Raw genomic sequence first — 56,734 nt, 5'->3', positions numbered from 1 at the left:
GCTGCTCCTCGCGCACGGACTGCGCCGGCACAAGCGCCGGGCGTGGCGCGCCGCCGTCGTCCTCCTGCCGGCCGGCGCCGCCGCCCAGCTCGCCTACCGCCACTCGCTCATCGGCGTCGTCCTCTCGGTCGCGCTGCTCGTGCCGCTGCTGCGCCACCGAAGGGAGTTCGCCGCCCTCCCCGACCCGCGCAGCCGCTGGCGCGCCCTCGCCAACTTCGTGCTGATGGGCGCCGGTTCCCTGGTCCTCGGACTGGTCATCGTCGGCGTCCATTCCGACCGGATGACCGGCGACCCCAGCCTGGCGGACCGCATCCAGCACGTGCTGTACGGGCTGTGCGGCTTCTCCGGCCCGGTCGACTACACCGGACCCACCTCCTGGACGGTCGCCTTCTCCCTCGGCGCGCTCGGTCTGCTGACCGCCGTCACCACGATGTACCTCGCCTTCCGCCCCGAACACCCCGCGGCGCGGCTGACGGAGGACGACGAGAGCCGGCTGCGCGCCCTGCTGGAGCGGCACGGCGGCCGGGACTCGCTCGGCCACTTCGCGCTCCGCCGCGACAAGGCCGTCGTCTTCTCCCCGAGCGGCAAGGCGGCGGTCACCTACCGCGTCGTCTCGGGCGTGATGCTCGCGAGCGGCGACCCGATCGGCGACGTCGAGGCCTGGCCCGGCGCCATCGAGCGGTTCATGGACGAGGCGCGGGCGCACTCCTGGACGCCCGCCGTCATGGGCTGCTCGGAGACGGGCGGCCAGGTGTGGACGCGCGAGACCGGACTCGACGCCCTCGAACTGGGCGACGAGGCGGTGGTGGACGTCGCGGATTTCAGTCTGTCCGGGCGCGCGATGCGCAACGTGCGCCAGATGGTGAAGCGCATCGAGCGGGCCGGCTACCGGACCCGGGTCCGGCGCGTCCGTGACCTCGGCGAGGGCGAACTCGACCGGATACGGCGGGCGGCCGAGGACTGGCGCGGCACGGACGCCGAACGCGGTTTCTCCATGGCGCTCGGCCGCATCGGCGACCCCGCCGACGGGAACTGCCTGATCGCCACCGCCCACAAGGCGGACCCCGAGCCGGGCCCGTACGGCGACCTCAGGGCCGTCCTGCACTTCGTCCCGTGGGGTGCCGACGGCGTCTCCCTGGACCTCATGCGGCGCGACCGCTCGGCCGACCCCGGCATGAACGAACTGCTCATCGTGGCCGCCCTCCAGGAGGCACCCCGCCTGGGCATCGCACAGGTGTCCCTCAACTTCGCGATGTTCCGCTCGGCCCTGGCCCGCGGCGAGAAGATCGGGGCCGGCCCGGTGCTGCGCGCCTGGCGCGGCCTGCTGGTCTTCCTCTCCCGCTGGTTCCAGATCGAGTCCCTGTACCGGTTCAACGCGAAGTTCCGCCCCCGCTGGGAGCCCCGCTTCGTCGTCTACCGCTCCTCAGGGGAACTGCCGCGGATCGGCCTCGCGGCGATGCAGGCCGAGGGGTTCGTGCACCTGGCGCTGCCCCGGCTGCTGCGCCGCCGCACACCGGCTCCCCGCCCGTGTGCGCACGGCGTCACGGAACGGAAGGTCAGAGCGGTGTGAGCCGGCACCGGCCGCAGGGCCCGAGCGGTACGGCCCGGGCAGCCGGGCCCCGTGAGGCCTCACCGCCGGGCTCGCACCCCGTCTCCGGGGGCCCTGTGAGGCCGCACCGCCCGGTTCGCACCCCGTCTCCGCGGGCCGCGTCCCGGGCGCCCGGCCCCGCGCACCGCCCGGGATACGGGCCCCGGCGGGAACGGCCCGCCCGCCCGAGGGGAAACGGCTCTCCCCCGGAGGCCTAGGCTGGACGTATGAGCAAGAAGAGCGGGCGCGGCGAAGTCGCGGGACTGCCGGCATGGGACCGCTGCGCGGTCATGGGGGTCGTCAACGTGACGCCCGACTCCTTCTCCGACGGAGGCCGCTGGTTCGACACGACGGCTGCCGTCAAGCACGGCCTCGGCCTGGTGACCGAGGGCGCCGACCTGGTGGACGTCGGGGGTGAGTCGACCCGCCCCGGTGCCACCCGTGTCGACGAGGCCGAGGAACTGCGGCGGGTCATCCCCGTCGTGCGGGGACTGGCCTCCGAGGGCGTGACCGTCTCCGTCGACACCATGCGCGCCTCCGTCGCCGAGCAGTCCCTGGCCGCCGGAGCCGCGCTCGTCAACGACGTCAGCGGCGGTCTCGCCGACCCCGCGATGATCCCGGTCGTCGCGGCGGCGGGCGCCCCCTTCGTGGTCATGCACTGGCGGGGCTTCCTGTCCGGCGGCAACGTCAAGGGCTCGTACGAGGACGTCGTCTCCGAGGTCGTCGACGAACTCCACGCGCGCGTGGAGGCCGTCCTGGAGGGCGGCATCGCCCCCGACCGGATCGTCGTCGACCCCGGCCTCGGCTTCTCCAAGGGAGCCGAACACGACCTGTCGCTCCTGGCCCACCTCGACCGCCTGCTGACCCTCGGCCATCCGCTGCTCGTCGCCGCCTCCCGCAAGCGTTTCCTCGGCCGCGTCCTGGCCGGCCCCGAGGGCGCCCCGCCGCCCGCCCGCGAACGGGACGCCGCCACCGCCGCCGTCTCCGCGCTCGCCGCCCAGCAGGGGGCCTGGGCCGTCCGCGTCCACGAGGTGCGGGCCACCGCGGACGCGGTCCGGGTGGCCCGGGCCGTGGAAGGAGCCCGGTCCGCGGGCACGGCGGCGCCCGGCACCGCCGCGCACGAGCCGGACGGAGCAGGAAACCGGTGAGCGCCCCCCACACCGACGTCGAGCAGGTCGAGCTGGCCAACACCGCCTACTACGAGGCGATGGAGCGCGGCGACTTCGAGGAGCTGTCCACGCTCTGGCTCACACCGGCCGACCTCGGCCACGACGAGGACGTCCACGACCCGGCGGACGCCGGGGTGATCTCCTGCGTCCACCCCGGCTGGCCCGTGCTCTTCGGCCGCGGCGAGGTCCTCAGGTCCTACGCGCTGATCATGGCGAACACCGAGTACATCCAGTTCTTCCTCACCGACGTGCACGTCTCCGTCACGGGCGACACCGCCCTGGTGACCTGCACCGAGAACATCCTCAGCGGCGGCCCCCCGCCGGAGGACAGCGACGAACTGGGCCCGCTGGTGGGTCAGCTCGTCGTCGCCACCAACGTGTTCCACCGCACACCCGACGGCTGGAAGCTCTGGTCGCACCACGCCTCGCCCGTCCTCGCCGAAACCGGTGACGAGGACGGTGAGGACACACCCGGTTGAGTGGGTAGGCGCCGGGGAGTGGTTCGAATCACGGGGCCCTGGGTAGGGGCGGCTACCAACCCGTGAGCCGCCGTGTTCCCCATGGGAAACATCCGGTGAAGCCCCGTCGGCTTCGCGCAGGTGTCCGACCCGTGGCCGAGCACTGTCGGTGCCCGCAGGTAGATTCACCTGAGGCCGGTGTACCGACCGCACTCGGTATGCACCTGCCGCCACCGACGATTGCAGGAGTGATTCGCGTGGATCGTGTCGCGCTGCGCGGCCTGAAGGCCCGTGGAAACCACGGCGTCTTCCCCAGGGAGCGCGAAGAGGGCCAGACCTTCATCGTGGACCTGGCGCTGGGCCTGGACACCCGACCGGCCGCGGCCGACGACGACCTGACGAAGACCGTGCACTACGGCATCGTGGCCGAGGAGGTCGTCGCTGTCGTCGAGGGCGAGCCCGTCGACCTCATCGAGACGCTCGCCGAGCGCATCGCCCAGACCTGTCTGAAGCACGAAGGGGTCCAGGAGGTCGAGGTCTGCGTCCACAAACCGGACGCGCCGATCACCGTCCCCTTCGACGACGTGACCGTCACCATCACCCGGAGCCGAGTATGACCGCCTTCTTCACCGGGGGTCAGAGCGACCCGACCGTCCAGCCGGTGCCGCCCTCCGTGGTCGAGCGGGTCGACGCGGCCGACACGACCCTGAACAACCCCAAGCGCGCGGTGATCTCCCTCGGCGCGAACCTGGGCAACCGCCTGGAGACCATCCAGGGTGCCGTCGACGCTCTGGAGGACACCCCGGGCGTCCGCGTCAAGGCGGTCTCCCCCGTCTACGAGACGGAGCCCTGGGGCGTCGCCCCGGACAGCCAGCCCACCTACTTCAACGCGGTCGTGGTCCTGAAGACCACCCTCCCGCCCTCGTCCCTGCTGGAGCGCGCCCACGCGGTCGAGGAGGCCTTCAACCGCGTCCGCGACGAGCGCTGGGGCCCGCGCACCATCGACGTGGACATCATCGCGTACGACGGTGTCGTCTCCAACGATCCGGTGCTCACGCTCCCTCACCCGCGCGCCCACGAACGGGCCTTCGTCCTCGCGCCCTGGCACGACGTGGACCCCGAGGCCCAGTTGCCCGGGCACGGCCCCGTGGCCGAGCTCCTCGGCAAGCTCACCCGGGACGGTGTCGCGCCCCGCACCGACCTGGAACTCCGGCTGCCCGAGTAGTCGTTAAGGTCAGGACGACCGACCTTGGCCGGCTTACCGAAGGGGCATCGTGAAAGAGCTGCGCATCAGGACGCTGGCTGCCGTGTTCGTCGTGGCCGGCGTCCTGTCCTGGGCGGGCGCCCGCCTGTGGAACGCGGTGGGGACCCTCCCCCGGGTTCCCCTGGCCGCCCCCGTCGTCCTGGCACTGATCGCCGTCGTCCTGCTCGCCACGGCGCTCTCGCTGCGCGCCCGCCTCAAGGCCCAGCGCGAGCGCCGGCCCGGCGCCAAGGGCGTCGACCCGCTGATGGCGGCCAGGGCCGTCGTCTTCGGCCAGGCCAGCGCCCTCGTCGCCGCGCTCGTCTCGGGGATGTACGGCGGCACGGGCGCCTTCCTGCTGGAGTCGCTGGAGGTCCCCGCCCGCCGCGACCAGGCCATCTACGCCGGATTCTCCGTCGTCGCCGGAATCGGCGTCATAGCGGCCGCCTTCTTCCTGGAGCGCGTCTGCAAGCTCCCGGAGGACGACGACGAGAACAACGGCACGGCCGCCGCGGCCTGAGGCCAGAGAAGCCGGGGGCGCCGGCGGCGGCCGGGGGGTGACACCCGCCGGCCGAGGCGGGCGCGCGGGCCCGCCGGACAGGCCCCCGAACCCTCCGAGGCGCCCTAGCGGGCCATGATCAGGCTCATCGCCTCATTGCGGGTGGCCGGGTCGCGCAGCTGTCCGCGGACCGCCGACGTGATGGTCTTGGCGCCGGGCTTGCGCACCCCGCGCATGGACATGCACATGTGCTCGCACTCCACGACGACGATCACACCGCGCGGCTCCAGGATCTCCATCAGCGAGTCGGCCACCTGCGTGGTCAGCCGCTCCTGCACCTGCGGACGGCGGGCGTAGACGTCCACCAGCCGGGCCAGCTTCGACAGGCCCGTGATCTTCCCGTCGACCGACGGGATGTATCCGACGTGGGCCACCCCGACGAACGGCACCAGATGGTGTTCGCAGGAGCTGAGGACCTCGATGTCCTTCACCAGGACCATCTCGTCGTGGCCCAGGTCGAACGTCGTCGTGAGCACGTCCTCGGGCTTCTGCCACAACCCCGCGAATATCTCCCGGTACGCCCGGGCCACCCGTCCCGGCGTCTCGCGCAGGCCCTCGCGGTCCGGGTCCTCGCCGACCGCGATGAGCAGCTCGCGCACGGCGTTCTCGGCGCGCTTCTCGTCGAACACGCCGATCGCGCCCTCGCCGTCCAGCGTCACGGGGTCGGTCATCTGTTCCTCGTTCCTTGGCCTGTCACGCGTGCGGGTCAACGCGTCGGACATCCGGGCATACGGAAATGCCGCACCCCCCAGGCTAGAACCAGGGGGGCACGGCATCCATTCCGGGCCTGGTGAGGCCGCCGCGAGCCGGAGATCAGCTCTCGGGACGCTCCTCGGGGGCCGCCTCCGCAGAGGGGACGGACTCCGTCGCTCCGGCGATCGCGGCGGACGCGCCGTTCGCCCCGTTCGTCAGCGACAGCTCCTTGGGGGAGAGCACCGGCGGGCGGGTGGACGGCGTGCGCCGGGAGGAACCGGTCCACGCGGGGCGGGCCGGACGCTTGACGATGGGAGCGAAGATCTCGGCGATCTGCTCCTTGCCCAGCGTCTCCTTCTCCAGCAGCTGGAGGACCAGGTTGTCGAGGACGTCGCGGTTCTCGACCAGGATCTCCCAGGCCTCGTTGTGCGCGTTCTCGATGAGCTTCTTGACCTCTTCGTCGACGAGCGCGGCGACCTCTTCCGAGTAGTCGCGCTGGTGCGCCATCTCCCGGCCGAGGAACGGCTCGGTGTTGTCGCCGCCGAACTTGATCGCACCCAGCCGCTCGGTCATGCCGTACTGCGTGACCATCGCGCGGGCCGTTGCGGTGGCCTTCTCGATGTCGTTCGCAGCACCCGTGGTCGGGTCGTGGAAGACGAGCTCCTCGGCCGCGCGCCCGCCCAGCATGTACGCGAGCTGGTCGAGCATCTCGTTGCGCGTGGTCGAGTACTTGTCCTCGTCCGGCAGGACCATCGTGTATCCGAGGGCCCGGCCGCGCGACAGGATGGTGATCTTGTGCACCGGGTCGGAGTTCGGAGACGCCGCCGCGACCAGGGCGTGACCGCCCTCGTGGTACGCGGTGATCTTCTTCTCCTTGTCCGACATGATCCGGGTCCGCTTCTGCGGGCCCGCGACCACACGGTCGATCGCCTCGTCGAGCATGTTGTTGTCGATCAGCTTCTGGTTGCTGCGCGCGGTGAGGAGCGCAGCTTCGTTCAGCACGTTCGCCAGGTCCGCACCGGTGAAGCCCGGGGTGCGGCGCGCGACGGCGGACAGATCGACGTCCGGGGCGACCGGCTTGCCCTTCTGGTGGACCTTGAGGATCTCCAGACGGCCCTGCATGTCCGGGCGGTCGACCGCGATCTGGCGGTCGAAGCGGCCCGGGCGCAGCAGCGCCGGGTCGAGGATGTCGGGCCGGTTCGTGGCGGCGATGAGGATCACGCCGCCCTTCACGTCGAAGCCATCCATCTCGACGAGCAGCTGGTTCAGCGTCTGCTCGCGCTCGTCGTGACCGCCGCCGAGGCCGGCGCCGCGATGACGGCCGACCGCGTCGATCTCGTCGACGAAGACGATCGCCGGAGCGTTCGCCTTGGCCTGCTCGAACAGGTCGCGGACCCGGGAGGCACCGACACCGACGAACATCTCGACGAAGTCGGAACCGGAGATCGAGTAGAAGGGAACGCCCGCCTCACCCGCGACGGCGCGGGCCAGCAGCGTCTTACCGGTTCCAGGAGGCCCGTACAGGAGCACACCCTTGGGGATCTTCGCCCCGACGGCCTGGAACTTCGCCGGCTCCTGGAGGAACTCCTTGATCTCGTGGAGTTCCTCGACCGCCTCGTCCGAGCCCGCGACGTCCGAGAACGTCGTCTTCGGGGTGTCCTTGGTGATGAGCTTCGCCTTGGACTTCCCGAAGTTCATGACCCGGGAGCCGCCGCCCTGCATCTGGTTCATCAGGAACAGGAAGACGACGACGATGAGCACGAAGGGAAGCAGAGAGAGCAGGATGCCGACGAACGGGTTCTGCTTGGACGGCGAGACGGTGTAGCCGTCCGGAATCTGCTTGTTCTGGTATTTGTCCTGCAAGGTGCCGGCGAGGGTCACACCCTGGTCGCCGATGTAGCTCGCCTGGATCTTCGAGCTGCCGTCGACCTTTTCGCCGTCCTTGAGCGAGACCTTGATGACCTGCTCGTCGCCGGTGGTGATCTTGGCCGACTCGACCTTGTTCTCATTGATCGCCTGGACGACCTGGCCGGTGTCCACTGTCTTGTAGCCGCCGGACGAGCCGACGACCTGCATCAACACGACCACGGCAAGGACGGCCAGCACGATCCACATGACCGGCCCACGGAAGTATCGCTTCACGTCCATCCATACGGAGCGGAGCCGCCCCGTCCCTCCTGCCATAGTGAGTTTGATAAAGACTTTTAAAGACTGTTCTTCGGACGGTACCCCAGCATTGTCACCCGAAGCCGCAGGGGACGACTGGCAATCCCGCCCACGCATGCTCCAACGGCGCGAAACCCGCTGGGGTTCCCGGCCGTCCCGGGAAGACCGGGAACGGTTCGTTCAGCCGCCGTAGACGTGGGGCGCGAGCGTACCGACGAACGGGAGGTTCCGGTACTTCTCGGCATAGTCCAGGCCGTAGCCGATGACGAACTCGTTCGGGATGTCGAAGCCGACCCATTCGACGTCGATCGCGACCTTGGCGGCCTCCGGCTTGCGCAGCAGCGTGCACACCTTGAGGGACGCCGGCTCGCGGGAGCCGAGGTTGGAGATCAGCCAGGACAGGGTCAGGCCCGAGTCGATGATGTCCTCGACGATCAGGACGTGCTTGCCCTTGATGTCGGTGTCGAGGTCCTTGAGGATCCGCACCACGCCGGAGGACTGGGTGCCCGCGCCGTACGAGGACACGGCCATCCAGTCCATCGTGACGGGGGTGGACAGCGCACGTGCCAGGTCCGCCATGACCATCACCGCGCCCTTGAGGACTCCGACGATCAGCAGGTCCTTGCCCGCGTACTCCGCGTCGATCTTCGCGGCCAGCTCGGCCAGCTTCGCGTCGATCTCTTCCTTGGTGATGAGCACCGACTTGAGGTCGGTGCCCATGTCTTTCGCGTCCACCCGCATCACTTTCGGTCGTCCGTCCCAACGGCCGCTCGGACCGCCCACGCCCCGCGCAAGCGGTCCCCAGGAGCCGCTCGGGCGGCTCCGGCGGAGGGTCCGGTTTCAGCCTTGCCGGATCACCAGTCTGCCACCCTGCCGCTGAGCGACGACTCGGCCCGGGAGATTGATGGCTCCCTGACCGCGCCATCCGGTGATCAGGCGGTCGATCTCCTCGATGTGCCGGGCGAACAGCGAACCTGCGGGTGCGCCCGCCTCGATGGCGGCGCGGCGCAGGATGCGGCGGCGCACGGCGGGCGGCAGCGCGTAGAGCTTGGCGCACTCCAGGAGGCCGGCGGCGTCGCGTACGGACGCCTCCGCCTGGCGGGCCCAGGCGTCCAGGGCGTCCGCGTCGTCGCGGGAGAGCTGGGCCGTCCGGGCGAGCGCCTCGACGACTCCCTTGCCGAGCGCCTTCTCCAGCGCGGGCAGGCCCTCGTGGCGCAGCCGGGAGCGGGTGTAGGCCGGGTCGGCGTTGTGCGGGTCGTCCCAGACGAGCAGCGACTGGGCCATGCAGGCCTTGCGGGCGGTCTGCCGGTCGAGGTGCAGGAAGGGGCGCCGGTAGCGGCCGTCGGCCCCCGAGACCGCGGCCATCCCGGACAGGGAGCGGATGCCGGAGCCGCGGGCGAGGCCGAGCAGGACGGTTTCGGCCTGGTCGTCGCGGGTGTGGCCGAGCAGGATCGCGGCGGCGCCGTGCCGTTCGGCGGCGGCGTCCAGGGCGGCGTACCGGGCGTCGCGGGCGGCGGCTTCGGGCCCGCCGTCGCGGCCGACGGTGACGGCGACGGCCTCGGCCGGGCCGAGCCCGAGTTCGCCGAGGCGCAGGACGACCTCGTCGGCGCGCAGGTCGGAGCCGGGCTGCAGACCGTGGTCGACGGTGATGCCACCGGCGCGGATGCCGAGTTTGGGGGCCTCGAAGGCGAGGGCGGAGGCGAGCGCCATGGAGTCCGCGCCGCCGGAGCACGCGACGAGGACGAGCGGCGGCGGCTGCTCGTGCGGCGTGTCCGCGGGCGCTCCGGTAGTGCGCGCGCGCCGGGTGGCGGGCGCCGGTACGCGCTCGCTGCCGACGCCCGCGGGGCGTACGGCGGTGGAGGAGGGCGCGCACCCGGCGCAGGAGGCGGGCGTGCGCCCGGCGCCTGAGGAGGGTGTGTGCTCGGTGAGGATGTCGTGGAGTACGCGGCGAACCGCCAGGCGTATCGCCGCGACCGCAGGATGGGGACCCATGTCCGGTTCCCTTCATGAAGTTTTCGGGGGGTGAACCCGATGTCGGTCACTCAGAGTGTGTAGATGGTGACAGAACCGGGCCGTTCCCCGAGCATTGCACGCCTACTCCTGCCTCACGGTCCCTCGGACGGGTGATTGGAGGGGCGTTCGCCTGCCGTCGGCCGGATTCGTTTCACGACCCCGTGGACGGCTTCACGACTCGGCCTTCCGGTGCACCCGAGTGACCCAGTCCGCCGGTTTGGAGATCTCCGCCTTGGTCGGGAGCGTGTTCGGGGACGTCCACACCCGGTTGAAGCCGTCCATGCCGACCTGGTCGACGACCGCGCGCACGAAGCGCTCGCCGTCCCGGTACTGCCGGAGCTTGGCGTCCAGACCGAGCAGCTTGCGCAGGGCCAGGTCCAGGCGGGAGGCGCCCTTGGCCCGGCGCTGCTGGAACTTCTCGCGAATCTCGGCCACGGACGGGACGACGGCGGGGCCGACGCCGTCCATCACGAAGTCGGCGTGGCCCTCCAGCAGGGACATCACCGCGGTGAGGCGGCCGAGGATCTCGCGCTGGGCCGGCGTCTGCACCAGTTCCACGAGGGACCGGCCGTCCTCGCCCTCCTCGCCCTCGGGGCGACCACCGGCAAGGGACTGGGCGGCTTCCCTGATCCGCTCCAGGACGGTCATGGGGTCGACCTCGGTCTCTCCCAAGAAAGACTGGATTTCGCCCTCCAGGTGGTCGCGCAGCCAGGGCACGGCCGTGAACTGGGTGCGGTGCGTCTCCTCGTGGAGGCAGACCCACAGCCGGAAGTCGTGGGGCTGGACGTCGAGTTCGCGCTCCACGTGCACGATGTTCGGCGCGACCAGGAGGAGCCTGCCGCCGCCGTTCTCGCCGGCCGGGAGGTCGCGGGTGGAGGGGGCGAAGGTCTCGTACTGCCCGAGTACGCGGGAGGACAGGAAGGACAGGAGCATGCCCAGTTCGACGCCGGTGACCTTGCCGCCGACGGCTCCGAAGACGGCTCCGCCCGCGGTGTTGCCGCGCCGTTCCTGCATCTTGTCCAGCAGGGGCTTGAGGAGTTCCCGGAAGCCGGCGACGTTCGCCCGGACCCAGCCGGGGCGGTCGACGACGAGGACGGGGGTGTCGTGCACGCCCTGTTCACCCAGCCGGGTGAACCCCCGTACGTGCTCCTCCGAGGCCTTCGCGTGGCGGCGCAGCTCCGCGACGACGGCCCGGGCCTCGTCGCGGCTCACCTCGGGGCCCGGCCTCACGAGCCGGGTCGCGGTCGCCACCGCGAGATTCCAGTCGACCATCTCGGCACCACCGATGCTCGTCATGCGTCAACCGTACGTGAGGGTGTCCGGGTGCGGTGAGGGGTGCGGAGCCGGTCGTGCGTCCGCCGTGGCAGGCCCGGGGTCCGTGGTGCTCCCGGGACGCCCGGGGGCGAAAGCCCGTCCGTGGCGCCCCTCGTGGCACCCGGCCTAGCGGCAGCCGCAGGCCGCGAGGGCCGACGCCGAGCGGTCCAGGGCCGCTTGGGCGGTGGTGCGGTCCGTGGTCCCGGAGGCGAGGAACGCGAAGGCCAGCAGCCGGCCGTCGGTGTCGACCACCGTCCCGGCCAGCGCGTTGACGCCCGTCAGGGTGCCGGTCTTGGCGCGTACGACGCCGGTGGCCCCGCGGTCCGCGCCGTCGGCGTAGCGCTGGCTGAGCGTGCCGGTGAAGCCCGCCACCGGGAGCCCGGTGAGGACGGGGCGCAACTCGGGGCGGGCGGGGTCGCCGGCCGCGGCAAGAAGGTCGGTCAACTGTTCGGCGGAGAGCTTGTCCGAACGATTCAGGCCACTCCCGTCCGCGAAAGCGGAGCCCTTCAGCGGCACGTCCAGTTTCTTCAACTGGGCCCGGATCGCCTTGCCGCCGCCCTCGAAGCTCGCCGGTTCGCCGGCGGCGAGGGCCGTCTGCCGGGCGAGGGCCTCGGCGATGTCGTTGTCGCTGTTGGTGAGCATCCGCTCGACGAGGGCGGACATCGGCGGGGACTGGACCTCGGCGAGGGTCTCGGAGCGGCCGGTCGCCTTCGAGGGGCCGGGCGGGGTCGTCCCGATGCCCTCGTCCTCCAGGAGGTCCGCGAACTTGCGGGCCGCGTCGCCCGCCGGATCGGCGGTGCGGGCCGCCGCCCCGCTGGACGAGTCGTCGAGGCGGCCCTCGTCGACCATCAGCGGGCTGACCTGGGTGAGGTTGCCGTCCACGCCGGCGGGCGGCTGTCCCGAGCCGGCGTACAGCGAGGTGTCGTACGAGAGCGTCACCTCGTCCAGCTTGCGGTCCTTGAGCGTGCGGGCGGTGTCGGCGGCCAGGGTGCGCAGGCTCGCCCAGTCCCCGTCGGTCTTCTTCCGCGCGGTCAGGGTCGGGTCGCCGCCGCCGACGAGCACGACCTCCTTGGTGTCGGGCTCCAGGGCCGCCCGGGTGGTGATGCGGTGGTCGGCGCCCGCCGCGGTCAGCGCGGCGATCGCGGTGGCGATCTTCGTGGTGGAGGCGGGGGTCAGCGCCTCGCCGGGCCCCACGCCGTACAGCCGGCGCCCGGTCGCCACGTCGACGACGACGGCCGAGTGCCGCGTCCCCAGCGAGGGGTCCTTCAGGAGCGGGTCGAGGACGGCGGCCAGGGCCTTCCCGTCGGGCGGGGGCGCCGAACCGGCGGTGCCGCCCAGCCCGGCCAGGACGGACGCGGCGCTGGGCGCGGGGCGGGGTCCGCCGCCCGCCGTACCGCGGTCGGGGCCGTGATCTCCGCCACCCTGTCCGGCCCGCGATGCGGCCCAGTCGCGCTCCGCCGTACGCTGACCCGAGGAGTCCCAGGGACCGGCCGCGGTCGCCAACCCGGCCGCGAGCGCCAGGCCCACGGTGGCGGCGACGGCTGTGAGCTGCGGAGTCGTGACCCTCACGGGGCGCGGCCGGACGGCTCGGGTGACCCGCACGACGTGCGGTTTCACGGTCCGCGCGACCCGCACCACATGCGGTCTCGCGGTCCGCCAGGCCCTCAGCTCTGGCACGATCACCAGCCCCTTTCGCGATCACACACCTGCGTGAGGGACACTTAACCACCAGAACTATGTGCTGATCATGGAGGAGCCACCGGTGGAGTTCGACGTCACGATCGAGATTCCGAAGGGTTCGCGGAACAAGTACGAGGTGGACCACGAGACCGGTCGGATCCGCCTGGACCGTCGACTCTTCACTTCGACCAGCTACCCGGCCGACTACGGCTTCGTCGAGAACACCCTCGGCGAGGACGGCGACCCGCTGGACGCGCTGGTCATCCTGGACGAGCCGACCTTCCCCGGCTGCCTCATCCAGTGCCGCACGATCGGCATGTTCCGCATGACCGACGAGGCCGGCGGCGACGACAAGCTGCTGTGCGTCCCGGCGCACGACCCGCGCGTGGAGCACCTGCGGGACATCCACCACGTGTCGGAGTTCGACCGTCTGGAGATCCAGCACTTCTTCGAGGTCTACAAGGACCTGGAGCCCGGCAAGTCCGTCGAGGGCGCCAACTGGGTCGGCCGCACCGAGGCCGAGGCCGAGATCGAGCGTTCCTACAAGCGCTTCAAGGAGTCCGGCGGTCACTGACCTGCCCTGCTCCGTGTCCGGGCCGCGCGACTCCGCAGGGGGCCGCGCGGCCCGTTCGCGTTTCCGTACGCATACTGAGGCGTACGGAAGGTACGCGTAAGACGTACGGAAAGTACGTGTGAGACGTACGCGCACCGCACGAAAGGCAAGGCAGGCGCTGGTGGCGGACCCGGAGGCGGAAGACCGCAAACCGCAGTCGGACGAGGCGAGGAGTGCGTTCGCCCCACCGGCCGGTGTGGTGGCGCCGCAAGCCCCGGTGGTCGAGGAGGAGTCCTCCACGACGTCGGAGTTCGCCCTCCCCAAGGGCCTCGACGTCCCTCACGCGGCCCCCGTCGACTCCGAGGGCTCGGCCTTCAGCACCCCGCACACCTACAGCGCGAAGCACGCGCCTCCCGCCTTCACGCCGCCGACCGGCATGCCGGTGGTCCGGCTCACCAAGGACGCACCCTGGCAGGACCGGATGCGCACCATGCTGCGCATGCCGGTGACCGAGCGGCCGGCGCCCGAGCTGGTGCGCAAGGAGGACGAGTCGGGCCCGGCGGTGCCGCGCGTGCTCGACCTGACGCTGCGTATCGGCGAGCTGCTGCTGGCGGGCGGCGAGGGCGCCGAGGACGTGGAGGCGGCGATGTTCGCCGTCTGCCGCTCCTACGGCCTGGACCGCTGCGAACCGAACGTCACGTTCACCCTGCTGTCGATCTCGCACCAGCCGTCCCTGGTGGACGACCCCGTGACGGCCTCCCGGACCGTTCGTCGCCGCGGCACCGACTACACGCGCCTCGCGGCCGTCTACCGGCTCGTCGACGACCTCAGCGACGCGGAGACCGCGATCTCCCTGGAGGAGGCCTACCGGCGCCTCGTGGAGATCCGCCGGAACCGCCACCCGTACCCCGGCTGGGTGCTGACCGCGGCGGGCGGGCTGCTCGCGGGCGCGGCCTCGGTGCTCGTCGGCGGTGACGTCTTCGTGTTCGTCGCCGCGGCGCTCGGCGCGATGCTCGGCGACCGGCTGGCGTGGTTGTGCGCGGGGCGGGGGCTGCCGGAGTTCTACCAGTTCACGGTGGCCGCGATGCCGCCGGCCGCGATCGGGGTGGCGCTCCAGCTGGCGGGGGCCGGCGTCAAGGCGTCGGCGGTGATCACCGGTGGACTCTTCGCGCTGCTGCCGGGAAGAGCGCTGGTCGCGGGCGTCCAGGACGGTCTCACCGGCTTCTACATCACCGCGTCCGCGCGCCTGCTGGAGGTCATGTACTTCTTCGTGGGCATCGTCACGGGCGTGCTGCTGATCCTGTACTTCGGCGTGAAGCTGGGCGCCGAGCTCAACCCGGACCAGGCCCTCGGCGTCTCCGAACGGCCGGTGCTGCAGCTCGTGGCGTCGATGCTGCTGTCGCTCACCTTCGCGGTGCTGCTCCAACAGGAACGGTCCACCGTGCTGGCGGTGACCCTCAACGGGGGCGTGGCCTGGGCGGTGTACGGCGCCATGCACTACGTCGGCGACATCTCCCCGGTCGCGTCGACCGCGGTGGCGGCCGGCCTGGTGGGGCTCTTCGGGCAGTTGCTCTCCCGCTATCGGTTCGCGTCGGCGCTCCCGTACACCACGGCCGCGATCGGGCCGCTGCTGCCCGGTTCGGCCACGTACTTCGGGCTGCTGGCCATCGCGCAGAACGACGTCGACAAGGGGCTGGTGTCCCTGACCAAGGCCGCGGCGCTCGCGATGGCCATCGCCATCGGGGTCAACCTGGGGTCCGAGATCTCCCGGCTGTTCCTGCGGACGCCGGGCGGCGACGCCGCCGGCCGCCGCGCCGCCAAGCGGACGCGCGGCTTCTGAGGCGCCCTGCGTCCGCGGCGCGGCGGGCGGACCCGGGGTGACCCGAGCGACGCCCTCTAGCGCTTGGCGTGACGGCCGCGCTGGCCCGGGGCGACCTGGGCCGGGCCGTCGGAGGCGGCCGCCGCCTTCTTGCCCTTGCCGCGGGCCCGCAGGTACTCGATGGCGATCGGGACCACCGAGACGAGGACGATCAGGATGAGGATCGCCTCGATGTTCTTGTGCACGAACTCGATGTTGCCGAGCCAGGAGCCGAGGAGCGTGACGCCCGCGCCCCAGAGCACACCGCCGATGATGTTGAAGGTGATGAAGGAGCGGTACCGCATGCCGCTGACGCCGGCGATGATCGGCGTGAAGGTGCGCACGATGGGCACGAAGCGGGCCAGGACCAGGGACTTGGGGCCGTACTTCTCGAAGAACTCGTGGGCCTTGACCACGTTCTCCTGCTTGAAGAGGCGGGAGTCCGGGCGGGTGAAGAGCGAGGGGCCGACCTTCTTGCCGAACAGGTAGCCCGCCTGGTCGCCGGCGATGGCGGCGACGCAGATCAGCACGACGGCCAGCCACAGCGGGAAGTCCAGCTGGTTCGACGCGATCAGCAGGCCGCAGGTGAACAGCAGCGAGTCGCCCGGCAGGAAGAAGCCGATCAGCAGGCCGGACTCGGCGAAGACGATGAGCAGCAGGCCCCAGATGCCGAAATTGTCCAGGAGGGTGTTCGGATCCAGCCAGCTTGGTCCAAGGGCAAGCGTCGTCACGGTTCCGGGCTCCTGGGGGTGAAGGAAGGATACGGCGGCGGGGTCGGGCCGACCAACGCTATCAACGTCGGGTGCCGGCGCCAGGTTCCACGGGTGCCTCCGGGATGCACTGTGCCCCGACTGGGACAAAGCTGTGAGCCATGGGAATCGAAGATTACGGTGGCGGCATCAGCCCCCAGTCCGACGTCCTGGTCGTGACGACGAACGATGTGCCCGGGCACCGCGTCGAGCAGGTGATCGGCGAGGTCTTCGGCCTCACCGTGCGCTCACGGCATCTGGGCAGCCAGATCGGCGCGGGCCTGAAGTCGATGATCGGCGGTGAGCTGCGGGGCCTCACCAAGACCCTCGTGGAGACCCGCAACCAGGCCATGGAGCGGCTGGTCGAGCAGGCACGCGCGCGCGGCGCCAACGCCGTGCTGATGTTCCGCTTCGACGTGTCGGAGGCCGCCGACGTGGGCACGGAGGTGTGCGCGTACGGAACGGCCGTGGTCCTGGCCCGGGAGTGACCCCGGGCCAGGTGGTCAGGAGCGGCGCGCGGCGTTCGCCGCGATGGCGTCCCTCAGGTGTTCGGCGAGCCCCGGCCGCATGGAGTCGTAGAACTCCTTGAACCGCTCGTCGGACACGTACATCTCGCCGAGCCCCCGGTGCATCTCGTACGAGCACGCGTAGAACCACTTGGTGATGTGCTGCCGGTGCTCCTCGGCCAGGTCCATGGCCGGCTCGCCGGCCGGGGGTTCGCCCGCCGCCATGAGAGTGCCGTAGCGCTCCCCCCAGGCGGCGACCTCGGCCTGCATCCGCTTCCAGTCCTCCTTCGTGTAGCGGGCGGCGCGGCGCTGCGACTCCGCGTACGCCTCCGTGCCGCCCCAGCGGCGCTCGGCCTGCTCCGCGTGCGCCTCGGGGTCCTTGTCCCCGAAGACCTCGAACTTCTCCTCGGGCGTGAGGTTGATGCCCATCGTGCGTGCCTCCATGGCGTGCTCCACGGCCGCGGCCATCTTCTGCAGCTTCTCGATCCGGGCGGTCAGCAGTTCGTGCTGGCGGCGCAGGTGCGCGCGCGGGTCCGCTTCCGGGTCGTCGAGCAGGGCCGCGACCTGGTCCAGCGGGAAGCCGAGCTCGCGGTAGAACAGGATCTGCTGCAGCCGGTCGAGGTCGGCGTCGCCGTACCGCCGATGGCCCGCGTGGCTGCGCTCGCTCGGTGCGAGCAGGCCGATCTCGTCGTAGTGGTGCAGCGTGCGCACCGTGACGCCGGCGAAACCGGCGACCTGGCCCACTGAGTAGCCCATGTCGGCTCCCTTTCCGTTACGCCCTTCAGCCTCGTCCCTCACGTGGCGTCAGGTGCAAGCCGGAAGTCCCCGGGATGTTATGCGGCTTTTGCCCACTTAGGGTGTGACTCGTGAGCACCGAAGCCCCGGCAGCGCCGGGCCCGACCCCCGTCCGGCGACTGCTGCCGCTGCTCGTGCCCTCCATGCTCGTCGGCATCGCCGCGGCGCTCGTCCTGCTGGGCGTCAGCTGGGTCGCCGACCACCTGGAGGACGTCCTGTGGCAGACCCTCCCGGACGCGCTGGGGATCGGCCGCTACTCCTCGCTCTGGATGATCGTGATGCTCACGGCGACCGGCATCGCGGTGGGCCTGGTCATCTGGAAGGTGCCGCGGCACGCGGGCCCCGATCCGGCGGCCAGCGGCCTCGTCGACCCTCCGCTGGCGCCCGCGGTGCTGCCGGGACTGCTCGTCGTCACCGTCCTGGCGCTGGCGGGCGGGGTCAGTCTGGGCCCCGAGAACCCGATCACGGCCACCAACATCGCCCTCGCCTGCTGGCTGGGCGCCCGGATCGCTCCCGGCTCCCCCACCATGCTGTGGCTGTCGCTGGCCGCCGCGGGAACGGTCGGCGCCCTGTTCGGCACTCCGGTGGCCGCCGCACTGATCTTCTCCGAGGTGCTGGCCGAGCAGCCGGGACGCGGCGCCCTCTGGGACCGGCTGCTGCCGCCGCTGCTCGCGGGCGGCATGGGCGCGCTGACCGTCACCCTGCTGGCCCACCCGAGCTTCGACCTCTCGCTGCCCGCGTACTCGGGGCCGCACTGGGGTGACCTGCCCGGCGCCCTGATCATCGCCTCCGTCGCGGCGCTGGTCGGCATGGCGGCGGTCTACGCCCTTCCGTTCGCCCACGGCGTCTTCGCGCGGCTCGGTCGCCCGTGGCTGGCCCTTCCCCTGGGCGGTCTGGTGCTCGGCCTGCTGGGCGCGCTGGGCGGGCACCTGACGCTCTTCAAGGGCCTGGACGAGATCAAGGTCCTGGCCGCGAACCCGGACGGCTGGTCCTCGGGGGAGTTCGCGCTGATGACCGTGGTCAAGCTGGCGGCGCTGCTCGTCGCGACCTCGTGCGGGTTCCGCGGCGGCCGGATCTTCCCCTCGGTCTTCGCGGGAGTGGCCCTCGGCCTGTGCGCCCACGCCCTGGTGCCCGAGGTGGACGTCACGCTCGCCGTGGTCTGCGCCGTGCTCGGGGTGCTGCTGGCCGTCACCCGGCAGGGCTGGATCAGCCTGTTCACGGCCGCCGTCCTGGCCTCCGACACCGCCGTGCTGCCGCTGCTCGTCATGGCGACGGTGCCGGCCTGGCTGCTGGTGACCGGACGTCCCCAGATGCAACTGCACGCCGACGGAACCCCGCTTCGCTGACCCCACTCCCCCACTCATCCGCACGGAGGCGACATGGCGCTCCACAAGGGCCCCGAGCAGCACGACGACCGTCCCCTGTCCGTCAACCCCTTCTACGGGGAGACCAATCCGGTCAGCGGCATGGTGGAGGCGCCGCCCACGCACCGCCTCCCGGACGGCCCGCTGCCGCCCACCACCGCCTACCAGCTCGTCCACGACGAGCTGATGCTGGACGGGAACTCACGGCTCAACCTCGCCACCTTCGTCACCACCTGGATGGAACCGCAGGCCGGTGTGCTGATGGCGGAGTGCCGCGACAAGAACATGATCGACAAGGACGAGTACCCGCGCACGGCCGAGCTGGAGCGGCGCTGTGTCGCCATGCTCGCCGACCTCTGGAACGCGCCGGACCCGTCGGCGGCCGTGGGCTGTTCGACGACCGGGTCGAGCGAGGCGTGCATGCTCGCCGGGATGGCGCTCAAGCGCCGCTGGGCCCAGCGCAACGCCGACCGCTATCCCGGGGCCCGCCCGAACCTGGTGATGGGCGTCAACGTCCAGGTCTGCTGGGACAAGTTCTGCAATTTCTGGGAGGTCGAGGCGCGCCAGGTGCCCATGGAGGGCGACCGGTACCACCTCGATCCCCAGGCCGCCGCCGAGCTGTGCGACGAGAACACCATCGGGGTCGTGGGCGTCCTCGGCTCCACCTTCGACGGGTCCTACGAGCCGATCGCCGACCTGTGCGCGGCGCTGGACGCGCTCCAGGAACGCACGGGCCTGGACGTCCCCGTGCACGTCGACGGCGCGTCCGGCGCGATGGTGGCGCCCTTCCTCGACCCGGACGTGGCCTGGGACTTCCGGCTGCCGCGGGTGGCGTCCATCAACACCTCGGGGCACAAGTACGGCCTCGTCTACCCCGGTGTCGGCTGGGCGCTGTGGCGCGACAAGGAGTCGCTGCCCGAGGAGCTCGTCTTCCGGGTCAACTACCTGGGCGGCGACATGCCGACCTTCGCGCTCAACTTCTCCCGGCCGGGCGCGCAGGTCGTGGCGCAGTACTACACCTTCCTGCGGCTGGGCCGGGAGGGCTACCGGGCGGTGCAGCAGACGACCCGGGACGTGGCCGGCGCGCTCGCCGGGCGCATCGAGGCCATGGAGGACTTCCACCTCCTCACCCGCGGCGACGAGCTGCCGGTCTTCGCCTTCACGACGAAGCCCGAGGTGACGGCGTACGACGTCTTCGACGTGTCCCGGCGGATGCGTGAGCGCGGCTGGCTGGTGCCCGCGTACACCTTCCCGGCGAACCGGGAGGACCTCTCCGTGCTGCGGGTGGTGTGCCGCAACGGGTTCTCGATGGACCTCGCCGAGCTGTTCGTGGACGACCTGAGCCGCCTCCTGCCCGAACTGCGCCGGCAGCCGCGCCCCTCCACCCACGACAAGGGCGCGGCCACCGGCTTCCATCACTGAGGCCGCCCCGGGCCCCGTCAGCGGCTGAGGCGGGCGAACCTCCGTACGGCCGCCGGGAAGAAGACGGCGAGCAGGGCGAGCGGCCAGGCCACGGCGGCCCAGACGTGGCCCGGCTCGCCGCCCGGGCCGCCGAGGAGGTCCCGTACCGCCGTCGCGGTCTGCGACATCGGGTTCCACTCGACCGCCGTGCCCAGCCAGGCGGGCATGGACTCCGGGACCGCGAACGCGTTGGAGAGGAAGCCGACCGGCCACACCAGGATCTGGACGGCCTGCACCATCTCCGGCCGGCCCGCCACCATCGCCAGCTCGATGCCGATCCACAGCATCGCGAACCGGAAGAGCAGCAGCAGGCCCATGGCACCCAGGAAGGCCCCCGGGCCGCCGTGCGGGCCCCAGCCGATGGCGGCTCCGACCCCGGTCAGTACGAGCAGCGTCAGCGCGGACTGCAGCATGTCGGCCACCGAACGGCCCACGAGCACCGCGCCGTCGGCCATCGGCATGGAGCGGAAGCGGTCGACGACGCCCTTGTTGAGGTCCTGGGTGACGGCGAGCATCGTGCCCTCCAGGCCGAAGGCCATGGTCAGCGCGAGCATGCCGGGGACCAGGTAGTCCACGTAGTCGCCCTCGACCTCGCGGCCGCCACCGACCAGGTAGCCGAACATCAGCAGCAGCATCACGGGGAAGACCAGGCCGACGAGCACCTGCACCGGCTGCCGTGCCCAGTGGGCGAACTCGCGGCGGGTCATGGTCCAGCAGTCGGTCAGGACGCGGGACTCCCGGCCGCCGAAGCCGTCCTCGTACGCCGTACTCACACCGTCTCCTTCTCGCGCCGGTCGTCCTCCGTGAGGTGCAGGAACACCTCGTCGAGCGTCGGGCGGCGCAGCGCGACGTCCTCCGCCTCGATCCCCGCCTCCTCCAGTGCGCGCACGATCCCGGAGAGCGCCGCCATGCGGTCGGTGACCGGCGCGCTCAGCAGACGCCGGTCGGTGTCCACCGAGACACCGTCGGCGGGCACCGGCAACAGAGCCACGGCTGCGCCCAGTTGGCCGGCGTCGCGCAGGACGACGTCGATGCGGTCACCGCCCGTGCGCGCCTTCAGCTCGTCGGCCGTGCCGTCCGCGACGACCCGGCCCCGGTCGACGACCGAGATGCGGTCGGCGAGCTGGTCCGCCTCCTCCAGGTACTGCGTGGTGAGCAGGACCGTGGTGCCGCCGCCTACCAGGGAGCGCACCGCCGCCCACACCTCCGTGCGCCCGCGCGGGTCGAGTCCGGTCGTCGGCTCGTCCAGGAACAGCACCTCCGGCTCGGTGATCAGCGAGGCCGCCAGGTCCAGCCGGCGCCGCATGCCGCCGCTGTACCGCTTGACCGCCTTGCGCCCGGTGTCCGCGAGGCCGAAGCGCTCCAGGAGCTCACCGGCCCGCACCCGCGCGCGGCGGGCGCCCAGGTGGTACAGCCGCCCGAACATCTCCAGGTTCTGGCGGCCGCCGAGCTCCTCGTCGAGCGCGGCGTGCTGGCCGAGCAGACCGATGCGGCGCCGCACCTGCGCGGGCGCGTGCACCACGTCGTACCCGGCGACCTCCGCGCGGCCCGCGTCGGGCCGCAGCAGGGTGGTGAGCACGCGTACCGCGGTGGTCTTGCCCGCCCCGTTCGGACCCAGCAGGCCGTGCACGGTGCCGCGCTCCACCGCCAGGTCCAGGCCGTCCAGGGCCGCCCTCTCCCCGTACCGCTTCCGTACGCCCTCGACTGCGATCGCGTCGGTCATCCGGCTCCCTCCACCTCAAGTAGTCAAACTTGACCACTGGCGTGAACGTAATACCCGCCCATACATTCGTCAAACTTGATTAGTCGTGATCCCCAGGATGCGGCGTCCCCGTCGCGTACGGGTTGTCCTCACCCTCCGCCAGGACGCCGACGAACGGCTCGCCCTCACCCGCGAAGGTGTACGCCCCGCGCTCGACCCGCTCGATCAGGCCCCTCGTCCACTCGGCGTCGGCGTCGGCGGAGTGGACCCACAGGTTCATGATCTCGCCGATGTGGCCGAGCTGTTCGGGGCCGTCCTCGGGCACGTAGTGCTCGGTGACCGCGGAGCGCCATTCACGGATCCGCCGGATGCGCTCCTTCAGGAGGCCCACCGCCTCGTCCCGCGGCAGCTCGACGAGGAACCCGATGCCCGCCGATCTGACGTCCATCTTCTGGTCGTACGACGTCAGGGACTCCCTCAGCAGCGCCAGGAACTCCTCGGTGCCGCGGTCCGTGATCTCGTACTCGGTGCGGGGCGGCCCGCCCGCCGTGGACGGCGCGATCTCGTGGGCGTGCAGCAGCCCCTGCTTGGCCATCTGCTTGAGCGCGTGGTAGATCGAGCCGGGCTTGGCGTTGGACCACTCGTGCGCGCCCCAGTACTCCAGGTCGTTGCGCACCTGGTAGCCGTGGGCCCGCCCGTGCTGGCGCACCGCGCCCAGCACGAGGAGACGGATCGCTGACATGGGGTCCAGGTTAGGACCCCGCCGCGTGCCGCCCCCTCGCCGGGCCCAGCCGCCGCCGGGGCCGCTCGCGCCCGGAGGTGGCCGCCGCTCGGACTGGCCGCCGCTCAGTCCCGGCCACCGCCCTGCTCGTCGGCGACCAGCTCGAAGGCGGTCCGTCCGTCGAGGGACTCCCGGATGACGTCGGCGTGGCCGGCGTGGCGGGCCGTCTCCGAGATCAGCCGCAGCATCACCCAGCGCAGGGAGACCCGCTCGTCCGGCGGGAACCAGGGGGCGTCCGGCAGCGGGAAGGTGTCGTCGAGGCTCGGCGCCGACCGGATGAACGCCTCGGTCTCGGCCGCGACCTTGTCCCAGTACGCGAGGACCGACTCGGGGGTCTCGTCCCCGACGAGCACGAAGCACTCGTGCCAGTTCGACTCGTCCCGCTCGACGGCCGGCGGCTCCCCCTTCGCGCGGGCGATCCAGCTCTGCTCGACCTCGCCCACGTGCTTGACCAGCCCCGCCAGGGACAGTTCGCTCGCGCTGGGCCTGCTCGTGGCCTGCTCCGCGTCGAGTCCGAGCAGGGTCCGCCGGATGCCGCCGCGCTCGCCCTCCAGGAACGAGAGCAGCGCTCCGCGCTCGTCGCCGTGCGCTTCCGCGGAAACGTGAGTGACCATGTCGGGCCGCCTTTCGTGGGGTGCCGTGTGCCGTTCCTTCTCGACACCCACGAAGCTACGGGCCCTTGCGGTCAGTTCCTGTCCGCAAGGGCCCGGCGCGCCACAACGTGGCCGGGACGTACTAGAACGGGAAGAAGCTGCGCCCGTGCTGCACCGAGATCCACTTCTGGGTGGTGAAGGCCTCGACGGTCGCCTCGCCGTTCAGCCGGCCGACCCCCGAGGCCTTCTCGCCGCCGAAGGCGACCAGCGGCTCGTCGTGGACCGTGCCGTCGTTCACGTGGAACATGCCGGTGTCGATCTGCTTGGCGAACGCCACACCGCGCTCGACGTCCGCCGTGTGGACGGCGCCGCTGAGGCCGTACGGGGTGTCGTTCACGATGCGCACGGCCTCCTCCTCGCCGTCGAAGGGGACGAGCAGCGCCACCGGACCGAAGATCTCCTGGCGCAGGATCTCGGAGTCGGCGGGCAGGTCGGTCAGCACGGTCGGCTCGACGAGGTTGTCGGTGGTGGCGCCGCGCAGGAGGGCGGTGGCGCCCTCGGCGAGCGCCTGGTCCACGGCCCCCGTGATGGCGTCCGCCTGCGAGGAGTTGATGACCGGGCCGATGACCGTCTGGGGATCGCTCGGGTCGCCGGCCTTCAGGCCCTTGACCTTGGTGACGAACTTGTCGGTGAACTCGGCCAGGAGCGAGCGGTCCACCAGGACGCGGTTGGCCGCCATGCAGACCTGGCCCTGGTGCACGTACCGGCTGAACACCGCGGCGTCCACGGCGTAGTCGACGTCCGCGTCGTCGAGCACCACGAGCGCGCTGTTGCCGCCGAGTTCGAGGACCGAGCGCTTGAACTGTGCGGCGCAGACCGTGGCGACGTGGCGGCCCACCTTGTCGGAACCGGTGAAGGAGATGACCTTCGGGACCGGGTGCTCCAGGAAGGCGTCGCCGATCTCGGCGATGTCGGTGATCACGACGTTCAGCAGGCCGCCGGGCAGACCCGCGTCCTCGAAGACCTTGGCGACCAGGGAGCCGCCGACGATCGGGGTGTTCTGGTGCGGCTTCAGGACGACGCCGTTGCCGAGGGCGAGGGCGGGCGCGACGGACTTCAGCGACAGCAGGAAGGGGAAGTTGAAGGGGCTGATGACGCCGACGACGCCGACCGGGACGCGGTAGACCCGGTTCTCCTTGCCGTCGACCGGCGAGGGCAGGATGCGCCCCTCGGGCCGCAGCGCCAGCTGGACGGACTCGCGCAGGAACTCCTTGGCGAGGTGCAGCTCGAAACCGGCCTTGAGGTGGGTGCCGCCGAGCTCCGCGATGATCACCTCGGTGATCTCCTGCTCGCGCTCCTCGATGATCCGCAGCGCGCGCTCGAAGACGGCACGGCGCGCGTACGGGTTGGTCGCGGCCCACTCCTTCTGGGCGCGCTGGGCCGCGCGGTAGGCCTCGTCGACCTCGTCGACCGTGGCTATCGTGATCGACGCCAGCTTCTCGCCGTTGTACGGGTTGAAGTCGATGATGTCCCAGGAGCCGGTCCCCGGGCGCCACTCGCCGTCGATGTACTGCTGTGCCAGGTCGGTGAAGTAGGACGACATGTGATCCCTCAATCCCAGGGCTGCCGAGGCAGGCATCCGATCAACGTCTGATCACACGTCATCGTACTGGTGTGCAAAGGGAGTTGAGGGCCGCTCGGGACAGTCCGCACGGACTCCCGAGCACCCCGCCGAGCGGCGCGGACGGCCCCCTCAGGACAGCTGGAGCAGCCCCCGGAGCAGGTCGCGGCTCTCGGACGGCCCCGGACTGTCCTGCTGCAGTTCCTTGAGCGCGCCCTCGTACTGGGTGACGTCCTCGCGCTTGTCCAAGTACAGGGCACTGGTGAGCTGTTCGAGGTAGACGACGTCGGAGAGGTCGGACTCCGGGAAGCTCAGGATGGTGAAGGAGCCGCTCTCGCCCGAGTGGCCGCCGAAGCTGAACGGCATGACCTGGATCTTGACGTTCGGCCGCTCCGACAGCTCGATCAGGTGCTGGAGCTGGCCGCGCATGACCTCGCGGTCGCCGTACGGGCGGCGCAGCGCGGCCTCGTCCAGGACGCAGTGGAACTCGGGGGCCCGCTCGGAGACGAGGTGCTTCTGGCGCTCCAGGCGCAGGGCCACCCGCCGGTCGACGTCCGCGGCGCTCGCCCCCTTCATGCCCCGCCTGACGACCGCGTGCGCATACGCCTCGGTCTGCAACAGGCCGTGCACGAACTGCACTTCGTAGGAGCGGATGACGTGAGCCGCGCCCTCCAGGCCGACGTACGTCGGGAACCAGCTCGGGAGGACGTCCGAGTAACTGTGCCACCACCCCGCGACGTTGGCCTCTTTCGCGAGGGAGATGAGGGACGTCCGCTCGGCCTCGTCCGCGATGCCGTAGAGCGTCAGCAGGTCCTCGACGTCACGCGTCTTGAAGCTCACCCGTCCCAACTCCATGCGGCTGATCTTCGATTCGGAGGCACGGATCGAGTAACCGGCCGCTTCCCGGGTGATGCCGCGCGCCTCTCGCAGGCGCCTCAGATGCGACCCCAGCAGCATGCGCCGCACCACCGAGCCGCTCGACTCACCAGCGCTCACGTTCGTCCGCCTCCCCAACCGTCTCCAGGGGCCGAAGTCTGCCACTAAAACACTTCAAGCTGTACTCGTCCGGTTACAGAAACGGAAAGCAACCGAAGGAGCCACGCAGAAAAAGATCAGTTGAGGGCAAACAAGGGGGAAGAAGGTGACAGAAGAAATGCACAGGAAGGGGTACGGGAGCGATCAATTCCGGCGCGTGCACGTGCATCTGCCCTTGCATCTGCGGGGGGCTTTCGGAACCATGGTCCCGCGCCACCGCTGCATCGCCACGACCGCGAACCCCGGGAGTGCCTCGCATGGGGACGAATGGATCGACCATGCTCGAGCCGTTACGGCAGGGGCTTCCGCCGCTCGACCCCGCGGCCGTGTCCGAAGCCGCCTCGTGCGCGCTGCCCGCCCGCTACGAAGCGGTGCGCGAGGCACGGCAGTTCAGCCGCAGAACGCTCGACCAGTGGGACATAGGCGACCGCTTCGACGACGTCTGCCTGGTGGTCTCCGAGCTGGTCACCAACGCACTGCGGCACGCGCTGCCGGCGGACACACCACGCGCCTGCGAACAGGACCCGCCCGTCCGGCTGCACCTGATGCGCTGGACGACCCGTCTGGTGTGCGCCGTGCGCGACCCCAGCAACGACAGCCCCGTCGCACGCGACTCGGACGACTTCTCCGCGGAGTCGGGGCGCGGCCTCTTCCTGGTCGACTCGTTCGCCGACGGCTGGGGCTGGCACCCGCTCGCCGGCAGGCTCAGCGGAAAGGTCGTGTGGGCGCTGTTCCGGTTGCCCAACGCCGGGGCCGGTACCGAATGACGAACCGCGGCGCCTTTGCGCGCCGCGGTTCTACGCGCGTCACGGCACGTTGCTCACCCGTGACGGAACGTTGTACGGGACCGGCGGCCCCGCCGGCCCGGCCGCATGCCGTTCACCCTCACGCGCCCGCTATCAGATGGTCGAACTCGCCGTCCTTGATGCCCAGCAGCATGGCCTCGATCTCCGCACGCGTGTAGACGAGCGCGGGCCCCTCCGGAAAACGCGAGTTGCGCACCGCCACCTCACCGCCGGGCAGCCGGGCGAACTCCACGCAGGATCCCTGCGAGTTGCTGTGTCTGCTCTTCTGCCAGTTCGCCCCATGCAGCGCCGTGGCCGCCATGCCGTTGTACACGTCGTCCACGTCGCACACGTCGTGGTCCACAGGTTGCTCCCCGGGTGGTGCATTGGCTGATGTGACCATTGATGCAGTGGTCAACTGTCCCGGATCATAGCCCTGTTCATGTGCAGATGCATGAGCAAATGCACGTGCACGCGGGGTGGTCCCGCGGTTACAGCTTTTACCGGGTTTTGACTACTGCACGCTGGCCGGCCGACTACAGCCGGTCCAGCGCCTGCCCGAGAGAACGCAGCACATGCGACCTCCAGCCCCCGCCCATGATCTTCCGCGCCAGCATCTGCGCGGGGTCGTCCGGGTCGAATCCCTCGTGCACTAGGAAGAGACGCGTTCCACGGCCTTCCTGTTCCAGCGTCCACGTGATGGTCCAGTCCGCGGGACGGCCGGGGTCGGCGTCGGCCCACCGGACGCGCAGCATCCGCTCGTTCTCGTAGGCGAGAACGCGCACGTCGACCACGCCGGAGAAGTCGGTGTTGGGCCGCGGCACGGACGTCAGCGTGTACTGGTGCCCGACCTCCAGGCGGAAGTCCTCGGAGCCCGGCATCTGCCACTGCGCGAGCAGTTCCGGCTCGGTGAGGGCCCGCCAGACCTTGGCCGGCGGGTGCGGGAGGAACTGGTCGACGCGGACGGTCGTCAGGTCGTCGTCACCGGGGTCCGGTGCGAGGTGTTCTGCGGAGCTCATGTCTCGTCATGGTCGGGCATGCGGTCCAGCAGATCACCGAGGCCCCGCAGCCTGTCGCGCCAGAACCGCTCGTACGGATGGAGCCAGTCCTGCACCTCGGCGAGCGGGGCGGCCTCCAGCCGGTAGATGCGCTGCCGTCCGGACCGCTCCTCCGAGACCAGCCCGGCGTCCCGGAGGATCTTGAGGTGCTCGGAGAGGCTCGGGCGGCGCATCTCGAAGTGGTCGGCGAGCGCCTGGACCGGCTGCGGTCCGTCGTCGCGCAGCAGTCGCAGCACCTCACGCCGGGTGGCGTTGGCGAGCGCGGCGAAGAGGCGGTCCTCACGGGGCCCGGTGATCGTCATGTCGTGCTCAGAAGCCTTCCTTCTCCGTCAGCAGCATCAGACCGTTGCCGTCCGGGTCGCGGAAGGAGGCCATGCGGCCCCAGGGGGCCTCGTCCGGCCCGTCCACCGCGACCCCGGCAGCCGTGAGCCGCGCGCAGTCGGCGTCGACGTCGGTCGTGAGCAACATGATCCCCCGGGCCTCGCCGGGCACGAAACCACCCATGCCGGGTCCCGAGAGCGTGAAGACGGTCTGCGCGCCCCGCGGCGCGACCTGGAGCCAGCGGCCGGGCGGCATCCGCCGGTCGGCGGTGACCTCGAAGCCGAGGACCTCCGTGTAGAAGCGCAGGGCCCGCTCCTGGTCGGCGACCGGGAGGGTGACGAAGGAGGCGTGGGTGATGTTCATGGGAGCGACAATAGGTAGGTATTTCCCTACGCGTCAAGCGTAGGGAAATACCTACCTATGGATGCCTCCCGGGCAGGCGGGTCCCCTCCTGGTAGCTTGCTGCGGTCGTCCCGGCGACCTCAGTGATCACCGCCCACCCTTGGGGGACTTCCAGTGACTTCGGCGACCTTCCCGCGCCAGCGGGTGCGGAGCGCGGCCGCGGCCGCGGGACTGGCGGCGGCACTCGTGCTGACCGCCTGCAGCAGTGACGGCGACGGCGGCTCCGACGCGGATTCCGGCGCGTCCGACGGCCCGTCCGCCACCGCCACCACGGACACCGGGGGCTCCGGGGGCTCCGGGGGCGCGTCCGCCTCGGGGAAACTGGAGGGCAGCTGGCTCGCCACGACCGACGGCAAGGCGGTCGTCCTGGTCGTCAACGGCAAGGAGGCCGGGCTGTTCGCCACCGGCGGCACCGTGTGCAGCGGCACCGCGGGCAAGGAGGCGGACATGCAGATGATCCACCTCACGTGCCCGGACGGCTCCGACGACCGCGCCAAGGGCATGGTCGACTCCGTCGGCTCCACGACCATGAAGGTCAAGTGGGAGGGCGGCCTGGAGGAGACGTACCGCAAGGCCGAGGGCGGCAAGCTGCCCTCTGGCCTGCCGTCGGCGAGCCTCGGTTCCTGAACTCACGCGAGGAGCACGTCGTACCGTACGGGCCGCGGGACCCTTCGGGGTGCCGCGGCCCGTCGGCGTTCCCCGAAGGAGTGGCGCAACGGTGGGGCGAGGAGCGGGCGGGAACCGGCTTGCGTGATGATCCATGTGCACCGTCACGACCCCAGGGGGAACCCATGCGCGTCCTTCCCATCACCGTCACCGTCCTCGCGGCGGCTCTCACGCTGTCCGCCTGCGACGACGGCGGGACCGCCGACGACGCCAAGACGAAGCCGTCCGCGGCCTCCGGCGTCTGCACCGCCGACCAGGTGGACATCGAAATGGGACCCGGCAACGCCGCCCCCGCCGCCGGGGACACCGGCAACGTGCCGGTCACCGTCACCAACAGCGCCGCGGCCGCCTGTTCCGTGGGGGGCTTCCCGGAGGTCGGCCTGCACGGCGACGGCGACACCACATGGACCGTCGCCGCACAGGAGGGCGCGAAGGCGGCGAAGGTCAAGCTCGCGCCGGGCGAGGCCGCGACCTTCACGATCACGTATGTGCGGGGGCCCGAGGGCGACTCCGCGAAGGGTGCCGACGTGCGCACCGTCGCCATCGGCCTGCCCGACTCGACCGCCCCCCGGTCCTTCCCGTGGGAGTACGGCGCGGTCGCCCTCCGGGGCGGGACCGCCGCGGACGCGTCGGTGAGCCCGTTCCGGACGGCGGGGGACTGAGGCCGGGGCCGAAGCGTCGGACGGACACCACGGCACCCGCGGGAGACCACCGGGTGCCGTCGGCGTCGGCCGGGTCGCCGGCCGCCGCGCCCTCCTGCCCCGCCTCGCGAGCGTCGTCACCGGCGTACGGATCGCCGCGAATGACGGACCGGCCCCACCGGCCGGCAGCTTCCGTGCCCGCCGGGGCCGGCCGTTTCCGGCGCCCTGCCCCGTCACCTCAGCCGGGGGCGGTTCCCGACCTGGGCCCGGTCCGCCGCGGCCGACCCCTCCTGCCAGCCGGCGGCGTCGCCGACACCGCGCAGGCGGGTGGTCACCGTGCGCGGGAACAGGTCCTCCAGGCGGTCCGCGACCGCGACGTCGCGAGCCGCCAGGACCGGCAGCAGCTCCCCCGCCGACTCGGACACCTGCCCCTCGGCCACCGCCGAGAGACGGTCGCCGATCCGGTGCGCGTACGCGGCGAGGAAGGACTGCCGGAAGGTCTTCGTACGCTTGCGGCCGCCCGCCCGCTGGGCCGCCTCCGCCTTGGTCATCGCCGCCGTGGCCTGCACGAGCAGCGAGGTGTGCAGCAGCTCGAGGGCCTCCAGGTCGGCCTCGAAGCCGACGACGGTGGAGAAGCCGAGGTCGTCGTTCCACACCGCGCGGCAGCGGTTGGCCCGGGCCACCGCGTCCAGGAGCACCGCCTTGGCGGTCTCGTACGGCGCCTCGATCCCGATCCGGCAGGCACCCGGCGCGTCCTTGGCGTGCGTACGGGCCGCGAGCAGCGCCTCGTCGATGCTGTGCCGTGCCATCAGCTCCTGCGCCTTGGCGCTCAGCGCCTCGGCCTCCTCCGGGAAGCCGGTCGCCTCCGCCTTCGCGAGCAGGGCACGGATCCGGCCGAGCATGCGGGAGTCGTGGGAGGCCGTCCGGGCGTCCCGGCCGGTGCCGGGCCGCGGTGCGTCCAGCGGCTCGATGGCGGGCAGCCGCAGCAGCAGCCGGTACAGCTCCAGCACCGAGGTCGCGTACGAGAAGCGGTCGGTGCGCGGGGCCCGCGCCTCGGCCGCCAGGTCACCGAGCTGAGCCGCCCACCGCGGCCCCCTGCCGGCCTCGGGCCGCCGCCTCGCCTCCGCCAGCACCAGCTCCGACACCAGGCGGACGTGGACGTCGTCCAGCTCGCGGCGCACCAGGCGTACGACATCGGCGGGCTGCCAGCCGCGACGCCAGGCGGCGGAGACGAACTCCTCGCCGCGGCGCGCGAGTTCGGCGTCCGAGGCGGGGTCGGCGGCGAGCAGCGAGGCGCCCGTGTCGAGGGCGGCGTCGGTGTCGGCGTAGAGGGCCTCGAAGGCGCGCTCCACGGTGCTGGGCGTACTGCTGGTCATCCCTCGATCGTGCCACGCCGTGCAGCGAGGGTTCCGCCGTCCCGCCGGGGTGGGTCTGGCCCCACCCCGGGGACACCCGCTGGTGGTCGTGTGCGCGAAGGCGGCGCGCGGTTCGCTGGGAGGCATGACCACCACAGCCGTACGCATCCGTTCCCTGCGCCGCCACTACGGCGCCGTCGCCGCCCTGGACGGGGTGGACCTCGACCTCGCCGCCGGGAGCTTCACCGCCGTGATGGGGCCGTCGGGGTCGGGGAAGTCGACCCTGCTGCACTGTGCGGCGGGCCTGGACCGGCCGACCTCCGGGACGGTCACCGTGGGCGGCGTGGAGCTGGCGGGGCTGAGCGAGCGGCGGCGGACGCTGCTGCGGCGGGAGCGGATCGGGTTCGTGTTCCAGTCCTTCAATCTGCTGCCCTCACTGACCGCCGCGCAGAACGTCGCGCTGCCGCTGCGGCTGGCCGGGCACCGTCCGTCGCACGGAGCGGTGCGCGAGGCCCTGGCCCGGGTGGGGCTGGCGGAGCGGGCCGGGCACCGTCCGTCGCAGCTGTCGGGCGGGCAGCAGCAGCGGGTGGCCCTCGCACGCGCGCTGATCACCCGGCCCGACGTCCTCTTCGGTGACGAGCCGACAGGCGCCCTGGACACCGCGACCAGCCGTCACGTGCTGCTTCTGCTGCGGCAGTCGGTGGACGAGGAGGGGCAGACGACGGTGCTGGTCACCCACGACCCGGTGGCCGCCTCGTACGCGGACCGGGTGGTCTTCCTGGTCGACGGCCGGCTGTACGGCGAGCTGTCGGCGCCCTCGGCGAAGGACGTCGCCGCGCAGCTGACCCGGCTGGAAGGTCCGCGAGGCGTCACGCCGGCCCCGGTGGGTGCGGCGTGCTGACCCTGTCGTCGCTGCGGACGCGCTGGACCTCCCTGCTCGGTTCCTTCGTCGCCGTGGCGCTCGGGGTCGGAATGACGGCGGCCATGGGCCTCGGCCTCGCCGCGACGTTCGACGCCCCCGCCCCCGCACCGCAGCGCTTCGCCGGCTCGCCGGTCGTGGTCATGGGCCGGGACACGCTCACGGTGGAGGTGCGGCACGGACCGGGCATCGCCCGAGTGTCGCGGAAGCTGGCGCATCCACACCCTGTGGACGACGAACTGCTGCGGAAGCTGCGGGACTTGGGACCCGTACGGACGGACGGGGAGGCCCGGGACGCGGTGGGCGTCGACGCGCCGGCCGCCGCCGTGCGCGGAGTCGTCGCCGAAGCCGCGGCGTCCTCCGCCGACGCGCACGGCGAGGCCGGGGCCGCCCGCGCCCGGGTCCTGACCGGGGACGACCGGCGGCTGGCCGATCCCGCGACGGCACGGGACGCCGAGGCGCTCGTCGCGGTCGACTCCCTGCTCGGAACGGCGGCCGGGGTCGCGGCGTTCGTCTCGATGTTCGTGACGGCCTCCACGTTCGCGCACGTGGCAGCCCTGCGGCGGCGGGAGTTCGGGCTGCTGCGGCTGGCCGGGGCGACCCCCGGACGGGTGCGCGGGATGCTGCTCGGCGAGGCGCTCGCGGTGGGCACCGCGGCGTCGGCGGCGGGATGCGCGCTGGGCGCGTGGGCCGCGCCCCGGCTGGTCCGGGCACTGGTGGAGGGCGGGATCGCGCCCCCGTGGTTCGCGCTGCGGGGGCCGGCGCTCTGGCCGTACGGAGCCGCGTGCGCCACCGGTCTGTCGGTGGCCGTCCTGGGAGCCTGGGCGGCGTCGCGCCGGGCGGGCAGGACCCCTCCCACGGCGGCGTTGCGCGAGGCGACGGTGGACTCGGGGGCGATGACGCGGACCCGGCGTGTGGTGGGCCCGGCCCTGCTGGCGGGGGGACTCGGCCTGCTGGCCTGGAAGCTGGGGACCGAGCCGGCCGGACTGCTGAAGCGGAAGACGTACACGACCCAGCCGATGATCCTGGTGACGGCGGTGGCCGCGCTGGCACCCGTCCTCGTCCGCCCCCTCGCCGGCCTGGTCCGGCTGCCCGGTGCGAGCGGCCTGCTGATCCGCGAGAACGCGCGCGCGTCCGTGCGCCGGACCTCGGCCGTCGCCGCTCCGGTCCTGGTGACGGTGGCGCTGGCGGGCTGCCTGCTCGGTTCGGCGCAGACCGTCACGGAGGCGCGGGCGCGGGAGGCACGCGACGGCACCGGCGCGCAGTTCGTGGTGACCGGCGACGCTCTGCGGCCGGTCCGGGTGGCGGGAGCGACGGTGTCGGGCACCGCGTCCACCGCCGTGTTCGTACGGGAGGAGGGGTCCGCACTGATCCGCTCCGACGCGCGGGCGGTCACGGACGTGCGCGCGTTCGCGTCGGTGGCACGGCTTCCGGTGGTGGCCGGGAACCTCGACGATCTCGACGACCGCTCCATCGTCGTGAACGAGGAGTGGGAGCGGCACGAGGTGGGCTCCCGGGTGCGGGTGTGGCTCGGCGACGGCCGGCCGGCCCGGCTGCGCGTCGTCGCGGTACTGGCCCAGGGCACCGGGAACAGCGGCGCGTACGTGACCAGGGCGAACGCACCGCGGGCCGCGGTCGACCGGCTCGACGTGCGGGTGGCGCCGGGCGCCGACCCGGCCACCGTGGCCGCCGCCCTGCGGGCCTCCGGCTCGGGCGGCCGGGTCCACACGACCGCCGCCCGGTCGGCCGCCACGCATCCGCGCACCGGCCCGCAGACCCGCCTCGGACTGCTCGTGGTGCTGGGCATCGCCCTGGTGTACACGGTCATCTCGCTCGCCGGGACGCTGGCGATGGCGACGTCCGCCCGGGGCGCCGAGCTGCGCTCGCTGCGCCTGGCGGGCGCCACCCGGGCACAGGTGCTGGGCGTGGTCGTGGGCGAATCGGTGCTGGCCGTCGGGGTCGGCGCGGTCCTCGGCGTCGCCGTCACCGCGGTGAGCCTCGCCGCACTGGGCGCCGCGCTCGCCCGCCTGTCGGCCCCGGTGACCGTGACGGTGCCGTGGGAGCTGCTGGGCGCGTGCGCGGGGGCCTGCGCGCTGGTCGCGGCGACCGTGTCGGCGGCAGCGGCGTCACGGCTCCTGCGCACCCGGCCGCCGGCGCGCGCATCGGGGCTCCGCGGGCGCCCGGCGGGGCAGCCCCCCGCGTGACGTGCCCCGGCGTGGCCGACGGGACCGGCCGGTCGGACGGGAGCCGAGCGGCTCGGCCGGTGGGAGCGGCTCGGCCGGTGGGAGCGGCTCGGCCGGTGGGAGCGGCTGGGCCGGTGGGAGCGGCTGGGCCGACGGGATCCGCTCGGCGGGTGAGGCCGGCTCGTCGACGGGATCGGCTCGTCCCGCGGCGGGTGCCGGGGGGCGCGCGACGGGACAGGCCGCGCAAGTGTCAACTGTGGGTTGACGCAGGAGGGGTGTCAACTTACGGTTGACACATGACGACGAACCCGCCAGGCAAGGCATCCGTGCGCCTCGACGACCTCATCGAGGCCATCAAGAAGGTGCACACCGACGCGCTCGACCAGCTACAGGACGCGGTGATCGCCGCGGACCACCTCGGCGAGGTGGCCGACCACCTGATCGGCCACTTCGTCGACCAGGCCCGTCGCTCGGGCGCGTCCTGGACGGACATCGGCAGGAGCATGGGAGTCACCCGGCAGGCCGCCCAGAAGCGATTCGTGGCGAAGGCGGAGTCCGACCTCGACCCCAGCCAGGGGTTCGGCCGCTACACCGAGCGGGCCCGCAAGGTGGTCATGGCCGCGCACAGCGAGGCCAGGGCCGCGGGCAACGCCGAGGGACTCCCCGAACACCTCGTCCTCGGCCTCCTCAGCGAACCCGAGGCACTCGCCGCCCGCGCGGTCACCGCGCAGGGCGTGACGCTCGCCGCCGTCCGCGAGGCGGCCACCGGGGCGCTCCCGCCGGCCGCCGCCGAGGTCCCGGAGCTCGTCCCCTACGGTCCCGCCGCCAAGAAGGTCCTGGAGCTCACCTTCCGCGAGGCCCTCCGCCTCGGCCACAACTACATCGGCACCGAGCACATCCTCCTGGCCCTGCTCGAACACGAGAACGGCACGGGCGTCCTGACAAACCTGGGCCTGGACAAGCCGACGACCGAGGCCCACATCACGAAGACCCTCACCGAGCTGGTCAAGGGACGGGAGGGGACGCAGGCCTGACGGCCTCCCGGGGCGGTGCGGACGGCAGGGCTGCCGAGGCGCCGACTGTGGGCCACGGGGGGTCACGGGGCCGCGGGTCACGAGGTTGCCGGACCACGGGTCGCGAGGCCGCCGGACCACGGGCTGTGGGACCGCCGGGCCGCGGGCCGTGGGACCACCGGGCCGCGGGACCACGGATTGCGGGACCGCCAGTCCGCGGTACCACGGATTGCGGGGCCGCCGGGCTGTCGGTTGTGGACCGGACCCCGGGCTCCCCGGACCCGGACCCGGGGCAAGGACCGGACCCCGGGCTCCCAGGACCCCGCGCGTCCCATCCCGTGCGGCACGGCGATGTCAGACCCCCCTGCGAGACTCGCAGGTGTGACGGACCGGTGGGCTCTCGCTCCGGCCGGGGACGGCGGCGTGGACGTCGTCGCCCTCGGCCGGGACGGGCTGCCCGCAGGACCGGTCCGCCGCGAGGCGGATCCCGTCGAGGCCGTGCGCGCACGGCCGGACGTGGTCCGCTGGGTGTGGCGGTCGACGGCCGAGGTGTATCCGCGCCTGCTCGCCGCGGGGGAGCGAGTCGAGCGGTGCTACGACATCGAGGCGGCCGAGACCTTGCTGCTCGGCCACGAGGGTCGCCTCGGTGAACCCCGGTCGGCGGCCGCCGCACTGGCCAGGCTCCGCGGCGGCCCCGTCCCGCCGGACCCCCCGCAGCGCTCCGCCGAACCCGGCTCGCAGTCGTCCCTGTTCGAGCCGCGCCCCCCGCAGGTCCCCCTCCTCGACCTCCTGGAGGTGTACGCGGATCAGCAGCGCCGCCACGACGCGGCGGAGCACCCGGACCGGATGCGGCTGCTGACGGCCGCCGAATCGGCCGGGATGCTGGTGGCCGCCGAGATGAACGGATCGGGGCTCCCCTGGAGCGCCGACGTCCATCGCGAGGTGCTGCACGAACTGCTCGGAGAGCGGTATGCGGGCGGTGGCGAGCCCCGCCGCCTCGCCGAGCTCGCGGACGATGTCTCGGCCGCGTTCGGCCGCCGCGTCAGACCCGACCTGCCCGCGGACGTCGTCAAGGCGTTCGCCCAGGCCGGGATCAGGATCAGGTCCACCAGACGGTGGGAGATCGAGTCCATCGACCACCCCGCCGTGAAACCGCTGGTCGAGTACAAGAAGCTGTACCGGATCTGGGTCGCGCACGGCTGGTCCTGGCTCCAGGACTGGGTCCGCGACGGCCGCTTCCGACCCGAGTACCTGCCGGGCGGCACGGTCACCGGCCGCTGGGTGACGAACGGCGGCGGCGCCCTGCAGATCCCCAAGGTGATCCGCCGCGCGGCGGTCGCCGACCCGGGGTGGCGGCTGGTGGTGGCCGACGCCGACCAGATGGAGCCGCGCGTGCTGGCGGCGATCTCCCGCGACCCCGGACTGATGGAGGTCGCGGGCCGCGAGAGCGACCTGTACCAGTCGGTGTCCGACCGCGCCTTCTCCGGCGACCGGGCCCAGGCGAAACTCGCCGTCCTGGGCGCGGTGTACGGGCAGACGTCCGGCGACGGACTGAAGAACCTGGCTCAGCTGCGCCGCCGCTTCCCCAAGGCCGTCGCGTACGTCGACGACGCGGCGCGGGCGGGAGAGGAGGGGCGCCTGGTGCGGACGTGGCTCGGGCGGACCTGCCCTCCGGCGGCGGGCTCGGGCGAGGACGCGGCCGAGGAGGCCGGCATCCCCCAGGACGACCCGGCGGACCCCTCCGACGTCTCCGCGGGCACCGCCGACCAGGCCTGGGTCCCGGGTTACGCGTCCAGCAACTCCCGCGCCCGCGGCCGGTTCGCGCGCAACTTCGTCGTCCAGGGCAGCGCCGCCGACTGGGCCCTGCTGGTGCTCGCGGCCCTCCGCCGCACCTGCGCGGACCTGGCCGCCGAGCTGGTGTTCTTCCAGCACGACGAGGTGATCGTCCACTGCCCCGCCGAGGAGGCGGACACCGTCGTGGCCGCGATCCGCGAGGCGGCCGACCTGGCGGGCACGCTGACGTTCGGGCAGACCCCCGTCCGCTTCCCGTTCACCACGGCGGTGGTGGAGTGCTACGCGGACGCGAAGTGACGCACCCGGCGCCCGCCACGGTCACCACTCACGCCATACAGAACTCCGCTACGGTCACCCCTCACGCCGTACAGCCCCGTCACGGTCACCCCTCCCTCAACAGGTCCCTCAACTCCCCCACCACCGGAGTGTCCCTTCCCCGCAACGCCTCCAGGGCCAACTCCCACTGCCGGTACGCCTCTTCGAGCCGGCCGTCCGCACGGAGCAGCAACCCCCGCTGATGCCGGGCGAGCCCCTGGGTGAACCGGTCGGCACGCTGGTCCGCGCGGAGGAACAGCACGTCGCACTCGTGGACGGCCCGCTCCACGCGCCCCAGCCGCCGCAGCGCCCGCACCAGCCCCAGCCGGGTCTGCGACTCGCCGTGCCAGTCGCCGTGCCCGTCGAGGATCCGCAGACTCTCCTCGAAGTGCGGTACGGCGGACCAGGGTTCACCGAGCCTGAGATGGGCGTAGCCGATGTTGCAGTGGGCGGAGTGCCGCACGATCACGTCCCCGAGCGCGTCGCCGATCACGAGGCTGCGCCGGTGCTGGTCGATGGCGGCCCGGGGATCGGTGTGCTCGTAGAGGTTGCCCAGGTGGCTGTAGGTGACGGCCTCCGTGTGCGGGTCGCCCGGCGTGCGGGAGAGCTCCAGGCTCTGCAGCAGCGCGTCGCCGGACTCGGCGTACCTGCCCAGCCCTTCCAGGAGCATCCCGCGGTTGTTCAGCCCCCGCCGCACCCGGGACAGCACACCGAGCCGCCGCCAGACGGCCAGCGCCCGGTCGTTCAGGGCGAGCGCGTCGCCGGTGCGCCCCGTCATGAAGTGGAGCCCCGCCAGATCGCCGAGCGCGTACGCCTCGGCCGCCTCGTCACCGAGCCGTCGCGCCGCCCCGAGCGCCGCGCGCTGGATCACCTCCAGCTCCGCGACCCGTCCGCTGCGCTGCACGTACGGATGGAGCAGACGCGCCAGGACGAGGACGTACGGGGACGACTCCGCGTACCGCTCGACGAGGGCGACCACGTTCTCCAGTTCCAGGTCCCCCCAGGCGAACGCGTCCTTGGCGCAGGAGAACGGCGGCGTGGCCTCGACATCCGCCGTGTGCGCGGGCGGCTGCGACGCGGTCGGCCGGCTGCGGTCGTCGAGGTCCAGGCCCGGTTCGACGATCGCCGCGAGGGACCGGGCGGCGACACCGGCGTACCAGCGCAGGGCTCGCTCGACCGCGTCGACGTCGTCGGCCGCGTCTCCGGATTCCGCTCCGGCTCCGGCTCCGGCTCCGGGCGACTCCGGGGCGCGGGGACCTCCCTTCTCGCGCGGGTCGCGGTCTCCGCCCCCGGCGGCCGTCACGCCCGCGATCTCGCGGGCGAAGTCGCGGACGAGGTCGTGGGGGGCGTAGCGGCCGTACGCCGTCTCCTCCAGGAGGGCGACGTCGACGAGCCGGTCGAGCGCCGCCTCCGCGCGTCGCTCGTCCGTGCCGATGAGACGGGCGAGGAGAGCCACCCCGTACTCGGGGAGATCGACCGCGCCGATGCGGCGCAGGGCCAGCGCGGCGTCGCGGTCCGCCTCGCGGTCGGAGGAGCGCAGCGCGTCATGCGCGACGGCCAGTGACCTGCGCACGCTCAGGTCGTCGTACTCGAAGTGGTGCAACCGCCCCTCGGTGGCCGCGAGTTGACCCGCCAGGGCAGCCGGAGTGAGTGCCCGGCGGGCGGCGAGACGGGCGGCCACGATCCGCAGGGCGAGCGGCAGCCGACCGGTGAGCTCGACGAGGGGATGCGTGCCGTCGAGTCCGGCTGCGCGTCCGGACACCGTGCGCAGCAGCTCGGCACTCTCCTCGTCCGACAGCGGCGCGAGCGGGAGGCGCAGGGCACCGTCCAGCGCGGTGAGCGGCGAACGGCTCGTCACGATCACCGCGCAGCCGGCGCCCGCCGGCAGCAAGGGCCGTACCTGTGCGGCGTGGGCGGCGTCGTCGAGCACCATCAGCGTGCGTGTCGGGGCGAGCACCGAACGCAGCAACGCGGCGGCCGCATCCGGGTGTTCGGGGATGTGACGCGGCTCGGTACCGAGGTCGCGCAGCAGCGAGGCGAGGGCCTGGCCGGGGGACAGGGGGGTCATCCCGGGGGTGGCGCCGTGCAGGTTCACATACAACTGACCGTCGGGGAAACGTTTCCGCAGGGCATGCGCCACGTGCAGCGCCAGTGCGCTCTTTCCGACGCCGGCCATGCCGCTGAGCACGGCGAGGGCCGCGGTGCCCCGGCTCCGGCCCAGGGCACGACGCAGCTCCTCGATGATCCCGGCGCGGCCGATGAAGTGCGCCGGAGCGGGCGGGAGTTGGGCGGGCCGGGGCAGCACCGTGTCCGGGAGGCCGACCGGGGCAGCCGCGGCGTCCGGAACGGCACGGGCACTTTCTTCCACCCTCGCACCCGCCATCGCGTCCGGCACGGTGTCCTGCACGGCGTCGGCCGTCGCGTCCGCCGTCGCGCCGGCCACCGGGCCCGAAGCCGCGTCCATCGCTGCGTCCGCCGTGGCCTCGGCCACGGGGCCCGAAGCCGCGTCCGTCGCCACGCCCGCCAACGGGGCAGGCCCGGTCCCCTCGGGCGACTCCGCACCCTGACACCCCGCACACTCCTCGGTGGACACCGGCCCCACCGCGGGCTCCCCCGGTCCGGTACCCCCGCCCCGGAGGATCTCCAGATGGGCTTCGCGCACCGCGGGGCCCGGTTCGATGCCGAGTTCCTCGATCAGCCGCGCCCGCAGGTCGCGGTGCACGGCCAGCGCCTCCGCCTGCCGACCGGTGCGGTGCAGTACGAGCATCAGCAGCCGGTGGAAGGACTCGCGCAGCGGATACTCCGCAACGAGTGCCGCCAACTCGGGTGCGAGCCGGATGAGTCGAGGGCCGGCACCGTCGAGCGCACCGAGGGAGACGACCTGCCCGGCAGCCGCCCGGCGACCGGGTTCGCCGGACTCCACGACCGCACCCGCCCCCGTCCTCGCGCTCGTCCCCGGCTGCGCACCAACGCGTCCCGCCGCCCCGGCAAGGTGCAGTTCGGCGTCGTACCGCCATTCCAGGAGCTGGAGCCGCGCCTCCTCCAGCCGCGGGACGAGGGCGTGACCGCCGATCCCGGGCGGCAGTCCGCTCAGGGGCGTGCCGCGCCACAGGGCGAGCGCCGCGTCCGCCTCCCGCCGTACCAGCGCCCACTCGCGGCGGGTGTGTGCGGCGCGGGCGGCGGTGAGACGGCGCTCGAAGACGTGGACGTCCAGTTCGCCGTCGTCGACGCGCAGCAGATAGCCGGGCGCCACCGCCCGCAGGCGCCGCGGACAGTCGAGGAGTCGGCGCAAGCGGGTCACATGGTTCTGCATCGAGGCCCGGGCGGACGCCGGCGGTGCCCCGCTCCACAGCGCGTCCTCGATCACGTCGAGCGGCACGACCCGGCCCGGTTCCAGCAGGAGCGCCACCAGCAGGGCACGCAGCTTGCCGCCGCCGACCGGAGTGACGTCACCGTCCGTGCCGTACAGAACCGGCGGACCCAGCAGTCCGAACCGCAGCCCGTCCCGCATGACGCCGCCCCACTGCCTTCCCGCACGACCGCTTCGGGCGGCCACGCCCCGGCGACTTCGCGCCGACCCGCGACGACTTCCCGTCGCCCCACCTGCGGCCCCTGGGTGAGCCGTTGGCCATATGTTAGCGATCCGTTGGCGCGATCTGATGTGATCACTTCATCGGATCTGGCCCGACGGCGCGCGCGTACGCCGCGCAACTCGGGGGAGTGACGCCGTCGCGGCCGGGTTCGAGGACGCAAGAAGGCCCCGGTCGTCGGAGGTGAGCGACCGGGGCCTTCGTCCGCCCTCAACCGTCCGCGCCAGGAGCGGTCCCGCCTCGCGGCCGGCCGCACGCGGTGCGGCGGCGGTCAGATGACCGGGGGCCGTCCGAGCCTCGTGAGCCGCCAGACCGTCCGCCACCGCATGGGCCGCCGCTCCCCGCCGGACGCCCGGAACCCCTCCACGAAGCCACCGAACCAGGCCCGCAGCCCGCCCACGGAACGCGTCCGGGCGAGCGTGAGGAGGACCCAGATGCCCAGGTGGACGGGGATGAGCGGCAGGGGGAGCCTGCGCCGGACGAGCCAGACCCGGTTGCGGGCGGTCACCCGGTAATAGATGGCGTGCCGCGCGGGCGAGGTCTTCGGGTGCTGCAGGAGCAGTTCGGGCTCGTACAGGACGGTCCACCCGGCGTCCGCGGCACGCCAGGCGACGTCGGTCTCCTCGTGGGCGAAGAAGAACTCGGCCGGCCAGTCCCCGATCTCGTCGAGCATGCGCATGGAGAAGGCGTGGCCGCCGCCGAGGAAGCCGGTCACGGGGCCGCCCCGCAGGGGATCGCGGGCTCCGACGCGGGGCACGTGCCGACGCTGGGTCTCGCCGTTCTCGTCGGCGATCCGGAACCCGACGATGCCGAGCCGCGGGTCCCCGGCGAAGAGGTCGCGCACCTTGCGCAGCACGTCGGCGTCGACGAGGAGTCCGTCGTCGTCGAGCTCCACGACGACGTCCACGTCCCCGAACTCCCGCAGCTTCCGCAGCCCCACGTTGCGTCCGCCGGGACATCCGAGGTTCTCGTCCACCTCGATGGGGGTGACCTCGCCGGGCAGCCCCAGCCGCTCGGCGAAGTCGGGAAGCGGACAGCCGTTCCCGACGATCACGATCCGCGCGGGGGCGACGTCCTGCTTGGCGACGGACGCCAGCAGCGCGTCGACCTCGGCGGGCCGGTTCCCCATGGTCACCACGGCAACAGCGATCCGCGGCTCCTGAACCACGACACCCACCTCGATTCGGCGACGACTGGTGCGCGATGCTAGCCGTTCACCACGCCGTGCCCCGCCGTACGACGCCAGTCCGCCCGCCTGCTGCCCCCGGTGGGTGTCCCCTACCGTGCGCCGACCGACGACTCCCGCCGCGTTTCCCTCGCACGGATACGGTGCAGGGCAGGATTCCGGCCACCGACGGCCGCACGGCTCCGGCGGAGCAGATCGAAGGAGGCTGCGTCGACCATGACCCCGGCCTTCGGCGACGGCTGGCGCGCGACGGTGACCGTCGACCCGCTGCCCATCGCCCCCCGCTTCAACGGCAATTCCGTGGACGTCGCGCCCTATGCGAGCGGAGCGGAGCGTGAGCGGTTCCTGGTGGCGACCTTCGGCAGCCAGGACTGGCTCTGGGACACCCCTGACGTCGTCCGGTTCGACCCGGACAGCCGGGAGTTGGTGGGAGCCGAGTTCCAGCTTCCCTACGTCTCCGCCGACGCCGAGATCTCCGGGCGCGCTCCCGTTCTGCCCCCGGTACGCCCGGGCGGGCTCCGCGCGGACGAGGTACGGGACTTCCGACTGGAGACGTGCCGGGTGCTGTGCCGCGTTCCCGGAGACGCGGTACTGACCTCGCTGCGCGATCTCGACGTCCTCGACGAGCCGCTGGAGGCCGCCATCGGCATCGCACCGGACGTGGCGCTGCTGGTCCAGCACGGCGGCGTCGTCGGCTGGAGCCTCACCGATCCCGCGCGCCATCTGACCACGGTCCACGGCACCCCGGCCCCCGCCCCGCCGTCCCCGGCCGTCCGCCGGCTGCTCAGCGCCTGCCTGGACCTGGTCGCGGATCCGCTCCTCGAAGCCGTGCAGGACGGCGAGCCGGCCGCCCTGGCCCGGCTCCGCGAGGTCCACCGGGCCCTGCGCGACCAACAGGAGGACCGCCACCGAGCCGACGCCCTCCTCGCGTTCATCGGCAACCTGGTCGAGGACTGCGCGGACGTCCCGCCCGGGCAACAGCCCTGACCTCTGACTCCGGCCCGGCCCTCCTGCAGAAGGGGAACAGAGCCCGCCCACCCCCGCGGGTCCCCGCCCAGCGGGCGCGCCGCCTTCCCCGTCCCCGAAAAAAGCAAAAGCCCCAGGTCACGGCGAGTGAGTCCTGAGGCTTCGGCAGAGCCGCCTTCGGGATTCGAACCCGAGACCTACGCATTACGAGTGCGTTGCTCTGGCCATCTGAGCTAAGGCGGCGCGCTGTCCGCACCATGGTGCGATCAGCAACGTCGGTAAGTCTACACAGTTTCGAGGAGTGCTCCGTACACGCCCCGGGGCCCTCGGCACCGGGGCGCGCGGTGGGGTCACGAGCAGCGCTTTTCCTCGGCGGGGGCGGCCCCCTGGAGGAGATAGCGGTTGATCGCGGTGTCGATGCAGTCGCTGCCGCGGCCGTAGGCGGTGTGGCCGTCGCCGTTGTACGTGAGCAGCGTCCCGGAGGAGAGCTGGTCGGCCAGGGAGCGGGCCCAGGCGTAGGGGGTGGCCGGATCGCGGGTGGTGCCGACCACCAGGATCGGGGCGGCGCCCTTGGCCTCGATGCGGTGCGGCTCCCCGGTGGCGCGCACCGGCCAGTACGCGCAGTTCAGGGACGCCCAGGCCAGCCCCTCGCCGAACACCGGCGAGGCCTTCTCGAAGGACGGGAGCGCCTTCTCCACCTCGTCGGGGGTCGAGAAGGCCGCCGGGAGGTCCAGGCAGTTCACGGCCGCGTTGGCGAACATCAGGTTCGTGTACGTGCCGTTCTCGTCCCGCTCGTAATAGCTGTCCGCGAGGACGAGCAGGCCCGCTCCGTCGTTCTCCTTGATCGCCGACGTGAGCGCCTCGCGCAACTGCGGCCAGGCCGTCTCGTCGTACATCGCCGCGATCACGCCCGTCGTGGCCAGCGACTCGCCCAGCTTCCGGCCGTCCGCGTCGCCCGCCGGGATGGGTGCCTTGTCGAGCCGGTCGAAGAAGGCCCGCAGGTTCCTGCCCACCTGGTCGGCGCTCGTGCCCGCCCCGCCCAGCGGGCAGTCGCTCTGGCCCACGCAGTCCTTCGCGAAGGACTGGAACGCCGTCTCGAAGCCCGCCGTCTGGTCCTCGTTCAGCCTGCGGGCGGTCAGCGTCGGGTCCATCGCCCCGTCCAGCACCAGCCGGCCCACCCGGTCGGGGTGGAGCCCGGCGTACGTCGCGCCCAGGAACGTCCCGTACGAGGCGCCGACGTAGTGCAGCTTCGAGTCGCCGAGCACGGCGCGCAGTACGTCCATGTCCCGGGCCGCCTCGATCGTCGACACGTGCCGCAGCAGCTCGGGCGACCGCTTGCCGCAGCCCTCCGCGAACTCCTTGTAGGCGTCGACCAGTTTCCCCTTCTCCCGCTGGTCGTCCGGGGTGATGTCCGTCTGCGTGTACGTGTCCATCCGGGGACCCGAGAGGCATTCGACGGGCTCGCTGCGGGCCACGCCCCGCGGGTCGACCGCCACCATGTCGTAGCGCGCGCGGACCTCCGCCGGGTAGCCGATGCCCGCGTACGACTGCAGGTAACCGATCGCCGAACCGCCCGGACCGCCGGGGTTGACCAGCAGCGAGCCGATGCGCTTTCCGGGACCCGTGGCCTTCTTGCGGGCGACGGCCAGTTTGATGCCGCCCGAGGCCGGCTTGGCGTAGTCGAGCGGCGCCTTCATCGTGGCGCACTGGAAACCGGGGACACCGCACGAGTGCCAGGTCAGCTTCTGCTCGTAGTACGGGGCGAGCGCCGACGGCGTGGCCCGGGGCAGCGCGGCCAGCGCCGCGTCGGCGGTGGACGCCGACGTCGAACCGCCCGGCGAACAGGCGGAGAGCAGCAGCGCCGTGGCCGCGAGCAGCAGGCCGCCGGTACGCAGCGGTCCCGTCCCGCCCACGGGCCGGTCGGGGCGGGAGGACGGAGCGGAACGGAGGGACCAGGTCGGCCGGAGGGACCGCGACGGCCGCGGGGTGCGCCTGATGTGCATCCCGTGAGCGTAACCTTGCGCGATCGATTGATCACCATCAGTTGCCGAAGCGCCTCGTACGAGTGACTTCGTCAACCCGGCCCGTCACCTGCCCGTGTCGGCGCAACGGTCGCGCTCACGGGTCCGTGTTGACGGGTCCGCGTTCACGGTCCGTGCTCACCCGCCCGTACTCCCTGGGCAGGGCCGCTCACCCCGCTCTGAGCGTCAGCGTCATCGCCTCCACCGCGAGCAGCGGGGCGACATTGCGGTCGAGGGCGTCGCGGCACGCGGCGATGGCGTCGATGCGGCGCAGGGTCGACTCCGGCGAGCTGCCGCGCGCTATCCGCTCCAGGCTGTCCCGCACCTCGGTATTGGCGATGGCCACGCCGGATCCCAGCTGGAGCGCGAGCACGTCGCGGTAGAAGCCGGTGAGGTCGATGAGGGCCAGATCGAGGCTGTCGCGCTGCGTACGCGTCCGCCGGCGCTTCTGCTTGTCCTCCAGGTCCTTCATGACGCCGGCGGTACCCCGCGGCATGCGCCCGCCCTGGCCGGCGCCGAGAGCCGCCTTCAGATCGTCGGTCTCCTTGACGTCGACCTCCTCGGCGAGCTGCTTCGCGTCCTCGGCCGCGGTGTCGATCAGCTCCTGGGCCGCCTTGAGGCAGCCGCCGACGTCGTCGACCCGGAGGGGGAGTTTGAGGACGGCCGCCCGGCGCGCGCGGGCCCGCTCGTCCGTGGCCAGCCGGCGGGCCCGGCCGATGTGGCCCTGGGTGGCGCGGGCGACGGCCGCCGCGACCGCGGGCTCGATGCCGTCACGGCGGACGAGGATGTCGGCGACCGCGTCCACCGGCGGGGTGCGCAGGGTGAGGAGGCGGCAGCGGGAGCGGATGGTGGGCAGGACGTCCTCGATGGACGGGGCGCACAGGAGCCAGACCGTGCGGGGGGCGGGCTCCTCGACGGCTTTCAGGATGACGTTGCCCGCGCCCTCCGTAAGGCGGTCGGCGTCCTCCAGGACGATGACCTGCCAGCGGCCGTTCGCCGGGGACATCTGGGCGCGGCGGACCAGGTCGCGGGTCTCCTTCACGCCGATGGAGAGCAGGTCGGTGCGGACGATCTGCACGTCGGCGTGGGTGCCCACCAGGCTCGTGTGGCAGCCGTCGCAGAAGCCGCAGCCGGGGACTCCGCCCAGGGCGCGATCGGGGCTGACGCACTGGAGCGCGGCGGCGAACGCCCGCGCCGCGGTGGAGCGGCCCGAGCCGGGCGGGCCCGTGAACAGCCAGGCGTGCGTCATCTTCGACGCATCCGGGGGCGCGGTGTCCGTGGCGGTCGCCGTCACGAGCGCGTCGGCGTCACGGGCGGCACCGGCGAGCTGCACGGTCACCTTCTCCTGGCCCACCAGGTCGTCCCACACGGGCATGGGGGCACCGCCCTTTCGTCGCACTTCGCCTTGCCGCGTCCCATTGTGCGGGAGGGCACCGACAATCCCGCCCCGGCCTGGGGGGCCGCCCCTGGCCCCAGGCCCCGGCCCCCGGGCCCCCCGGGACCTCATCAGCCCCGGCCCTCGGCCCTCAGCCCCGGATCCCGACCCCCGGACCTCAGCGCCGTCCCCCGCCTCCCGCCCCCCGTTCCCCGTCCCCCGTCCCCCGTCCACCGGACCGGCTACGACGGCTACGACAGCCGCGACATCCACCCCGGCAGTCGCCACGCCCGCCGGACACGGACGACCGCCCCGTACGACACGACGGTCCGCCACTCCACCGGCTCCCACCCCCGCGAGACGCGGACGGAGCCGCCCCGCCGACGACGAAGGGGCGGGGCGCCCACCGGACACCCCGCCCCTTCGGAACGGGCCGGCGGCGCGCTCGTCACCGCCCGCCCCGGCCGCGTCAGCGGCGTCGTCCGCCCCTGCCGCGGCCCTCGTCCCGGTCGTCGTCCTCGCGCGGGCCCAGGAGCTCGTCGGCCAGGCTCGGGAGATCGTCCAGCGGGGTCTCCTCCGCCCAGTCGGAGCGCCGGCGGCGTGGCGTGCCCGTCTCGTCGACCTGCGGCAGCTCACGCGTGCGCTCGTTGCCGCCGACGCCCGGGTCCCCGGCGCCGGGGCCCTGATGTCCGTCGCCCGCCGCATGCTCGTCGCGGAAGTAGCCCGGCGGCACGCGGTCCGCCGTGTCACCGGCCGCGGCGCGGCCCGTGGCACGCACGGGCGGCAGCACGGCCGTCTCGTCCGCGGCGCCGGGAGCCCCGTCGGTCGTCACCGGCGGCAGCACGGCCGTCTCGTCCGCCGCCGCGGGAGGCACCGGCGGCAGCACGGCCGTCTCGTCCGCCGCCGTCGGAGGCACCGGCGGCTTCGGCAGCTTGGCCGTCTCCTCGCCGTCCGGACGCGAACCGCCGCCCCGGCGCGAACCGCGGCCCGACCGGGAACCGCCGTCCCGCTCGTCCGACCCGCCGGCCCGCACGGGAGGCAGCACCGCCGTCTCGTCCGCGGGGCCGCCCGTCGCCTCGGACGGGGTCACGACCGGAGTCGGCACGGTCGGCTCGTTGTCCCGGACCGGCGCGGCGGGCGCCGTCCCGAGCGACCCGGCCGCGCTCACCGCGGCCGCCGAGGCGGCGGCGGCCTCCGCTGCGGCACGCCGCGCCTGTTCCGCCCGCAGCAACGCCTCCTCGGCCTTGCGCTGCTTCTCCAGACGACGCTCCTCGGCCTCGGCCCGCAGCCGCGCCTCCTCCTCGGCCTGCTTGCGCCGGCGCTCCTCCTCGGCGGCTCGCGCCTGCTCCTCGGCGAGCTTGCGGACGCGCTCCTCCTCGGCGCGGCGGCGGGCCTCCTCGGCACGCTGCCGGGCCTCCTCGGCCTGGCGCTCGGCCTCGCGGCGCTGCGCCTCCTCCAGTTCGCGCTGCTTGCGCTCCTCTTCCTCCGCGCGCAGCTTGGCGAGCTGCTCCTGGCGTTCGCGCTCCAGGCGCTCCTCCTCCGCCTTGCGCGCGGCCTCTTCCTCGGCCTTGCGCCGGGCCTCCTCCTCGGCCGCCCTGCGCGCCTCCTCACGGGCCTTCACCTCGGCCTCGGAGAGCGGCAGCACCATGTCGAGCCGGTGCCGGACGACGGTGGTGACCGCCTCGGGCTCCTGACCGGCGTCGACGATCAGATAGCGCCCCGGGTCGGCCGCGGCCAGGGTCAGGAAACCGGACCGCACGCGCGCGTGGAACTCGGCCGGCTCGGACTCCAGACGGTCGGGTGCCTCCGTGAACCGCTCGCGGGCCGTCTCCGGGGACACGTCCAGCAGGACCGTGAGATGCGGCACGAGACCGTTGGTCGCCCACCGCGAGATCCGGGCGATCTCGGTCGGCGACAGGTCGCGGCCCGCCCCCTGGTAGGCCACCGAGGAGTCGATGTAGCGGTCCGAGATGACGACGGCGCCGCGTTCGAGGGCGGGCCGCACCACGGTGTCCACGTGCTCCGCGCGGTCGGCCGCGTAGAGCAGGGCCTCGGCGCGATGCGAGAGGCCGGCCGAGGACACGTCCAGCAGGATCGACCGCAGCCGCTTGCCGACCGGCGTCGCCCCCGGCTCGCGGGTGACGACGACCTCGTGGCCCTTGGCGCGGATCCACTCGGCGAGCGCCTCCGCCTGGGTCGACTTGCCCGCTCCGTCGCCGCCCTCCAGGGCGATGAAGAAGCCGGCGTCGGCGGGCACCTGCGCCGGGTCGTCGCCGCCGCGCAGCGCGTCCCGCAGGTCGTGCCGCAGCGGCACGCCGGAGCGGTCGTCGATCTTGGCGAGCACCAGCGCGGCCACCGGCAGCAGCAGCGCACCGACCAGCATCAGGGTGAAGGCCGCGCCGCCGTGCGCGAACACGAACCGGCCGTTCTCCAGCCGGTGCGGCCCGATCGCGGCGGCCACCAGCGGGGCCACCAGCACGCCGAGCGCGACGAAGACCCGGACGACCGCGTGCAGGTGCTCGGTCGCCCTGGGCCGCCGGTACTCCTCGGTCTCCTGGTCGAGCAGGGTGTGTCCGGTGTTGGCGGCGACACCCGCGCCGATCCCCGCGAAGCCCACTATCAGCAGCACGGTGGTGACGTCCGGCACGAGTCCGGCGGCGAGCAGCGCGACGCCCGTGAAGGCGATGGCCAGCGCGAGGAGCCGGCGCCGTGACAGCGACGGCAGCAGCGAGGGCGCCGTCCGGATGCCGATCACGACACCGCCGGTCAGCGCGAGCACCAGCAGCCCGTACGTGACCGGGCCGCCGCCGAGGTCCTTGGCCTGCAGCACGAAGACGGCGACGGCGGCCGCGACGGCCCCGGCGACGGCGGCGCAGGCCGGCACGAGCAGCGGTACGGCACCGGTGCGGCCCTTGTCGACGCCCGAGCCCGTCCTGGGCCGGCGCAGGCCCTCCAGGGGCGAGCGCGCGCGGGGGGTGCGGGTGTCGGGCAGTTCCAGGGAGGTCAGTACCGAGAGCGAGGCCGCGAAGAGTCCGGCGGCGACGTACGAGGCGAGGGCCGCCTGGTGCTGGTCGAACCAGTCGAGGCCCGCGCCCAGCAGGTTGTTCAGCAGCGACGCGACGACGAGCGCCGCGGCCGCGAGCGGCACGGACACGAAGGCCGTACGCAGGAACAGGCGCCGCAGGGCGTCCAGGTGGTCCGGCAGCGGGCGCACCGTTGCGCCCTCCGGCGGCGGCGGGGGCAGCAGGGCGGGCGCCGCGCTCTCGCGGCACACGGTCCAGAAGCGCTCGGCGACACCGGTCACGAACGCGGTCACCAGGAGGACGGCCAGCGCGTCGTCCGGGGTCCAGTCGATCCACAGCGGCGCGACGATCAGGAGGGCGGCGCGGACGGCGTCCGCGCCGACCATGGTCCAGCGCCGGTCGAGCGGGCCCTCCTGCGAAGTCAGGGAGCTGAGCGGGCCGAGGAGCACCGCGCCGAAGAGCAGGGTGGCGAGGATCCGCGCCCCGAAGACGGCCGCCACGGCGACGCTCACGCCGCGATAGCCGCCGCCGAAGGAGCCCTCGGCGATGGCCGCCTGGAGGACCAGGGCGACCAGGACCAGCAGGGCCAGGGCGTCGCCGACACCGCCCACGAGCTGCGCGCTCCACAGCCGTTTCAACTGGGGTCGGCGCAGGAGTGCGCGCACGGCACGCTCCCGGGAATCTGCGACCAGGGCGTCGTCGGGGGCCCGATGGTGGGCCGTTGGCTGCTCGGCTCGCGTCATCCTGACAGCCTATCCGGAGCTGTCGGCTCCCCGAAGAGGCGGCCGAACATACGGACGCCCCCACACCCGAAGGTGTAGGGGCGTACGACGGCGGGTACCTGTGCGCCCGCCTCGGCCCTCGCGGACCGGCCCGGCGAGGTCAGCTCTCCGAAGCGGCCGTCTTCTTGGCGGTGGTCTTCTTGGCCGGCGCCTTCTTGGCGGTCGTCTTCGCGGCCGTCGTCTTCTTGGCTGCCGTCTTCTTGGCAGGGGCCTTCTTGGTGGCGGCCTTCTTGGCCGGCGCCTTCTTGGCGGTCTTCTTGACGGGCCCCTTCGCGCGCTTCTCGGCGAGCAGCTCGAAGCCGCGCTCCGGGGTGATCTCCTCGACGCTGTCGCCGGAGCGCAGGGTCGCGTTGGTCTCGCCGTCGGTGACGTACGGGCCGAAGCGGCCGTCCTTCACCACGACCGGCTTCTGGCTGACCGGGTCCTCGCCGAGCTCCTTCAGCGGCGGCTTGGCGGCCGCGCGTCCACGCTGCTTGGGCTGCGCGTAGATCGCGAGCGCCTCCTCCAGCGTGATGGTGAAGAGCTGCTCCTCGGCGGTGAGCGACCGCGAGTCCGTGCCCTTCTTCAGGTACGGCCCGTAGCGGCCGTTCTGCGCGGTGATCTCCACGCCCTCGGCGTCCTTGCCGACGACCCGGGGCAGCGACATCAGCTTGAGTGCGTCGTCGAGGGTCACCGTGTCCAGCGACATCGACTTGAACAGCGAGGCCGTACGCGGCTTGACGGCGTTCTTGCCGGTCTTCGGGGTGCCCTCGGGCAGCACCTCGGTGACGTACGGGCCGTAGCGCCCGTCCCTGGCGATGATCTGGTGGCCGGTCGCCGGGTCGGCGCCGAGCTCGAAGTCACCGCTCGGCTTGGCGAGCAGCTCCTCCGCGTACGCGACGTCCAGCTCGTCCGGGGCCAGGTCCTCGGGGACGTCCGCCCGCTGGTGGTTCTCGGCGTCCTTCTCGCCGCGCTCGACGTACGGCCCGTAGCGGCCGACGCGCAGCACGATGTCGTTGCCGACCGGGAAGGACGACACCTCGCGGGCGTCGATGGCGCCCAGGTCGGTGACGAGTTCCTTGAGACCGCCGAGGTGGTCGCCGTCGCCGTTGCCCGCCTCGGCGGCACCGGTGGCCTCGCCCTCGCCGAAGTAGAAGCGCTTCAGCCACGGCACGGACTGGGCCTCGCCCCGCGCGATGCGGTCGAGGTCGTCCTCCATCTTCGCGGTGAAGTCGTAGTCGACGAGCCGCCCGAAGTGCTTCTCCAGGAGGTTGACCACGGCGAAGGAGAGGAAGGACGGGACGAGCGCCGTGCCCTTCTTGAAGACATAGCCACGGTCGAGGATCGTGCCGATGATCGACGCGTACGTCGACGGGCGGCCGATCTCGCGCTCTTCGAGCTCCTTGACCAGGCTGGCCTCGGTGTAGCGGGCCGGGGGCTTGGTGGCGTGGCCGTCGACCGAGATCTCCTCGGCGGACAGCGGGTCGCCCTCGTTGACCTGCGGCAGCCGGCGCTCGCGGTCGTCCAGCTCGGCGTTCGGGTCGTCCGCGCCCTCGACGTAGGCCTTGAGGAAGCCGTGGAAGGTGATGGTCTTGCCGGACGCGCTGAACTCGGCGTCGCGGCCGTCGGAGGCGCGGCCCGCGATCTTGACGGTGACGGAGTTGCCGACCGCGTCCTTCATCTGCGAGGCGACGGTCCGCTTCCAGATCAGCTCGTACAGCTTGAACTGGTCGCCGGTCAGACCCGTCTCGGCCGGGGTGCGGAAACGATCACCCGAGGGGCGGATCGCCTCGTGCGCCTCCTGGGCGTTCTTGACCTTCCCGGCGTACGTGCGCGGCTGGGCCGGCAGGTAGTCGGCCCCGTACAGCTGCGTGACCTGGGCCCGGGCGGCACCGACCGCCGTGTCCGACAGCGTGGTGGAGTCCGTACGCATATAGGTGATGAAGCCGTTCTCGTACAGCTTCTGCGCCACCTGCATGGTCGCCTTCGCACCGAAGCCGAGCTTGCGCGAGGCCTCCTGCTGGAGCGTCGTCGTACGGAACGGGGCGTACGGCGAGCGGCGGTACGGCTTGGACTCGACCGAGCGGACCGCGAAGTTCGTGTCCTGGAGGGCGGCGGCCAGCGCGCGTGCGTTCGTCTCGTCCAGGTGGAGCGTGTTCGGGCTCTTGATCTGCCCGAGGGAGTCGAAGTCGCGGCCCTGGGCCACCCGCTTGCCGTCGACCGTCGTCAGCCGGGCGACGAGCGACGACGGGTCCGAGGCGTCGCCGGCGCGGCCGGTGCCGAAGGTGCCGGTCAGGTCCCAGTACTCGGCGGAACGGAAGGCGATGCGCTCGCGCTCCCGCTCGACGACGAGGCGGGTCGCCACGGACTGCACACGGCCCGCCGACAGGCGCGGCATGACCTTCTTCCACAGGACCGGCGAGACCTCGTAGCCGTAGAGGCGGTCGAGGATGCGGCGGGTCTCCTGGGCGTCGACCATGCGCTTGTTGAGCTCGCGCGGGTTGGCGACGGCGCTGCGGATCGCGTCCTTGGTGATCTCGTGGAAGACCATCCGGTGGACGGGAACCTTGGGCTTCAGGACCTCCAGGAGGTGCCACGCGATGGCTTCGCCCTCGCGGTCCTCATCGGTGGCGAGGAAGAGTTCGTCGGAGTCCTTCAGCAGGTCCTTGAGCTTCTTGACCTGGGCTTTCTTGTCAGCGTTGACCACGTAGATCGGCTGGAAGTCGTGCTCGACGTCGACGCCGAGGCGGCGCACCTCGCCGGTGTACTTCTCGGGCACCTCCGCGGCGCCGTTCGGGAGGTCGCGGATGTGCCCGACGCTCGCTTCGACGACGTAGCCGGGGCCGAGGTAGCCCTTGATCGTCTTCGCCTTGGCAGGCGACTCGACGATGACGAGTCGGCGGCCGCCGTGTGCGGTGTCGCTGGTCGGGGACAACTTCGCTCTTCTCTCCGGTCGACGCGGGGGGTCTCCCCAGGCCTTGCTCCCGGGGGTCGTGTCGTGCTGACGCTGCGGAGTGTGACGGTACATCCCGCCCCCGTGTCAAACGGGAAAAGCCCGCAACGGCCACTCGAACGGTAACCCGACTACCGCCATTCCTGCCGCCCGGAGTGGCGACCAGCTGTTTCACCCCTATCCGGAGCGTGACCTCTCAATTACTTGGGAGAGTCGGCTCCGAGGGCCCGGAAGCCCTCCCTATGCGCGCGTGAGGCACCACACGCCGAATGCCAGCGCGACGACCGAGACGAGGCTCGCGAGCGTCGCCGATGCGACGGGGCTCACACCGAGGGCGACCGGCTCGTGCCGCCGCAGCCGCACCGCCGTCCAGGCCAGGAGCCCCCCTCCGAACAGGGCGAACACCGCTCCTGTGAAGATCGCCGGCCCGCTTTCCATGGTTCCGCCCTTCCCGCCCCGGTGGTCCAGGCTGCGGAGACTGACACGCCCGGACAGCGGGCGGGCGAACCCAGGGTGAACGGGAGCGGACGGCACCGGTGCGCCGCCCCGGACGGGCGGGACGCCGACGTTCCGCGGTCTCAGGCCGCGGCGCGCCGAGGCACGCCCGACTGTGGCGAATCCGTCGTTCCCGGCGACGACGGCGCCGGGGCGGGGGCACCGCGGCGGTCTGCCGGGTGGGCCGGGCGTGCCCGGCGGTGAAGGTCACGACGCGCCGGGACCGGGCGACGAACACGACGGGGCAGGGGCACCGCGGCGGCCTGCCGGGCGTGCCCGGCGGTGACGCTCACGGCGCGCCGGGGCCGGAGGTCCGCCCGCAGTCGCCGCCCACCCGGCAGTCCACGCCCGCCCGGGAGGCGGACCGGCCCCGGATGGACGGGAACGTCGGTGCCGGTCGCCGTCACCCCACGGGCTCGATGAACCCCTGTTCCACCAGCAGCCGGATCTGCCCGGGCGTGCGGTCGCGCAGCAGCACGGGGTCCTCGCCGACGAGTTGCGCGATGGCGTCCAGGATCCGCCCCGCGCTCAGCGTGCCGTCGCACACGCCCGCGAAGCCCGCGCCGACCGTGTCCACCTTGGTGGCCCGGCGCATTCCGCGGTGCTGACGCAGCACCACGTGCTCGGGGTCCTCGGCGCCGGGCAGCCCGACCTGCTCCTGGACCACCTCGGTCACCAGCTTGAAGTGGCCGGCGAGCAGGGCGGCGTCGTCGTGCTCGCGCAGGTAGTCGACGCGGGCGAAATGCGCGCGGACCACGTCACCGAGCGGCTGTTCGACCGGATGCGGCCACTCCTCCACCGTGACCGAGGGCACCTCGGCCGTCGTCCTGCGGAGCGTGATCCACCCGAAGCCGACCGCCTTCACCTTGCGCGCCTCGAACTCGTCGAGCCAGGCGTCGTACCGCGCCTGGTACTCGGCGGGATCGCTGCGGTGGTCGCCCGCGTCCCGCAGCCACAACTCGGCGTACTGCATGACGTCCTGCACCTCGCGCTGCACGATCCACGCGTCGCAGCCGCGCGGCACCCACGAACGGAGCCGGTCCTGCCAGTCCTCCCCTTCCACGTGCTGCCAGTTGGCGAGGAACTGCGCGTACCCCCCGTCGTTCAGCCGCTCCCCCGCCTCCTGAACGAGCGTGCGGCAGAGATCGTCCCCGCCCATCCCGCCGTCCCGGTAGGTCAGCCGCGCGCCGGGCGAGATCACGAAGGGCGGGTTCGACACGATCAGGTCGTACGTGTCGTCGGCGACGGGCTCGAAGAGGGAGCCCTGCCGCAGGTCGGCCGCCGGGGCGCCGGAGAGCGCCAGGGTGAGCGCGGTGATGTGCAGGGCACGGGGGTTGAGGTCCGTCGCGGTCACGCGCGTGGCGTGCTGGGCGGTGTGCAGTGCCTGGATCCCGGAACCCGTGCCGAGGTCGAGCGCGGCGGCGACCGGTGTCCGCACGGTGAGGCCCGCGAGCGTCGTGGACGCCCCGCCGACGCCGAGCACGACACCTTCCTCACGGCTCCCGATGCCCCCGGCGCCACCGACCGCACAGCCGAGGTCCGACACGATGAACCAGTCCTCGCCGTCCAGCCCGCCGTACGGCCGGATGTCCACGGTCGCGGCGACCTCGTCCCCGCCGACCGGGGTCAGCCATCCGCTGTCCAGGCAGTCGGCGACGGGCAGCACGTCCGCGACGCGCGCGTGCGGCACCGGCTGCTGCAGCAGGAACAGCCGTACGAGCGTCTCCAGGGGCGTGTCCCCGCGGGTCGCCCGGAGCGCGGGCACGGTCTCGCTGCGCGCGAGCGCGGCGTACGCGGGGGCTCCGAGCAGATCGAGCATCCCGTCCGCGGTGTAGGACGCCGCGAGCAGGGCGTCCCGCAGCCGCGCGGCGACGTCGGGACGGTCGGACGAGGGCAACGGTGACAGGCTGGTGTGGCTCACCACCCCATTGTGACCCGCGAGCGCCGATACGGCTGCGGGTACGACGCCGGGCCCCGGGCGCCACCGACGCGGGCCCCGGCCCTCTCGCGGAGGCGACCCGACTCCGTCACCGGATCAGGCCGACGGGGCGACCGGCTCAGGCCGACGGAGTCCCCGGCGCCGTATGTCCTCGTGCGTGCCGGCCACCGTCAGGCCCGTGCGTGCCGGGCGCCGTCAGGACGGCGCCCGGCACCGGGCCGGAGCCCGTCACCGCTGTCGGGGCGGGCCGCCGGGGGTCAGCCCTTGGTGACCTCGGGCGAACCGGAGGCGCTCTTGCAGCTCTCCTGCTGGGCCATGGCCGTGCCCACGTCACCCTCCTCGAGCTTCTTCAGCGCGTCGTTACCGCTCTGGCTCAGCTTGTCGAGTTCGGTGGCGATGTCCTTGAGACCGTCGGCGAACTTCGCCTGGTCCTTGGTGTTGAGTCCGTCGACCTGCTTCTTCAGGTCGGCGTACGACGACGAGATGTCGTTGAGTTCCTTGACCGCGTCGGTCTGCTTCTTCTCGCCGTTGTCGACGTTCGGCGCACCGGCCTTGTCCACGGCGGAACCGATCGCCTTGTAGGCGTCGGACATGTCCTGGAACGCCTGGGAGTCGGTCGACTGCACCTCCTTCGGCGTGCTGTTGTCCGACGTCTCCTTCTGGATCGCGGCGTTGGCGGCCTCGATCTTCTTCGCCTGCGGCTTCACCGCGTCGCAGACCTGCTTGGCCCAGGAGTCCAGCTTCTCGTTGCCGTCGTCGCTGCTGCATCCCGACAGCGCCATCACCAGTACCGCACCGCCGGACACCGCGGCCGCGAGCTTCTTGTTCACCGGATTGGTCCCTTCCATGGCTCTCGGCCCCGGAACATACACGCCAAGTGGGGGACAACAGCGTGACGAACGTCCGCTTCATCCGTTATTGCAGCCATTTGCACCAAGCGAGATAAGGCTCACGGCGACCGCGCGAACGACCGCGGGGGGGGGGGGGGGGGGGGGGGGGGGGGGGGGGGGGGGGGGGGGGGGGGGGGGGTGGGGAGGGGTGGGGGTGGGGGTTCTGGTGATGGCAGGTACTCAGG

The 56,734-nt window shown here is 72.7% G+C and carries 46 protein-coding genes, 1 tRNA gene and 1 pseudogene (1 of these 48 running past the window's edge); 19 read left to right on the top strand and 29 right to left on the bottom strand.

Features of this window, described 5'->3' with window-relative positions; genetic code table 11:
• From ACZ4NT_RS15840 to ACZ4NT_RS15815, 6 genes are all read left to right on the top strand, one after another.
• Nucleotides 1-1,570, top strand: partial view of a phosphatidylglycerol lysyltransferase domain-containing protein gene (locus ACZ4NT_RS15840; RefSeq protein WP_467725777.1) — the 3' portion only. It extends 236 nt beyond the left edge of the window; 1,570 of the gene's 1,806 nt are visible here — the last part of the coding sequence; its start codon lies beyond the left edge, outside the window; its stop codon occupies nucleotides 1,568-1,570.
• 245 nt (nucleotides 1,571-1,815) lie between these two features.
• Complete coding sequence (gene folP / locus ACZ4NT_RS15835; RefSeq protein ID WP_121405285.1) at nucleotides 1,816-2,736, top strand: dihydropteroate synthase; 921 nt, start codon at nucleotides 1,816-1,818, stop codon at nucleotides 2,734-2,736.
• Nucleotides 2,733-3,236 (top strand): nuclear transport factor 2 family protein, encoded by a 504-nt coding sequence (locus ACZ4NT_RS15830; RefSeq protein ID WP_121405284.1) that lies wholly within the window; start codon nucleotides 2,733-2,735, stop codon nucleotides 3,234-3,236. Before folP ends, ACZ4NT_RS15830 begins: the two co-directional genes overlap by 4 nt.
• A 236-nt stretch (nucleotides 3,237-3,472) precedes the next feature.
• The gene (gene folB, locus ACZ4NT_RS15825; protein ID WP_121405283.1) at nucleotides 3,473-3,832 is read left to right on the top strand and encodes a dihydroneopterin aldolase; all 360 of its coding nucleotides are present in this window, start codon (nucleotides 3,473-3,475) and stop codon (nucleotides 3,830-3,832) included.
• Complete coding sequence (folK, locus tag ACZ4NT_RS15820) at nucleotides 3,829-4,440, top strand: 2-amino-4-hydroxy-6-hydroxymethyldihydropteridine diphosphokinase (protein ID WP_467725774.1); 612 nt, start codon at nucleotides 3,829-3,831, stop codon at nucleotides 4,438-4,440. The genes folB and folK overlap by 4 nt, the downstream gene beginning before the upstream one ends.
• Nucleotides 4,441-4,489: 49 nt before the next feature.
• On the top strand, nucleotides 4,490-4,975 hold the full coding sequence (locus tag ACZ4NT_RS15815; RefSeq protein ID WP_121405281.1) for a DUF3180 domain-containing protein: 486 nt from the start codon (nucleotides 4,490-4,492) through the stop codon (nucleotides 4,973-4,975).
• A 104-nt stretch (nucleotides 4,976-5,079) separates the two neighbouring features.
• On the opposite strand, the gene folE is transcribed toward ACZ4NT_RS15815, so the two are convergent.
• The 6 genes from folE to dacB form a co-directional block, all read right to left on the bottom strand.
• Nucleotides 5,080-5,685: a GTP cyclohydrolase I FolE gene (folE, locus tag ACZ4NT_RS15810; RefSeq protein ID WP_121405280.1), complete on the bottom strand. Its 606-nt coding sequence runs from the start codon at nucleotides 5,683-5,685 to the stop codon at nucleotides 5,080-5,082.
• Between the two features lie 142 nt (nucleotides 5,686-5,827).
• Entirely contained in the window at nucleotides 5,828-7,855 is a 2,028-nt protein-coding gene (gene ftsH, locus ACZ4NT_RS15805; protein ID WP_121405279.1) for an ATP-dependent zinc metalloprotease FtsH, read from the bottom strand.
• 198 nt (nucleotides 7,856-8,053) lie between these two features.
• On the bottom strand, nucleotides 8,054-8,614 hold the full coding sequence (hpt, locus tag ACZ4NT_RS15800; RefSeq protein WP_010986089.1) for a hypoxanthine phosphoribosyltransferase: 561 nt from the start codon (nucleotides 8,612-8,614) through the stop codon (nucleotides 8,054-8,056).
• 99 nt (nucleotides 8,615-8,713) lie between these two features.
• Entirely contained in the window at nucleotides 8,714-9,865 is a 1,152-nt protein-coding gene (tilS, locus tag ACZ4NT_RS15795; protein WP_467725771.1) for a tRNA lysidine(34) synthetase TilS, read from the bottom strand.
• Between the two features lie 192 nt (nucleotides 9,866-10,057).
• Nucleotides 10,058-11,182 (bottom strand): zinc-dependent metalloprotease, encoded by a 1,125-nt coding sequence (locus ACZ4NT_RS15790; protein WP_121405277.1) that lies wholly within the window; start codon nucleotides 11,180-11,182, stop codon nucleotides 10,058-10,060.
• A 144-nt stretch (nucleotides 11,183-11,326) separates the two neighbouring features.
• Nucleotides 11,327-12,883 carry a D-alanyl-D-alanine carboxypeptidase/D-alanyl-D-alanine endopeptidase gene (gene dacB, locus ACZ4NT_RS15785; RefSeq protein ID WP_467725768.1) on the bottom strand — a complete coding sequence of 519 codons (1,557 nt, stop codon included), beginning with the start codon at nucleotides 12,881-12,883 and terminating at the stop codon, nucleotides 11,327-11,329.
• 79 nt (nucleotides 12,884-12,962) lie between these two features.
• Between dacB and ACZ4NT_RS15780 the strand changes: the two genes are divergently transcribed.
• Nucleotides 12,963-13,454 carry an inorganic diphosphatase gene (locus ACZ4NT_RS15780; protein WP_121406362.1) on the top strand — a complete coding sequence of 164 codons (492 nt, stop codon included), beginning with the start codon at nucleotides 12,963-12,965 and terminating at the stop codon, nucleotides 13,452-13,454.
• 160 nt (nucleotides 13,455-13,614) lie between these two features.
• Nucleotides 13,615-15,273 carry a threonine/serine exporter family protein gene (locus tag ACZ4NT_RS15775; protein ID WP_121405275.1) on the top strand — a complete coding sequence of 553 codons (1,659 nt, stop codon included), beginning with the start codon at nucleotides 13,615-13,617 and terminating at the stop codon, nucleotides 15,271-15,273.
• Nucleotides 15,274-15,395: 122 nt separating this feature from the next.
• Here the strand turns inward: ACZ4NT_RS15775 and ACZ4NT_RS15770 are convergent.
• Nucleotides 15,396-16,022: pseudogene (locus tag ACZ4NT_RS15770) on the bottom strand (DedA family protein); the annotation flags it as partial.
• A 140-nt stretch (nucleotides 16,023-16,162) separates the two neighbouring features.
• Here ACZ4NT_RS15770 and ACZ4NT_RS15765 point away from each other — a divergent pair.
• Nucleotides 16,163-16,528 (top strand): YbjQ family protein, encoded by a 366-nt coding sequence (locus ACZ4NT_RS15765; RefSeq protein ID WP_121405273.1) that lies wholly within the window; start codon nucleotides 16,163-16,165, stop codon nucleotides 16,526-16,528.
• Between the two features lie 15 nt (nucleotides 16,529-16,543).
• Here ACZ4NT_RS15765 and ACZ4NT_RS15760 read toward each other — a convergent pair whose 3' ends face one another.
• The gene (locus ACZ4NT_RS15760) at nucleotides 16,544-17,302 is read right to left on the bottom strand and encodes a MerR family transcriptional regulator (RefSeq protein WP_467725766.1); all 759 of its coding nucleotides are present in this window, start codon (nucleotides 17,300-17,302) and stop codon (nucleotides 16,544-16,546) included.
• 110 nt (nucleotides 17,303-17,412) lie between these two features.
• Between ACZ4NT_RS15760 and ACZ4NT_RS15755 the strand changes: the two genes are divergently transcribed.
• Nucleotides 17,413-18,687, top strand: coding sequence for an ion channel protein (locus tag ACZ4NT_RS15755; RefSeq protein WP_467725764.1), 1,275 nt, complete (start codon nucleotides 17,413-17,415; stop codon nucleotides 18,685-18,687).
• A 33-nt stretch (nucleotides 18,688-18,720) separates the two neighbouring features.
• Nucleotides 18,721-20,127 carry a glutamate decarboxylase gene (locus ACZ4NT_RS15750; protein WP_121405270.1) on the top strand — a complete coding sequence of 469 codons (1,407 nt, stop codon included), beginning with the start codon at nucleotides 18,721-18,723 and terminating at the stop codon, nucleotides 20,125-20,127.
• Nucleotides 20,128-20,144: 17 nt separating this feature from the next.
• On the opposite strand, the gene ACZ4NT_RS15745 is transcribed toward ACZ4NT_RS15750, so the two are convergent.
• The 6 genes from ACZ4NT_RS15745 to ACZ4NT_RS15720 form a co-directional block, all read right to left on the bottom strand.
• Nucleotides 20,145-20,873 (bottom strand): ABC transporter permease, encoded by a 729-nt coding sequence (locus ACZ4NT_RS15745; RefSeq protein WP_467725838.1) that lies wholly within the window; start codon nucleotides 20,871-20,873, stop codon nucleotides 20,145-20,147.
• 62 nt (nucleotides 20,874-20,935) lie between these two features.
• On the bottom strand, nucleotides 20,936-21,889 hold the full coding sequence (locus tag ACZ4NT_RS15740; RefSeq protein ID WP_121405269.1) for an ATP-binding cassette domain-containing protein: 954 nt from the start codon (nucleotides 21,887-21,889) through the stop codon (nucleotides 20,936-20,938).
• Nucleotides 21,890-21,968: 79 nt separating this feature from the next.
• A complete protein-coding gene (locus ACZ4NT_RS15735) occupies nucleotides 21,969-22,610 on the bottom strand; it encodes a PadR family transcriptional regulator (protein ID WP_121405268.1) in 642 nt (213 codons plus the stop codon).
• A 104-nt stretch (nucleotides 22,611-22,714) separates the two neighbouring features.
• A complete protein-coding gene (locus ACZ4NT_RS15730) occupies nucleotides 22,715-23,263 on the bottom strand; it encodes a DinB family protein (RefSeq protein ID WP_121405267.1) in 549 nt (182 codons plus the stop codon).
• Between the two features lie 121 nt (nucleotides 23,264-23,384).
• Complete coding sequence (locus ACZ4NT_RS15725; protein WP_121405266.1) at nucleotides 23,385-24,845, bottom strand: aldehyde dehydrogenase family protein; 1,461 nt, start codon at nucleotides 24,843-24,845, stop codon at nucleotides 23,385-23,387.
• Nucleotides 24,846-24,995: 150 nt separating this feature from the next.
• Nucleotides 24,996-25,820, bottom strand: a complete 825-nt coding sequence (locus tag ACZ4NT_RS15720) for a Scr1 family TA system antitoxin-like transcriptional regulator (protein ID WP_121406360.1) — start codon at nucleotides 25,818-25,820, stop codon at nucleotides 24,996-24,998.
• A 356-nt stretch (nucleotides 25,821-26,176) separates the two neighbouring features.
• On the opposite strand from ACZ4NT_RS15720, the gene ACZ4NT_RS15715 reads away from it, so the two are divergent.
• Nucleotides 26,177-26,665, top strand: coding sequence for an ATP-binding protein (locus ACZ4NT_RS15715; protein WP_121405265.1), 489 nt, complete (start codon nucleotides 26,177-26,179; stop codon nucleotides 26,663-26,665).
• A gap of 118 nt (nucleotides 26,666-26,783) precedes the next feature.
• On the opposite strand, the gene ACZ4NT_RS15710 is transcribed toward ACZ4NT_RS15715, so the two are convergent.
• The 4 genes from ACZ4NT_RS15710 to ACZ4NT_RS15695 all read right to left on the bottom strand — a co-directional run bounded on the left by ACZ4NT_RS15710 (nucleotide 26,784) and on the right by ACZ4NT_RS15695 (nucleotide 28,425).
• On the bottom strand, nucleotides 26,784-27,047 hold the full coding sequence (locus ACZ4NT_RS15710) for a DUF397 domain-containing protein (RefSeq protein WP_121405264.1): 264 nt from the start codon (nucleotides 27,045-27,047) through the stop codon (nucleotides 26,784-26,786).
• A 172-nt stretch (nucleotides 27,048-27,219) separates the two neighbouring features.
• On the bottom strand, nucleotides 27,220-27,702 hold the full coding sequence (locus tag ACZ4NT_RS15705) for an SRPBCC family protein (RefSeq protein WP_121405263.1): 483 nt from the start codon (nucleotides 27,700-27,702) through the stop codon (nucleotides 27,220-27,222).
• Complete coding sequence (locus ACZ4NT_RS15700) at nucleotides 27,699-28,043, bottom strand: metalloregulator ArsR/SmtB family transcription factor (RefSeq protein WP_121405262.1); 345 nt, start codon at nucleotides 28,041-28,043, stop codon at nucleotides 27,699-27,701. The genes ACZ4NT_RS15705 and ACZ4NT_RS15700 overlap by 4 nt, the downstream gene beginning before the upstream one ends.
• Before the next feature lie 7 nt (nucleotides 28,044-28,050).
• Entirely contained in the window at nucleotides 28,051-28,425 is a 375-nt protein-coding gene (locus ACZ4NT_RS15695; RefSeq protein WP_467725760.1) for a VOC family protein, read from the bottom strand.
• A gap of 153 nt (nucleotides 28,426-28,578) precedes the next feature.
• Here ACZ4NT_RS15695 and ACZ4NT_RS15690 point away from each other — a divergent pair, with 153 nt between their 5' ends.
• Nucleotides 28,579-29,091 carry a hypothetical protein gene (locus ACZ4NT_RS15690; protein ID WP_121405260.1) on the top strand — a complete coding sequence of 171 codons (513 nt, stop codon included), beginning with the start codon at nucleotides 28,579-28,581 and terminating at the stop codon, nucleotides 29,089-29,091.
• Nucleotides 29,092-29,255: 164 nt separating this feature from the next.
• On the top strand, nucleotides 29,256-29,792 hold the full coding sequence (locus tag ACZ4NT_RS15685) for a DUF4232 domain-containing protein (RefSeq protein WP_467725758.1): 537 nt from the start codon (nucleotides 29,256-29,258) through the stop codon (nucleotides 29,790-29,792).
• 212 nt (nucleotides 29,793-30,004) lie between these two features.
• Here ACZ4NT_RS15685 and ACZ4NT_RS15680 read toward each other — a convergent pair whose 3' ends face one another.
• Nucleotides 30,005-31,147: a DUF2786 domain-containing protein gene (locus ACZ4NT_RS15680; RefSeq protein WP_467725756.1), complete on the bottom strand. Its 1,143-nt coding sequence runs from the start codon at nucleotides 31,145-31,147 to the stop codon at nucleotides 30,005-30,007.
• Between the two features lie 124 nt (nucleotides 31,148-31,271).
• Between ACZ4NT_RS15680 and ACZ4NT_RS15675 the strand changes: the two genes are divergently transcribed.
• The 4 genes from ACZ4NT_RS15675 (at nucleotide 31,272) to ACZ4NT_RS15660 (ending at nucleotide 37,332) form a co-directional block, all read left to right on the top strand.
• Complete coding sequence (locus ACZ4NT_RS15675) at nucleotides 31,272-32,027, top strand: ABC transporter ATP-binding protein (RefSeq protein ID WP_467725754.1); 756 nt, start codon at nucleotides 31,272-31,274, stop codon at nucleotides 32,025-32,027.
• A complete protein-coding gene (locus tag ACZ4NT_RS15670; protein ID WP_467725752.1) occupies nucleotides 32,021-34,249 on the top strand; it encodes an ABC transporter permease in 2,229 nt (742 codons plus the stop codon). Before ACZ4NT_RS15675 ends, ACZ4NT_RS15670 begins: the two co-directional genes overlap by 7 nt.
• Nucleotides 34,250-34,524: 275 nt before the next feature.
• On the top strand, nucleotides 34,525-35,262 hold the full coding sequence (locus ACZ4NT_RS15665; protein ID WP_467725750.1) for a Clp protease N-terminal domain-containing protein: 738 nt from the start codon (nucleotides 34,525-34,527) through the stop codon (nucleotides 35,260-35,262).
• Nucleotides 35,263-35,622: 360 nt separating this feature from the next.
• Complete coding sequence (locus tag ACZ4NT_RS15660; protein WP_467725748.1) at nucleotides 35,623-37,332, top strand: bifunctional 3'-5' exonuclease/DNA polymerase; 1,710 nt, start codon at nucleotides 35,623-35,625, stop codon at nucleotides 37,330-37,332.
• An 85-nt stretch (nucleotides 37,333-37,417) separates the two neighbouring features.
• Here the strand turns inward: ACZ4NT_RS15660 and ACZ4NT_RS15655 are convergent, their stop codons facing one another.
• Together ACZ4NT_RS15655 and ACZ4NT_RS15650 are read right to left on the bottom strand one after the other, a co-directional pair.
• Complete coding sequence (locus ACZ4NT_RS15655) at nucleotides 37,418-40,861, bottom strand: AfsR/SARP family transcriptional regulator (RefSeq protein ID WP_467725746.1); 3,444 nt, start codon at nucleotides 40,859-40,861, stop codon at nucleotides 37,418-37,420.
• Nucleotides 40,862-41,211: 350 nt separating this feature from the next.
• The gene (locus tag ACZ4NT_RS15650) at nucleotides 41,212-42,069 is read right to left on the bottom strand and encodes a glycosyltransferase family 2 protein (RefSeq protein WP_467725836.1); all 858 of its coding nucleotides are present in this window, start codon (nucleotides 42,067-42,069) and stop codon (nucleotides 41,212-41,214) included.
• 273 nt (nucleotides 42,070-42,342) lie between these two features.
• On the opposite strand from ACZ4NT_RS15650, the gene ACZ4NT_RS15645 reads away from it, so the two are divergent.
• Complete coding sequence (locus ACZ4NT_RS15645) at nucleotides 42,343-43,113, top strand: hypothetical protein (RefSeq protein ID WP_467725744.1); 771 nt, start codon at nucleotides 42,343-42,345, stop codon at nucleotides 43,111-43,113.
• 148 nt (nucleotides 43,114-43,261) lie between these two features.
• On the opposite strand, the gene ACZ4NT_RS15640 is transcribed toward ACZ4NT_RS15645, so the two are convergent.
• From ACZ4NT_RS15640 to ACZ4NT_RS15605, 8 genes are all read right to left on the bottom strand, one after another.
• A tRNA-Thr gene (locus ACZ4NT_RS15640) sits at nucleotides 43,262-43,335 on the bottom strand.
• Between the two features lie 107 nt (nucleotides 43,336-43,442).
• The gene (locus tag ACZ4NT_RS15635) at nucleotides 43,443-45,095 is read right to left on the bottom strand and encodes an alpha/beta hydrolase (RefSeq protein WP_467725742.1); all 1,653 of its coding nucleotides are present in this window, start codon (nucleotides 45,093-45,095) and stop codon (nucleotides 43,443-43,445) included.
• A gap of 187 nt (nucleotides 45,096-45,282) precedes the next feature.
• Nucleotides 45,283-46,488, bottom strand: a complete 1,206-nt coding sequence (locus ACZ4NT_RS15630) for a DNA polymerase III subunit delta' (RefSeq protein ID WP_467725740.1) — start codon at nucleotides 46,486-46,488, stop codon at nucleotides 45,283-45,285.
• 469 nt (nucleotides 46,489-46,957) lie between these two features.
• The gene (gene tmk / locus ACZ4NT_RS15625) at nucleotides 46,958-50,254 is read right to left on the bottom strand and encodes a dTMP kinase (RefSeq protein WP_467725738.1); all 3,297 of its coding nucleotides are present in this window, start codon (nucleotides 50,252-50,254) and stop codon (nucleotides 46,958-46,960) included.
• A 139-nt stretch (nucleotides 50,255-50,393) separates the two neighbouring features.
• A complete protein-coding gene (topA, locus tag ACZ4NT_RS15620; protein ID WP_121405249.1) occupies nucleotides 50,394-53,207 on the bottom strand; it encodes a type I DNA topoisomerase in 2,814 nt (937 codons plus the stop codon).
• A 258-nt stretch (nucleotides 53,208-53,465) separates the two neighbouring features.
• The gene (locus ACZ4NT_RS15615) at nucleotides 53,466-53,663 is read right to left on the bottom strand and encodes a hypothetical protein (RefSeq protein ID WP_467725736.1); all 198 of its coding nucleotides are present in this window, start codon (nucleotides 53,661-53,663) and stop codon (nucleotides 53,466-53,468) included.
• 460 nt (nucleotides 53,664-54,123) lie between these two features.
• Complete coding sequence (locus tag ACZ4NT_RS15610) at nucleotides 54,124-55,641, bottom strand: DUF7059 domain-containing protein (RefSeq protein ID WP_121406357.1); 1,518 nt, start codon at nucleotides 55,639-55,641, stop codon at nucleotides 54,124-54,126.
• A gap of 275 nt (nucleotides 55,642-55,916) precedes the next feature.
• Nucleotides 55,917-56,507: a small secreted protein gene (locus ACZ4NT_RS15605; RefSeq protein WP_121405247.1), complete on the bottom strand. Its 591-nt coding sequence runs from the start codon at nucleotides 56,505-56,507 to the stop codon at nucleotides 55,917-55,919.
• Nucleotides 56,508-56,734: the final 227 nt, after the last annotated feature.

Source organism: Streptomyces sp. NPDC026417, assembly GCF_055567695.1.
Note: the sequence above shows the minus strand (reverse complement) of the source record. Positions and strands in the feature narration are given on the sequence as shown.

What these genes read in the sequence shown, in the direction of transcription:
- ACZ4NT_RS15675 (WP_467725754.1), top strand. Translation starts at nt 31,272, where the DNA reads ATGACCACCACAGCCGTACGCATCCGTTCCCTGCGCCGCCACTACGGC.
- ACZ4NT_RS15665 (WP_467725750.1), top strand. Translation starts at nt 34,525, where the DNA reads ATGACGACGAACCCGCCAGGCAAGGCATCCGTGCGCCTCGACGACCTC.
- ACZ4NT_RS15735 (WP_121405268.1), bottom strand. Translation starts at nt 22,610, where the DNA reads ATGTCAGCGATCCGTCTCCTCGTGCTGGGCGCGGTGCGCCAGCACGGG.
- ACZ4NT_RS15615 (WP_467725736.1), bottom strand. Translation starts at nt 53,663, where the DNA reads ATGGAAAGCGGGCCGGCGATCTTCACAGGAGCGGTGTTCGCCCTGTTC.
- folP (WP_121405285.1), top strand. Translation starts at nt 1,816, where the DNA reads ATGAGCAAGAAGAGCGGGCGCGGCGAAGTCGCGGGACTGCCGGCATGG.
- ACZ4NT_RS15715 (WP_121405265.1), top strand. Translation starts at nt 26,177, where the DNA reads ATGCTCGAGCCGTTACGGCAGGGGCTTCCGCCGCTCGACCCCGCGGCC.
- ACZ4NT_RS15745 (WP_467725838.1), bottom strand. Translation starts at nt 20,873, where the DNA reads ATGACCCGCCGCGAGTTCGCCCACTGGGCACGGCAGCCGGTGCAGGTG.
- tilS (WP_467725771.1), bottom strand. Translation starts at nt 9,865, where the DNA reads ATGGGTCCCCATCCTGCGGTCGCGGCGATACGCCTGGCGGTTCGCCGC.
- ACZ4NT_RS15760 (WP_467725766.1), bottom strand. Translation starts at nt 17,302, where the DNA reads ATGGGCTACTCAGTGGGCCAGGTCGCCGGTTTCGCCGGCGTCACGGTG.
- folK (WP_467725774.1), top strand. Translation starts at nt 3,829, where the DNA reads ATGACCGCCTTCTTCACCGGGGGTCAGAGCGACCCGACCGTCCAGCCG.
- ACZ4NT_RS15650 (WP_467725836.1), bottom strand. Translation starts at nt 42,069, where the DNA reads ATGGGGAACCGGCCCGCCGAGGTCGACGCGCTGCTGGCGTCCGTCGCC.
- ACZ4NT_RS15605 (WP_121405247.1), bottom strand. Translation starts at nt 56,507, where the DNA reads ATGGAAGGGACCAATCCGGTGAACAAGAAGCTCGCGGCCGCGGTGTCC.
- ACZ4NT_RS15750 (WP_121405270.1), top strand. Translation starts at nt 18,721, where the DNA reads ATGGCGCTCCACAAGGGCCCCGAGCAGCACGACGACCGTCCCCTGTCC.
- hpt (WP_010986089.1), bottom strand. Translation starts at nt 8,614, where the DNA reads ATGCGGGTGGACGCGAAAGACATGGGCACCGACCTCAAGTCGGTGCTC.
- ACZ4NT_RS15680 (WP_467725756.1), bottom strand. Translation starts at nt 31,147, where the DNA reads ATGACCAGCAGTACGCCCAGCACCGTGGAGCGCGCCTTCGAGGCCCTC.
- ACZ4NT_RS15720 (WP_121406360.1), bottom strand. Translation starts at nt 25,820, where the DNA reads ATGCTGCTGGGGTCGCATCTGAGGCGCCTGCGAGAGGCGCGCGGCATC.
- ACZ4NT_RS15765 (WP_121405273.1), top strand. Translation starts at nt 16,163, where the DNA reads ATGGGAATCGAAGATTACGGTGGCGGCATCAGCCCCCAGTCCGACGTC.
- ACZ4NT_RS15645 (WP_467725744.1), top strand. Translation starts at nt 42,343, where the DNA reads ATGACCCCGGCCTTCGGCGACGGCTGGCGCGCGACGGTGACCGTCGAC.
- ACZ4NT_RS15655 (WP_467725746.1), bottom strand. Translation starts at nt 40,861, where the DNA reads ATGCGGGACGGGCTGCGGTTCGGACTGCTGGGTCCGCCGGTTCTGTAC.
- ACZ4NT_RS15685 (WP_467725758.1), top strand. Translation starts at nt 29,256, where the DNA reads ATGCGCGTCCTTCCCATCACCGTCACCGTCCTCGCGGCGGCTCTCACG.
- ACZ4NT_RS15630 (WP_467725740.1), bottom strand. Translation starts at nt 46,488, where the DNA reads ATGCCCGTGTGGGACGACCTGGTGGGCCAGGAGAAGGTGACCGTGCAG.
- ftsH (WP_121405279.1), bottom strand. Translation starts at nt 7,855, where the DNA reads ATGGACGTGAAGCGATACTTCCGTGGGCCGGTCATGTGGATCGTGCTG.
- ACZ4NT_RS15730 (WP_121405267.1), bottom strand. Translation starts at nt 23,263, where the DNA reads ATGGTCACTCACGTTTCCGCGGAAGCGCACGGCGACGAGCGCGGAGCG.
- ACZ4NT_RS15700 (WP_121405262.1), bottom strand. Translation starts at nt 28,043, where the DNA reads ATGACGATCACCGGGCCCCGTGAGGACCGCCTCTTCGCCGCGCTCGCC.
- folE (WP_121405280.1), bottom strand. Translation starts at nt 5,685, where the DNA reads ATGACCGACCCCGTGACGCTGGACGGCGAGGGCGCGATCGGCGTGTTC.
- ACZ4NT_RS15695 (WP_467725760.1), bottom strand. Translation starts at nt 28,425, where the DNA reads ATGAACATCACCCACGCCTCCTTCGTCACCCTCCCGGTCGCCGACCAG.
- tmk (WP_467725738.1), bottom strand. Translation starts at nt 50,254, where the DNA reads ATGACGCGAGCCGAGCAGCCAACGGCCCACCATCGGGCCCCCGACGAC.
- ACZ4NT_RS15740 (WP_121405269.1), bottom strand. Translation starts at nt 21,889, where the DNA reads ATGACCGACGCGATCGCAGTCGAGGGCGTACGGAAGCGGTACGGGGAG.
- ACZ4NT_RS15705 (WP_121405263.1), bottom strand. Translation starts at nt 27,702, where the DNA reads ATGAGCTCCGCAGAACACCTCGCACCGGACCCCGGTGACGACGACCTG.
- ACZ4NT_RS15790 (WP_121405277.1), bottom strand. Translation starts at nt 11,182, where the DNA reads ATGACGAGCATCGGTGGTGCCGAGATGGTCGACTGGAATCTCGCGGTG.
- ACZ4NT_RS15725 (WP_121405266.1), bottom strand. Translation starts at nt 24,845, where the DNA reads ATGTCGTCCTACTTCACCGACCTGGCACAGCAGTACATCGACGGCGAG.
- ACZ4NT_RS15635 (WP_467725742.1), bottom strand. Translation starts at nt 45,095, where the DNA reads ATGCACATCAGGCGCACCCCGCGGCCGTCGCGGTCCCTCCGGCCGACC.